The following is a 57671-nucleotide window of genomic DNA, read 5'->3' on the forward strand; positions in this document are numbered from 1 at the left end:
TACGCGGTGCCAGTATTCTTGACTTCTGGCCCCCACTACACTCCGGTCGAAGTGCAATTTCGAACCATCGCCATGGACTATTGGGCAAGCCTTGAACACCAACTACGCTATAAATCAGACTTACCGGATAACCGACTAGCTGAGCACTCGCAGACCCTTCTTGACTGTGCCAGGTCTCTACAAAACATTGAAGTGCAAATGCAGTCAATCCACAGGGATATATCAGGCTCCCCACAAGAGCAGGAGAGCGATGATGAGCGTTTAGAGAATCATAGATCGTCAAGAGAGCAACAACCTATACAGGCCAGTCATCCACTACACTAAAGGCAAAACTCAATCACTCGTAGGCGTACCAAACCCATGACAGCTTGTTGCGGTACGCCTAAGAGTCAACTAAAAGTCGAAATTATCAGGATCTGCACCAACGCGTTGTCCTGTATCCATAGCGGATATTGTCATCATTTGTTCTTCAGTGAGTTCAAAATCACATACATCAAGATTTTGTACAATCCTGTCTTGGTGTATTGACTTAGGGATTACGATGACTCCTCGCTGTAACTGCCAGCGTATAACTACCTGGGCAGGAGACTTTCCATATTTATTTCCAATTGCAGTCAACTCGGCATTACTCAATAGGTGAGTTCCACTACCCCCCAAAGGACTCCAAACCTCAACGTCAGTCCGTAATTCGCCTTGGCAATAATCAATCAAAGCCTGGTTAACAAAGATAGGCGAAGATTCGATCTGGTTCACTGCCGGCTTTAAGGATGATAGAGCATGGAGCTCGTCTAAATGGTGCTGTTCAAAGTTGCATACGCCTATAGCTCTCACTCGCCTATCCTGATAGAGTTCTTCCATATCTTCCCAGGCTTTTTGCCAGCCCTCTGTCGGCCAGTGAATCAAGTATAAATCGATGTAATCAGTATTAAGTCGGTCCAAACTCTCCTCAAACGCCTGCCTAGTGCGCCCGGAACGTATATCTTCGTTCCATAACTTTGTTGTAACAAAAACATCGCGTCTAGGTATCCCTGATTGTGCAATCCCTTTTCCTACAGAACTTTCGTTTCCATATACTTTTGCAGTATCGATGTGCCGGTATCCTGCTTGCAAAGCCCACCGAACGGCATTCACCGTCTCATCCCCCTCTTGAGTCTGGAATACTCCTAAACCTAATTGTGGGATAGAAATTCCATTATTCAACTTAATCATTGGCTGTTGATAGCTGTCGACCATGACTGCATCTCCTTACTGTTATAGCTCACCTTTGATGTAGATGACCTATTGATCTATGGTATGCCCTCTTTGTAGAGTCTGCTACGCTAGGCCGATGTTCGGCTGGAGCGGATTTTCAGACATTATTCAGACAATGCAGCTAGTCTAGATAGTATCGGTGCGTAGTTTTCACTTACGCTCGCCAGTAAGAGGAGGAGCTTATGACATTTAATCGCCAGCCCCACAATAATGGCTACCCACAGCAGTCATATAATACTAATGAACCCTTCCAACAACCGTACGTGGTTAATAATGACGGTACAGCCGCTATTCCCACTCAGACAACTTATGCATATGAGCATGCTGAGCGTGTCTCAATGACTCGGGCCTACGGAGAAATGGCTCTTGGACTGATCGTCACTGCTCTGGTAGCGTACGTAACATTCACTTCGGGCTTACTCGAGCGATTCGTCCTGGCTACTGGAAGTATTGGTTGGATTGGATTGTGCGTCGCCCAAGTTGTTTTTGCTTTAGCCTTGTCTACCAGGGTGATGAAGATGAAGACTTCTACAGGCCGCTTTATGTTTTACGCATATGCGGCACTTATGGGTTTTACCCTCAGTTCACTGTTTGCTAGTTATTCCATATCAGTCTTACTAGTGGCCCTATTAACTTGTGCCGGTTTCTTCTTTACTTTAACTATGCTTGGCCTAACAACAAAGAAAAATCTGCTCGGTTGGGGATCTATTTTCTTTGCAGCTTTGCTTGCTTTAGTCATCGTCCAAGTCGTTTTGTTGTTCGTGGCTCCGTCTAATACCACTATGAAGGTAATTGCAGCATTAGGTATTGCACTTTTCGCTGGATTGACCATGTATGACGCTCAGCAGACCAGGGCCTTGTTTGCCAATTACCAGAGCCAAGGTACAGAAGTCATAGAGCGCATTTCGATTCTGTGTGCTTTGAACCTTTATCTTGATTTTGTAAACATGTTCTTGTACATCGTTCAATTGTTCGGTTCGCGTGATTAATTCATCACTATCACATTAAGTTCGCCCTCCTAGCAAATGTAACTGCTGGGAGGGCGAACCTGTATAAGTTTGTTAATGCGACTTATCCAGAAGCTTGGAAATACTGACTCCTGCTCCCATAACCAGCAAGCCTAGGCATACCCCGACAGCGGTCACAAGTGCAGCTCTACCCGCCGGCAGAACAATCGCAAAAAAGTGTGCCACAAACGGTATATACGCTCCAACGACACCGGCTACAGCAAATATGAGAACAAGTACTCCCCTCCATGACTTGAGAGGTCTAGCCACTCGTGCCAGCACAAGAATCCCCATAGCAAAGAGGATAATGGCACATGCTGTGCGAAGTTGTGACAACTGGACAGGATTACTAACATTCCACTCCATTAGGGCTGGTATCGACCATGCAGCACATAGAACAACAAAGGCTGTAGCAATACCACCCGGTAGAGCAAAATCAACCACTCGCTTAAGGAATCCTGGCTTATACCGTCGCGTATTAGGAGCAAGAGCCAAGAAGAAGGCCGGAGTACCAATCGTAAGAGCACCGATATAAGTGATGTGCCTGGGTAGGTAGGGGAAGGGTATACCGGTGAGCACAACTCCTATTGAAATCAATGCTGAGTATACAGTTTTCACCAAGAAAAGACCTGCTACTCGTTCCATATTGGCCATCACTTGGCGACCGCGAGCAACTACATCGGGCAAATGTGAGAACTTAGAATCAACCAAAACAACCTGGGCAACGGCTTTAGTTGCTGGCGCTGCATTGCCCATAGCAATACCTAGGTCAGCTTCTTTGAGCGCCAAGGAATCATTGACCCCATCACCTGTCATAGCAACGGTATGCCCTTGTACATGAAGAGCTTGAACAATCGCTTTCTTTTGATCAGGTAGAACTCTTCCTAGTACATCCACGTCTTCCAAAACGTGAGCGAGTTCCTTAACATCTTTTGGTAACGTTCGGGCATCCATGGCCTTGGGTTGTTCACCTCCGGTGAGATGAACCTTTGTAGCTATGGCAGCCACGGTAACTGGATTATCTCCTGAGATGATACGACACCGCACCCCCTGGTCTCTAAACCAGGCAAGGGTTGCTTCAGCATCATCTCGAATATGTTCCGAACAGGTCACCAGTGCAACAGGTTCTAGGTCATCAGGAAGCTGAGCATCTTGGTCAGGTTGTATATCTGTTGGTGAAGCTGCTAGAAGTAAAACCCTATATCCCTTATTTGCGAGTTCTGAAACACTAGCTTTTATCGAGGTAAACTCTCCTCGTTGGGGAGCAAGCAAAACCTCTGGTGCTCCAAAATACCAATTACTACCATCTGTCTGCCTCACTGCACTCCATTTACGGGCCGAAGAAAATGGAATTCGGGCAGATACTACTTCTGCTGCTTGCACTCGAGACAATCCGTTTACAATCGCTTTTCCTGTTTCATTCATATTTTCTTCATGGCTAACATCTACCAATGCCTGTTCCAGTTGTGACTTTCCCTTGGTAGAAAGGTTAACCAGCGAGTCAAAAACAATACCGCCATCGGTTATTGTTCCTGTCTTATCTAAATTCAAAGCGTCTACTCTTGCCAACGTCTCCACTGATTCCAACTGCTGGACGAGAGTGTTCTCTCTGGCAAGCCGAATAGCTGCTAAAGCAAAATTGAGTGATGTCAAGAGCACTAAGCCTTCAGGAATCATACCCACGACGCCAGCAACAGCAGATACAACTGCGAACTTCCAACTTCCAGTTGTTATAGCATTCTGGAGCCCACCGACTGTTCTCAGTTGAGACCAAATCAGTAAAACACATAAAGGCACAACCACAAAGGTCATCACCTTAAGAATCTTATTTATACCATCATTGAGATCAGAGTGAACTTTCTTGTAAGCCTTAGCCTGAGCAGTTAACTGAGCTGCATATGAATCCGGACCGACTGCGGTCACTGTTGCTAAAGCCAATCCAGAAATGGCTGTCGAACCTGAATAAACTGTACCTCCTTGTTCCTTTCGTACAGTTTTCGACTCTCCAGTAAGCATGGACTCGTCGAGTTCCAGGCCCCAATCTTGGATAACTTCTGCGTCTGCCGGTACTTGATCACCAGAACGGATCCACAGCAGGTCTCCAAGAACGATCCCATCATGTGGAACTTTCACATCATGCCCATCGCGATGCACGTACGAGTCTGAAGCCACCAAGATTGAGAGCTTATCTAAGGTCTTCTTGGCCTTGAGTTCAGTAGCTACTCCAATTCCAGTATTGATTATGATAATAATGCCGAAGACAGCATCTTTCCACTGACCAGTTACGAGCACCACCAACATTGCTACGAAAATAATGGCATTGAAGAGTGTACAAACATTCGACCGAATAATCTGGCCTAAACTGCGAGAAGACTGGTCATGAGTGACATTACCAAGTCCTGCAGCAACTTGTTCCTTGACCTGCGCTGAAGTCAGGCCAGTTAGTTTTATATCTGGAAAGACAGTTTCCTGCGTCACTTGCCCACTCATAACTTCTCCTCTATTTGATCTGGAGGCTCATGTTGCGTCATATCATCTTCCAAGTTCACCAACATCCTACGAGGATGCTCACGATCGTCAACAATGGTTTGTATGGCCTTCCCTAGCGGTTGAGAGTGTGAGGACTGTTCATCTAGGTACAACTGGGCCGCATACAGTGTCGAATCTTGAAGACGGTAACCTTCTCCCAATAAGACTACCGGTATACCAGCTCGTCGAGCTGACCTCAAACTCTTTGACCAGTCAGCTTCCCCCATATGTTCCACAAGTATGAGCGATACTTTTCGCCCTACAGCATCCGCAACAGCCTGTTCTTGACCAAAAGCATCCTCAGCATCGGCATAGTAAGCAGTAAATCCATTATGTTCTAAAAGGTCAAACATGCGTGTATTAGTATCTTGGATACCATCACGGTCATGCTTGTTTGCAGCTGCTACGATGGCAACTTTGATATTGGTGCGATCAGTTCCGTCATGCTCAGCAGTTATTCCCGACTTCCAGCTGTCACCCACTGCATGACCTCTAGGCGCGCATCCTTGCAAAGCTGCTAACAAAGACAACGTGCATAACAATGCAGCAAGGCCACGAGAAAAGTTCCAACTTCGTATACAGACATGCCAATGAGTCATGCCTGTATTGTAACCATCAAATATTTCGATCAGGAACTACTTGCTGAAGACAGCCAGGGTCTCCACATGATGAGTCATGGGATAAATATCGTACGATTTGATATGTGTCAGACGATAGCCCGCCTCAACCAGCGTAGCTGTATCTCTTGCAAGACTTGCAGGATTGCAAGACACATATACAATTAAAGGCACCCCAGAGTTTGCAATTTGCCGGCAAACAGCAGCCTTGGCACCAGAGCGAGGTGGATCTAAAACAACTGCGTCTGGTTTAGCGTGTTTGTGCGTCAAGCCATCAGCAATTGTCTTGCTTACGTCTCCGCACAGGGCTGTAACTTGTGAATCCACCCCAGCACATTTAGCATTGTGCCTAGCTTGCGCTACTGCTATCCGCGAACCTTCAATACTTAAGAGACACGCATCAGCAGCGAGTTCAGTCAAAGGAAGAGTGAAGAGTCCTGCCCCTGAGTACAAGTCCCAGATGACTGGCGATTGGACCGTATTTAAACCTGTTTGCACAGCATCCATTACCTCTGCTGCTAAAAGCTGAGGAGCTGACCTATGAATCTGCCAAAAGCCGGCAGCATCAACCTCATAGACAAAATTGTGTCCATCGAGGCGGATGTTCTCTGTGAGTTTACGCCTGCCAGCTTTGACCTTGTTACCAATAAGGAGGGCAAAATTATCCCCCCGCTCTTCATCCTCGTGTTGTGGCACAGCTATACGGATAGGGCTTCCGGGCTCAAATCCACCCTTCCACACTCCCAGCTTCCCAGCTATGTCATTGAGCGATCGTGTAGCCAAAGGCATGGCAGAAAGAGGGATGCGCTCGTGTGACTCACGGCGGCGCATTGAAGGTAGCCCTTGTTCATTGGCAATCAAATCGATGCGGGTCCGCCAGTTAAGTCCACCAAGCTCGTCATCCCCATCGGGACGCTGCACAGAAACACGTGCTTGTACATGCCCTATTCGGCTCATCTGTTCCTCGACAGTGGCTTGTTTCCACTTCAACTGACCAGGCAAGCTCACATGTACTAAATCAGCCCCTCCCAGGCCTCCACCCCAAGCCAACGGTCCAGCTAAAGGCCAGGCAGGTTCCACTCGGTCTGCACTGGCTTCAAGTACCTTGGTCACTTCGCCTGTTAAAAATCGACGCTTACTCCGAATGGGCATGTCAACTTTTGCCTCAACAAGCTCTCCAGGAAGGGCGAAACGCAGGAATATAACCTGTCCATCAATGTGCCCTACGCACCGACCTTGATCGGCATAGCGCTCTACTCGGACAGTAACTTGCATGACAGTTTATCTCCTCATCATATGTTTAACAGCATTATGTACTCAGCTAATCTTCCTAGAGCGTCCAACTGCTACTGTTGCTCTGTGGACTCACCTGGATGATAGTGATCATGGTAAGGCTGAATAATAAAGAGCCAAGAAAACCAAATCACCATTGCAAATAAGGGCAGTCCCATTACTAGGCGTGTAGTCCCCAACCATGTCAGTCTATGAGACACATACAGTGGTAGTTGGACTCCAAGGCGGAGTACAAACATCACCAACCACAGCAGCGTCACTCTCCAGTATGCCTTATAGAGCTTTTCATCTTGACGCCACTGCTGAATCCAGACTCTACAATCTTTCAAAACTGGCTGGCGGATGTACTCAATGATAAAACCTATGCTAGGCAGCTTACACAGTAAGCTGCCACCAAGCCCTACAATCCAAACAACATTCGCTATAAAACCAGGGACATAGTAGTTACGCGCATCTTTACTCAACCAAGCCCAGATAAGGCAAATAGCAACAGACACCATACCTGTCAGTGCACCTAGCCAAGATTGCCTCTGACATAAACGAATCAGTAACTGAACAATCGCAAGAATTCCAGCTATCAGTATTGTCAATTGTAATTGACGGGTGCAGGCGAAGACCAGCAAAAACACAAAACCAGGCAAGACAGACTCAGCTATCCCTCGGGCACCGCCAACAGCTTCGTAGACATTGAAGTCGTCTGATCCAATTGCCGATAAACCTGTTTTTAGCTGTCCTGCCACGTTCTTTATCGCACCTCAGAAAACATAGGCCCTCGAGAGAGCGTTGTTTTCACTTCAGTTTGTTGATCGCTATCAAATGGCCCCTTTGGTTCGTCTGGAATGGTAGATTGCTCATTCTCAGAAGCAGCTTGAGCAGCACGTTCAGCAGGAGTAACAGGTGTATGCATGGGTATCAAATCGCGTGGGGCAAGTGGCTCCTCTCCTCGATCGACAACAATATCTGAGAAATATTCGTCAAGCACAGTTTTTTCTTCGCCTTGATTGGCCGCAGGACCAGAGAAAATGCCGCGTAGCATCCACCTCGGTCCGTCAATACCCACAATTCGAGTCTTAAGAACCTTATCTTTTACTGAAACAGGCAATGTTAATTCTGCGCCAAAAACACCCTCTTTTTCGGTGGCCTGAGCATTAGCCTCTTTCAAATCCTGGCGAATCATGTCCCACAGCCCCATAGTTTTAGGTGCTGCAAATGCTTCGACTTCTAAGCTGGAATCCCCATAAGTAATAGTGGCCCCAAGTATTTCATCACTATCTTTGTTAACTTTTATACGGAGTTCAATACCCTGTTTGAAAGGCAAATACAGTGCGCCAATATCTAAATAGTCATCATAATCGACAACATTCTCATCATGTACATCCCAGGGACCCTTGGAAAAACCGCGCTCTAGTTCACCTTCTTGTGAGTCATCGTTTTTGTCATCGTCTATCTGATCCCGCTTCCCCTCTGCTGCTCCATCTACACTCTTGCGTTTGTTACCGAATCCAAATAATCCCATTATTCCCTCAATTCTGAACTGGCACTACCTTACTAGCCTAACAAAAGACGAGGCCGGCCTACAAAAGACCGACCTCACCATGTACATACACTGTTAGTCTATGCCTAAGCTCAACTTGCCACCTGGAATTGCTTCCAACAAATCACGAGTGTACTGCTGTTGCGGGTGGTCAAACACCTGATCAGTTGTAGCATGTTCCACCAGCTTTCCGTGCTGCATAACGACGACTTCATCAGCAATCTGGCGAACTACAGCAAGATCGTGTGTGATGAATAGATAACTCAGCCCTTGCTCCGCCTGAAGGTCATTTAACAGCTGTAAGACCTGATCCTGAACCAGCACATCAAGAGCGGAAACAGCCTCATCACAGATGATGACATCAGGATTTAGCGCCATTGCCCTTGCAATGGCAATGCGCTGGCGCTGTCCACCTGATAACTCATTCGGGTAACGGCCCATGACTGACGATGGCATTTCGACCATCTCCAGCAACTCCTTGACCCTTGCCCGTCGAGTGTTTTTGTTGCCTATTCCGTGTATGCGAAGTGGCTCCTCGATAGACCGGTAAATGGAATACATAGGGTCCAAAGAGCCATATGGATTTTGGAAGACAGGCTGAACATGGCGGCGGAAATCTAACATCTCTCGCGAGCTGAAACCTGCGGTGTCCTTGCCTTCATAGATTACCTTGCCAGAGCTTGGTTTCAATAAGTGCAGCACCATGTTAGCTACAGTAGACTTGCCAGAACCTGACTCACCCACGATAGCTAGAGTGGTACCACGCTTAATGGAGAAGGATACATCATCTACAGCTTTGAACATTTCCTTCTTACGTGGAAGTTTGAATTCACGAGTCAGGTGCTCCACTGAGATAATGTGCTCACTTTTCTCGAGGACCTGCTCACCCTTAACCTGATGCTCCATGTATTTTTCAGCATCATGTCCATGAGCTTTGGCAGAAATAATACGCTGTGAAGCCAAGGAAGGAGCTGCGTTCACAAGGCGCTTTGTATATGGATGCTGGGGGTGCTGTAACACTTCCAAGCTTGGTCCTGACTCAACCACTTGCCCCTTGTACATCACGACAATATGCTGAGCCCTTTCTGCGGCTAGGCCTAAATCGTGAGTAATAAAGAGCACAGCTGTACCCAAGGAATCTGTCAGACCTTGTAAGTGATCGAGGATCTTCTTCTGAACGGTTACATCCAGAGCAGAAGTTGGCTCGTCAGCAATGAGCAAATCTGGTCGTGATGCTAGGCCGATCGCAATAAGAGCGCGCTGACGCATACCACCAGAAAATTCATGAGGATACTGCCTGGCTCTTGTCGCTGCGTCCGGCAAACCTGCCTCCGCCAACAAACCAGCAATACGGTCGTTCATATCGGAGCCCTTGACATATTGTTTCGCAATGGCCCAAGCTTCATCATCGCTAACGCCTGCACGAATAAGCCCCTTAGCCACGCCCCATCGTGTCTCCGAACCCGGCTCCCACTCCTTGTGGAACGATTCCATTGCCTTAGCAGGATCTGCCTTACCAGCTTTGACTACTGCTTCTCGTGCAGCATCCAACAGGCCGGGTAAATCCGTCGAAGCAATGAACAACTCATCATCTTGACTTTTGAGCGTTACATCCTCTGAGGATGCAAGCATTTTAGCCAGCTGAGATCGCTTTTCACGACTAACATCCATGTGGTTGGCAACAAGTGCTTCTTTTACTTGAGTACCGATGCGCCAGACCGGGTTGAGGTTGCTCATAGGATCTTGTGGTACAAGACCAATCTGTTGCCCTCGAATCTGTTCGTATTCTTTGCTATTCAGTCCAGCTAGTTCTTTGCCGTGTAATTTGATTGAGCCACCGACGACCTTGCCAGTTCCAGGTAGCAAGCCCAAAACAGACATGGCTGAAGTGGACTTACCTGAACCTGACTCGCCAACGATAGCCACCCACTGACCTGGATACACGTTAAACGATGCATCTCTTACAGCATGGACATCACGACCGTCAGCCCTGAAATCCACTTTGAGATCTTTCACCTCTAGCAGTGGACCATTAGCAATCTGTTTTTCAGCCAACTGAGCCTGCAAAGACTCGACTTGTGTTTGTTCGCTCATACTGTTCTCCCCACTCACGCCGTACGGGTCTTCGGGTCTAAGGCATCCTTGACTGCATCACCTAACATGATAAATGCAAGGACAGTAATCGCTAAGGCTGCTGATGGATAGAAGAGCACCGAAGGATTCGTTCTGAGCAAGTTCTGAGCCGTTGAGATATCTCCACCCCACGAAACTACCGATGTAGGCAGACCAATACCCAAGAATGACAAAGTTGCTTCAGAAACAATGTAGGATCCTAAGGACATTGTTGCCATAACGATGACTGGTGCTAATGAATTTGGCACGATGTGTCTAAAAAGATTCCTGATTGGACTTGATCCTAAAGCTGTTGAAGCTGTATTGAATTCTAAGTTCTTAGCTTCCATCACCGCACTTCGAGTGATACGAGCCATACTCACCCATCCGAAGAGGGTCAGTGTAAAGACAATCTTCCAGATCGACGTTGAAGTACGGAACATCTGCAAAAGAACGATAGCTCCGAGTAGCATTGGAATAGCAAAGAAAATATCAGTTACACGACTCAGGATAGCGTCAAGCCATCCTCCGAAGAAACCTGCTATAGCACCAATAAAACCGCCTAACAGAGTAACCATAATCGTCGTAGCAATACCAATAGAAACTGATGTACGAGCACCATACACTACGCGGGAATATACATCACATCCTTGCAAGTCAAAACCGAATGGATGACTTGCATTACCGCTTTCAAGAGAATTCTCGAGGTTGCAAACCACAGGATCTTGCTTGGTAAAAAGACTGGGGAAAAGCGCAACCAAGAGTATGAAGATCACCAAGATAGCCGAAATGATAAAAATCGGATTCTTACGTAGAGTTTTCCATGCATCAGACCACATACTGGTAGCTGGTGCTTCCTCATCAATAGAGTCAACATCTCTCAGTGGCGTTTCTTCCAATGGAGCCACAAATCTCTCCTGTCCCGGTAGGGACCCAGAGAATATGGACTTTGCCTGAGTTTTAGTATTCTCGCTGTTCGCTGTCATGTCTGTCATCTGACTTTCACCCCTCATGCGTACCGGATACGCGGATCGAGAACCGCATATAGTAAGTCGACTACGAGGCTGCACACTACGAAGATCATTACCATAATGGTCACGATAGAAACCACTAACGTTCCTTCGCCGCGCAAAATCGCTTGATACAAGGTATTACCTACACCTTGAATATTGAAGATTCGTTCGGTAATCATAGCCCCACCCATGAGTGCGCCGATGTCTGCACCAAGGTAAGTGACCACTGGAATCAGCGAGTTTCGCAGAATATGTCGCACCGTAACTTGGAAATTACTCATACCCTTTGCACGAGCGGTTCGCACATAATCTTCTGAAATGTTCGTAGAAATTTCTGTTCGGGTAAGTCGAATAATTGATGCCATCGACACTGATCCAAGCACAATCGCTGGCATAAGTAAATCGATAAAGCCTGGATCAACACCAGCGGTAGCAGGAAGTATGTGCCACTTAACTCCAAAGAAAAACTGCATAACAAAACCGGTAACAAAAGTAGGTATAGAGATCAGCAAGAGTGACAAAATCAAAATAATTTGGTCACTCCACTTACCCTTATTTAGACCGGATATAATGCCAAAGAGAACACCGAATATTGCCTCAAATACAAAAGCCATGAGTGCTAGTCGGATTGTTACTGGGAAAGCCCTTCCGATGACACTGATAACTGGCTGTCCAGCAAATGTATTGCCAAAGTTTAAGGTCAGTGCGTTCTTCAAGAAGAGGAAGTACTGAACAATAAATGGCTTGTCTAAGTTGTATTCCGATCGTATCTGAGCGGCTACGGCCTGGTTGACTGGCTTATCTCCAAACATTGCGGCAACTGGATCACCAGGCAATGCAAATACAAGCGCGTAAATCAACAGAGTCGTACCGAGAACAACAGGAATCATCTGCAGAATTCGACGCAGAAGATATTTGCCCATCGGCTTTTTCTCCTTTGCAATTCGCGAGGCAGGATACGCGTGTCTCTTCCGCCCGCATAGAACATACTGTTAGCACTTTACCAGCAGTACCCAACCAAATTATCACAAATCAAGCACAAGATGTTGATTGGGTCCATCTTTAGTGTACTTAACGAATGATGTAGAGAGTTCTTGCTAACTCAGAACCAACTACACATAGCTACTTACTCAAATTCCAATATTCCGGTGTTCCCTTCCATGTAAATTCAAAGCCATGCAGCTGCTTAGAAGCTGCACCCTTTGAATTATCACAGTATATAGGAATAGCAGGTAAATCTTTCAAAAGCACCTCTTGCATCTCTTGGAACTTCTTGTTAGATGCATCAATACTCTTTGCACTGCTCGCTTCTTGTAGAAGCTCGTCAGCCTGGGAATTCTTGTAATCTCCATAGTTTGCACCATGACCATCAGCTGCTGAAGAAATGAACTTCGGTTTCAAATACGCTTCTGGCGAAGGATAATCAGGCTGCCATCCTCCACGGAAAGCCATCCCCTTCTGAGTAAATGTTCGATGAGCTAAATTCGCATTGAACTCACTAAAGGTGGGAATCGGAGAAGCTTCCGTTTTGATGTCTAGAGTGTTCTTAATCGAATTGGTTATGGCATCATAGATATCCTTGTAACCACCATCCACATTGTAAGCAACAGTGAAGGATGCATTAGGATCCCACGGGCTAATAGTATTAGCCTTTTCCCACAGTTCTTTAGCCTTGGCTGAGTCATACTTTAATACATCAGAGCCCTTAAGATTTTTAGAATACCCTGGAATAGTAGGTGAAATAAAATCGGTCGCGGGAGTCGCAGTACCACCGATTACCTTGTCAATCAACTGCTGACGGTTGATGGACAAAGAGATAGCCTGTCGGCGCAGTCTACCCTCCTCATCTTCCTTAAAATGAGGCATGGCACTTGGTATGACCATGTATTGAACAATAGGACCAGCTTGTGACTTCGCTTGTATGCTTGAATCAGTAAGGAAGGTCTTGAGTGCTGATGTCGGGATAAAGTCCATCACATCCAAATTGCCAGACTGGATATCTGCATATGCAGCAGTTGTGTCGCTGTAACTGCGGAATTCTAGACCACCGTTCTTTACGGTAAGCCCACCCTTATAATTAGGATCTTTAGCAAGTTTAACAAACTTATTGTGCTCCCATGACACGAACTTGTAGGGACCTGCAGTTACCGGTTTCTCTCCGAAAGCTTTAGTGTCTTTATAAAAAACCTCTGGCAGCGGAGAATACGGAGTGTACCCTAAAACAGTTGGGAAGGTCGAAGAAGGAGCTACAAGATCAACCGTAAAGGTTCTATCATCTACTACTTTGAGCCCCTCTAACTGTGCATTATTGTCAATTCCAGGATTTTGCAGTGCATCATAACCCTTGATGATGTTATACGAGGATGACCCTAATTGAGCATTCGCAGCATTAGCCCCCCATGACCATGCTTTAGTGAAGGATTGTGAAGTCACCGGAGAACCATCAGTGAACTTCCATCCAGGTTTTATAGTGATTGCATACTGAGTCATATCAGCATTCGGTTTAATATCCTGAGCGATTTCATTGACAGCTTTTCCTTTGCTGTCGAAGCGAACCAGCCTTGAAAACATCATTTCGATGGGATTACCCCCACCAATTTCATTCGTATCGCTTGGAATGAGAGGTTTAGCTGGTTCAGGTCCGTAAATGCTGATAACAGCATCTGAGGATGCTGCTGAAGAATGCGAACTGTCATTCTCGGCAGAACCGCATCCACTCAGAACAAGCAGCGCTGAGCACGCACTTGCCACAAGGACGCACAATGACGAGTTCCTTCTCATGTTCGTACTTTCTATTGGGGTGAAGACGGCTTGCCCACTATTGGTCGGTAGATAGGCCATTGCAGGCCGCCTCAATTGAAAAATAATAGGTATCTGTTGGTTGGCTCTCCCTTATACTGAGAGAGCCAACCAACAGGGAGTATGCTATTACCGTCGCAGATTATTTCGAAAGTGAAGCATAGTCTGGAACGTTCTTCCAGTTAAAGGCCAATCCTTTGATCTTCTTGTTTGCTGCACCTTTTGCACTAGAATAGTACAGAGGAATAGCAGGCAAATCTTCAAGAAGAATTTCCTCAGACTGTTGGAAGAGCTTGTTGCTCTCCTCTACACTCTTAGCTGCTCCAGCCTTCTTAAGAAGCGCATCAAACTTTGGATTCTTGTAGTCACCGTCGTTACTACCATTACCATCAGCTGCGCCTGATGAGTAGATTGGCTGAAGGTAGTTTTCAGGTGATGGATAATCAGGCTGCCATCCTGTTCGGAAGGCAGAATCGACTAGACTTCTGGAAACCACGCTGTTGCGGAACTCTTTAAAGGTTGGCATGGGCGCTCCCATGGCCTTAATATTAAGCGTGTTTTTTATGGAGTTGGCCAAGGCATCATATACATCCTTACCACCACCATCTGCGTTGTATGCAAGCTTGAAGACATCATCAGCACCCCATGGAGAAATTTTATTCGCTTCCTCCCAGAGTTCCTTAGCCTTGGGTGCATTGTACTTGAGGACGTCAGAGCCTTTGAGATTCTTTGAATAACCCGGGATAGTTGGAGCTGTGAAGTCCGTTGCAGGTGTATTTAGACCACCGGTTACCTTATCCGAAATCTGCTTACGGTCAATAGACATCGAAATAGCCTGCCGACGTAAGGTACCTTCCTTACCTGGGCCGAAATGCTTCATTGCCGTAGGAATGGTAAAACTCTGGAATACAGACCCATCCTGTTTAATAGGTTGAACCATCGGATCAGTCTGGAATGTCTTCTGTGCCGAAGTAGGAATAGTGTCTATAACATCGAGGTTTCCTGCTTGCACGTCAGCATAGGCAGCCTCAATGTCGGTGTAGATACGGAACTCTAAACCTCCATTTTTGACCTTAACGCCACCCTTGTAATCAGGGTTCTTCACCAACTTTATGAACTTGTTGTGCTCCCAGGAATCAAACTTGTATGGACCATTTGAGATGGGTTTCTCTCCAAAAGCCTTAGGATCCTTAAAGAATGCCTCAGGCATTGGAGCAAAGGCATAAATGCCTATTTGAATTGGAAAAGTAGATGATGGAGAGTCAAGGTCAACTGTAAAGGTTTTGTCATCCACGACTTTTAGGCCAGATAATTCTGCATCTGGGGCAACACCCTTTTTCTGCAACTCATCAAACCCCTTGATACCGCTGAAGAAGCTGGAGCTCATCTGAGCATTATTGACGTTTGCACCATACGACCACGCTTTAGTGAAAGACTTAGCCGTAACTGGAGTACCGTCGGTAAACTTCCAACCATCTTTCAAGGTGATGGTGTACTGGGTCATATCAGCATTTGCCTTGACTTCTTTGGCAACCTCGTTGACTGGCTTACCTTTATTGTCAAACCTCACCAGCATCGAGAACATCATGTCAATCGGGCCGCCGCCGCCAGTTTCTGATGTATTCGTCGGGACCAAAGGCTTGGCAGGCTCTGAGCCATGAACCGAAATTATAGCTGTACTGGCTGCTTCATTGGGAGCATCTGCCTCTTTCTTGCCGTTGTCTCCGGAGCCGCCACAGCCGCTGAGCACTAAAGCCAGCGAGCATGCAGAAGCAGCTACGAGAGAAAACATTGAAGACTTCCTCATCTTATTCTTCTTCCTCTTATATATATTTCATGTTCTTGCTGCTGGCGAAAGCGGAGGTTACCACTTTCAATTACGGACGTTGGAGGTCTGCACTGATGCGGACCTCCAACGTCCGCACCTAAACTACTTCAGAATCATTTTGTTAATTCTTCGTAGACAGGTAAGTTCTTCCAATTCATAGTGAATCCGTCAACATTCTTTGCAGCTGCACCTTTAGCATTCGCATAGAACAGAGGTACTGCCGGTAGGTCGACGAGCAGAATTTCTTCTGCACTCTGGTACACCTTGTTGGCTTCGTCTACGCTTTTAGCTTGTGAAGCCTGCAGGAGCATGCTGTCGAATTCTGGATTCTTGTAGTCACCATCATTAGAACCATTGCCATCTGCTGCCGAAGAGGCGTATAGGGGCTTAAGGTAATTTTCAGGTGAAGGATAATCAGGCTGCCAAGACGAGCGGATAGCTGAATCTCGGTACTTGCGCTGGGACGCGTTGTTACGGAACTCAGAGAAAGTTGGTACTGGCGTACCCTCTGCCTTAATGCCTAGCGTGTTCTTAATAGAGTTAGCAATAGCATCGTAGGTATCCTTAGCGCCACCATCTGAGTTGTAAGCGAGTTTAAATGTCTGGTCTGCTGGCCACTGAGAAATTGCATCTGCCTGTGCCCAGAGTTCCTTGGCCTTCTTGGGGTTGTACTTAAGAGTATCACCACCCTTGAGGTTTTTGGAATATCCAGGAATGGTGGGAGAAGTAAAATCAGTTGGCTGCATGGCGAGACCGCCCAAAACCTTATCAATAACCTGCTTACGGTCAATCGACATCGAAATAGCCTGCCTGCGGAGTCTGCCTTCTTCATCCATCTTGAAATGATCCATGAAGGTAGGAATAGTAAAGCTCTGTGCTACCGAACCAGGCTCGTTGTATGCCTTAATGTTGGAGTCAGATTGGAAAGTCTTTTGGGCTGAAGTTGGAATGGAATCAATAACATCCAAATTGCCAGCTTGAACATCAGCATAACCGGCTTCTGTATCTGAATAAATCCTGAACTCAAGTCCACCATTCTTAACAACAGCACTACCCTTGTAGTCCTTGTTCTTTACCAGTTTGATACCCTTGTTGTGCTCCCAAGACTTGAAGTTGTAAGGTCCAACTGTTACAGGCTTTTCTCCATAGGCTTTAGTGTCTTTATAGAAGACCTCAGGAAGAGGAGCAAACGCAGTGTAACCAATGAGGATTGGGAACGTAGATGAAGCTGATTTTAAATCAACAGTGAAGGTGTGGTCATCTATTACTTTGAGACCTGCCAGCTGAGCATCGCTTGGAGTGCCAGCCTTTTGTACATCATCATAGCCTTGAATATTATCAAAGAATGAAGCATCCAATTGAGCATTGCTTGCATTAGCTCCCCACGACCAAGCTTTGGTAAACGACTGCGCAGTCACAGGAGTACCATCTGAGAACTTCCATCCGTTCTTGATGGTGATCTTGTACTGAGTCATATCCTCGTTAGGCTGGATTGTTTTTGCAATCTCATTATGAGCTTTACCAGACTTATCAAAACGTACCAGCTTGGAGAACATCATATCTAGTGGGTTACCACCGCAGGACTCCCCTGTACTGCTAGGGATCAAGGGTTTGGCAGGTTCACATCCGTAGACAGAAATAATACTGTCAGCGCCTGATGCTTGTGGGGCATTACTCTGGCTCGATGAACCACCGCAACCTGCTAACGCTAAAGTAAGCGCGCATGTTGTTGCTGCAATGGCAGTGAGCTTAGGGCTCTTCTTCATATCTGTGTTTCTCTCCTTCGGTATACCGCTCAAGCTTTGTGTGCCTCAGCGGAAACTCCGATCAACTACAAAGGGAAAATTGTAATTTCGCCTGTGTAATTAATTCTTCTATTCTCTTACGCAAATGTTTCGTGTGCAAACCAACTATGCACAACTGCAATGCGATAGAGCAGTAGAAAATAATACTAGCTGTAAGCTTCGCCAAGTCGTAACCTACAAGCAACAAATTGTTGGAATATCAGTCTTTATACGATTCGCTCACGGTTTAATGAGGGTCGGTACAGCGAGCAAACCTCGGGAGTCTAATCAGGAGACAATTTTCACCAATATGTTACATGTACGTTACTGAATACTGTGATGGGGTCCAGACACTACTACCGAAAGTGGGGTTGTCTCCCAAACAAAGACAACCCCACCTGTTACCAGGCCGATTACCGAGCACTCAGATCATTTACCTGCTGGTAAGGCCTTGTTACATCTACTTCTTAGTTGAAGAAGCCATCCAATACACAGGATAATTCTGCCAACTCATTGTGAAATCCTTAGTCTGCTGAGACGCAACGCCAGTTCTATTGAGATAGTAGAGCGGAATTCCTGGCAGATCTCTCAACAGGATACCTTGCGCTTTGGCGTACAATTTATTAGCTTCTGAATCAGTCGATGCTCGAGCAGATTGCTTAATGACTTCATCGAATTCTGGGTTCTTATAGTCCGTGTCATTTGCTCCCTTGCCGTCAGCAGCGTCCGAGGCATAGATAGGCTTAAGATAATTTTCAACAGAGGGATAATCAGGAGTCCATCCGGCATGGAAGGCACCTGTCATCTTACGAGCAGTGATGTTTTCACGGTATTCCTGGAAGGTTGGAACAGGCACGTCTTCAGCCTTGAGTCCAAGGTTAGTTTGAACCATATTGGCAATAGCTTTGTAGACTGACTTAAAACTACTCTCATCGGCATTGTAAGAAAAGGTCAGCTTGGCATCCGCAGGCATAGGTGCAATTTTATTGGCTTCTTCCCAAAGTTCCTTTGCTTTCTTCGGATTGTATTTGATATTATCAGCGTTCTCCAAATCTGTAGTGTACCCAGGAATAGTCGGTGCTGAATAAGCAGCAGCAGGAGAAGCGGTTCCATTGAGCACTTTCTTGCAGATAGCTTCACGGTCAATAGACATAGAAATGGCTTGACGGCGGAGAATACCTTCCTTATCTTCTTTAAAATGATCGAGTTGTGAGGGGATTGAAACAGCAGCAATACTTGAACCAGGTTTGTTGAACGCCTGAACATTTGAGTCACTGGTAAATGTTTTGCTTGCTGACGCTGGAACATTTTCCATCACGTCCAAATTACCTGCCTGAATATCCGCATATGCAGCGTCAGAAGAGGTATACATCCGGAAGGTTATTCCGCCATTTCTGGGCTTAAATTGACCCTTGTAGTCTGGGTTTTTGACTAACTGGATTGACTTATTGTGCTCCCAAGACTTGAACTTATATGGGCCATTGCCAATAGGGTGCTCACCAAACGCCTTGGGGTCCTTATAGAAGACCTCTGGAAGTGGAGAAAAGGCATCGTATCCAACCTTAACAGGGAATACTGAATCCGCTTGCGACAAATCAACAATGAACGTATGGTCATCAACCACCTTGAGCCCCTCTAATTGAGCATCAGGTGCAACATGAGGATCTTGCAGTGCGTCGTACCCTTTAATCATTGAAAAGAAACTTGCGTTCTTCTGCGCATTTGCTAGATTGGCAGTGTAGCTCCAGGCTTTTGTAAAAGTTGATGCTGTTACCTCAGTACCATCGGTAAACTTCCACCCACTTTTGATTTTAATAGTGTACTGGGTTCGGTCAGCATTTGATGTGATAGAGTCAGCTACCTCATTAACAGACTTACCATCTGGTGTAACACCTACTAACTTAGAAAACATCATAGAACCGGGTCTACCGCCGCCTCGTTCAATCGTGTCACCTGGAATCAAAGAATTTTGCGGCTCTGTATTAAAAGCTGTAATAATCGCATCAGAGTCTGTCTGGGCGGATGATTGTTGACCACTTGAAGAACTTCCACAAGCACCCAGAGACAGGACGACACCTAAAATAACCGCTGCTGACATTACCTTTTGCTTTGTATTCTTCAAAACGAAACTCCTCGTGTCCTCTATGCTCTTCATAACTACTTAACATCGACGCAAATCTGCCAATAAGTGAGATTCACAACCTCCTTGATAGATCCATGAATGTAAGAGTACATACTATGCACATAGCAGTGCGAAAAGAAGGAAAGTGTCCACTAAGTGGACGGTATAATGAAATAACTCATCTCATCGATTTACCTGCTACAGCTTAGGCTCTTGGAAATGATAAATCATAACGCTCTCTGAGTTGGTCAATGGACACATGAGTGTATCTCTGAGTGGTTCTCAGCGAAGAATGTCCAAGCATCTCTTGGACCTCTCGTAAGTCTGCTCCCCCATCGAGTAGATGAGTTGCCGCAGAATGGCGCAGCGCATGTGGAGAGATAGAAGGCAAATTGGCCTCTTGAGCTAATTGATGAACTACTTGTCTTACCTGTCGTTGTCCAATTCTGCGACCATGTGCTCCCAAGAAGAGTGCTCGTTCGACCTGAACACCACCTGTAGTTTGTTTCTCATGGACCAATACTGGTCGCCCTTCACTCACCCAAGCTTCCACAGCCTTCAACGCCGGCACACCAAAAGGCACCACTCGTTCTTTGGATCCCTTGCCCATAACTCTGACTGTACGGTTGTCACTATCCCAACTATCTAGATCTAAAGCAGTAAGTTCAGCCACACGTATGCCAGTTGCATACAAAAGCTCAACCATAGCTCGATTACGCAAGGCTAGGGCAGTTTTTTGAACGCAAGAATGTTTCTTTTCCACTGTACTAAGGTTTTTGTGATCTGTATCTTGTTTTTGCCGATACTCACTACTGGCAGTATCCATCAGCTGGACAGCCTGGTCTTCGCTCAAAACTTGAGGTAGGTACTCGGGAATATGTGGGGTCGCTAAGGTAGCTGCGGGATCGTGATCGATAAGGCCTCGATCATAGAGAAAGGCAAAGAACCTTCTTATAGACACACTTTTGCGCGCTAGTGTGGACCTTGAATGACTCTTACTTTCATGCGCCATCCACGAGCGCAAATCTTCGATGCGGACATGAGTCAAACTATCTACGCCACGCAGGTCCATCAGGTGAAGAAACTCATCTACATCAGCACGGTAGGCTCGTACAGTGTTGTCGCTCAAACCCATTACTCGATTCAAGTACTGGCAGAATGCCAACAACTCACTCTCAAATCTCACTTTGGTAACCTTTCCTTCGCCACCGTAAATCCTGCACCCTTGAATCGTAATTCCTCTGATGACCGTAGACCGTACCATACTAGTTAGCAGTAAAGGAGCACTATGCAATTACCTCTACATATTCCGGTTGGCGCTAGGATTGTGGTTCGAACTTTGGCAGGCGTAGACGAGACTGACCACCGTATGAAATATAACGACTATATCGGTCATGTTCACAGCTGGAACAGACATGTCCTGGTTTTAAACCGAGACCCGGCAGCAAATGGAAGCCGTCCCGCTGAAACTGTTACCATCGATGCCAAGAACATAGTGAAACTGAAACCTGTCCCAGAGCGCACGTTCCCCAAAAGTTACCAGCCTGATACTTCTAAGAATTGAGCCTGATGAGTCGTCAGAAAACGAACTATTTGCTGTCCCTTACCAGCAGATTCTAACAGCTCAGCTTGCCAGTTACCGTCACTGACATCAAGCAATCCCAATGATGCATTGTCAGCCGGCAGTTCTAGGTGTGCCTGAGCTGCTCTATAGTTCCTGTAGGGCTGGGCTGACGCGAAAAAGGCTGTTAATCTCTGACAGGCTTCATGTACATGTACTTCCGATTGATCAGCTGCCAATAACAGTTGTGCCTGTTGGCTTAGAACCAAGGATATATCATTGAGCAATTGACTAACATGTTGGGCATTTTCCTCGACCATAGCTTGAGTGCGTGCAGGATCTGTAAGGGACACACGCGTCATGTCCCTCCACGAACCGGCCGCTAATGCACCGGCAATCTGCCTATCGGATGAAGCAGACAGTAGAGCCGCAAGGGCTGTTGCCACAACATGTGGTACATGTGAAATCAGTGCTACGCTACGGTCATGTGTTTCATCATCAATACAGATGAAACGGTTTCCTAACCCTTGAGTGACTACGTCCGCCACAGTCAAAAACCTGCTCAAGTCTGTGTGGTCATCAACACAGAGGGCCCAGAGCGCATCTCGAAACAAAGATGCATCCGAACATTCAAATCCGGACAGTTCATTGCCAGTCATTGGATGGCCTCCAATATACTGACGTGCAAGACCCGCATCGACCACCGACTTGCGCAGTGGTTCTTTTACACTGCCCACATCTATCAGCGTTGTCGTTTCAGGTAACACTGCTCCTAAACGAGAAAGTACATGAGACATAGCCTTAAGAGGAGTCGCCAAGACCAATACATCCGGCTTACCTAGGGCTAGATTCTCGATAGTATCAACGGTGTGTATGCCAACTGAATGCGCAGCTTCATAAAGACTCTCGTCAATATCCCAGGCAACAACATAACGGCCGCGTTCAACCAATCGTCTCGCTAGAGAACCGCCAATTAGTCCCAATCCTGCGACGGCAATTTTGTGGGCGGAAGTAAGTATTGGTGTTGCTGGCCTAGCTGATAGAGATTGTGTATTATCTACCACAAAAGTTCCTTCCTTGCCCGCCCCGAAAAATTATCATCGGTGCCATGTCCTGTATCTGTCATTCCGCCCACTGGTAGCATCCACTGATCAACAGGTGGGTTAGCACGTGGTGTTCGTGGAAACACGGCTAACGTCTTAACCCATACACCCCGATCGATGACGTCTACGATAAGCCGTTTAAGTTCCGCCTCCCAAGGAGCAGCATCTACAGTCATAATAAAGCTGTATGTTCCGTCATGCCCTTTGATTGGTCGAGACATAAAAGAGGTCATATTGAGTCCAGCATCCCTAACTCGGTCAAGAAGGTTTGCTAACACACCCGCCCCTGTTTGAAGTGGTATGAACGCGATGACCGATTCAAAAGCTGGCAACCTGTTTTCACTCCGAATCCGGCTCGCACATTTTTGGACGAGCTCTTTTACCTGATCGCGTTGGGCTAGTAGTAAAAAGTCTGTATGTGCTGCCTGAAAGTCTTGCACCGCCTCTTGCAAAGTATCTAAACCATAGAGCGGGCCACAGATGGAGGGCCCCAACCCCACCTGATTGATCGCGAGATCCCTACAAGCTGCTGCATTAGAAGAGGCAGCTACTGGTCGTAACTGATGCTTGTGAATAAAGCCGCTACACTGAGCCAAACCGTGAGCGTGGGCACGAATTTCAGTCAACTCTGCGTGGTCAGGACGGACAAAAGCATCAAAAACAATATCAAGGCTCAGCTTGCAGAAGCCAGCAACTTTCCTTGCGTCTACAAGTGCATCCATATTCGGCACGACAGTGCCTTCAACATTATTCTCCCAAGCTAGCACGCCCCAGCCGTGACCCTGCTCGACGCAGTCGACGATAGTTTTCGCACGTTCTACAGCCTTTAACTCGCACTCGATACCTATAGCCTCGCTGATAATTGTTTGCCCTTGTACGGCAGCTTCCTGAGTAAAGGTGCCTTGAGGACCTAGGTAGTATAAGGTTGCCTGCTGAACCTCACTTGTATTTGTACTTCGATTCATCACAGCTCCTGCATACCGCGATTGATCTGATGCTCGCTTGCCGTATCGAATGAATGCTTAATCATTTACTTATCCAGACCTAGCCAGCGGCTTGGTAGGATTAACAAACAAACTTGCACAAGGAGTGAACCACAGAGCCAGATAATGCCAGCATGTTGATCAACAAATGTAGTAAACGCCGGACTCCACACAGGTATCAACACGTCTCCCCCAGGACCTTTACCCATCAGTAGCCAAAGTGCACTCGAAGATCCAATAATGTGTAACCCTATACCGATAGCTCCAACTACTGAGCGAGCCCAATATGCGCTTGAGGTCAGCAACAGAAAGGCGATGATAATCCCGTATGGAAACACTTGTGTTGCACCAAGACGGTGTACGAGCGTACCAGCGATACCACTGAGACCTCCCAAAAGTAGTACCCCTATATAAGCGGCATAATGACTAGTCTTGGGCTTCCTTGTTTCACTCATAGGCCTAGCATATCGCCATCCGCCAACCATAAGATCTTGGTAATTCCAGTCAGTAGTTGTTGATACGAGAACGCAAAAAACTGCCTATTTTCTCTTAGGCTGGAAAGCCATAAGGAAAACAGGCAGCTCTTGTCTATGAACTCTGACCGCTGGAATCTTACATTTACTGATTCTTTTTATTCGCTCGGCGCTGACGAGCCTTCCACTTGTACCAAGAATCACGGTCGAGAATAATCTTACGTATTCTGATTGATTCCGGAGTCACTTCCACACATTCATCTTCATTAGCAAAGTCAAGGGACTCTTCCAAGCTCATTTGAATAGGTGGGGTCAGTGTTTCCAAAACATCAGCGGTGGCAGACCGCATATTGGTCATATGCTTCTCTAGCGTGACATTGATGTCTAAATCACCAGGCTTATTGGCCACACCTACAACCTGTCCCTCGTATACCGGCGATTGAGGTCCTACGAAGAAATTGCCGCGAGCCTGCAATTTTTGCATAGCATAGGGGCTTGCTTTACCAGATCGATCAGAGACCATGGAACCATTTTGACGGGTAGAAATCTCGCCAGCCCAAGGAGCATAACCAGCAGAAATAGAAGAGGAAATACCGGTGCCCCGAGTTGCAGAAAGCAAAGCGGTACGGAAACCAATCAAACCACGAGAAGGTACCGTAAATTGCATTCTCACCCAGCCTGAACCATGATTACTCATGGAGTCCATGCGACCTTTTCGCTCAGCCATGAGCTGTGTGACTGCGCCCATATACTCTTCAGGTACATCGATGGTATCGCTCTCCATCGGCTCATTCAATTTGCCATCTATCATCTGCGTAACAACCTGCGGGCGTCCGACAGTGAGTTCGTATCCCTCACGACGCATCTGCTCGGCTAAAATAGCCAAAGCTAATTCACCACGTCCCTGAACTTCCCATGCATCGGGACGTTCTGTAGGGATAACCTTAATGGACACATTACCAATAAGCTCTCGGTCCAACCGGTCTTTGAGCATGCGTGCCGTAAGCTTGTGGTCCTTACCTTCAGTACCAACCAAAGGAGAATCATTAGTACCGAATGTCATTGAAATAGCAGGTGCATCAACGTGAATGAGAGGCAAAGGCTGTGGGTTACTAGGATCAACGATTGTTTCACCAATCATAATGTCGTCCACACCAGCGACTGCAACGATGTCTCCAGGGCCCGCTTCTTCAGCCGGTACTCGGTCCAATCCTTGTGTACGCAAAATCTCTGTCAGTTTGAAATGCTCAACCGAACCATCTACGCGAGAAAGACCATACTGGACACCCTTTTTTAGGGTTCCATTATAAATACGCACCAGACCCAGACGACCCAAATAATCAGAGGCATCAATATTTGTTACATGTGCCTGCAATGGTGCACCCTCATCGTATTGTGGAGCAGGAATGTTCTTTAAAATTGCATCGAAAAGTGGCTCTAAATTGTCATTGTCTGGCACATCACCATCAGCTGGCTGATGAACAGAAGCCTTTCCTGCCTTAGCTGCGCAGTATATAACTGGTAAATCAAGTAGGGAGTCGAGGTCCAGATCGACACCTTCCTCACTGACATCTTGAGCTAAACCGAGTAGCAAGTCAGTTGATTCAGAAACTACTTCCGAAATTCGTGCATCAGGCCTGTCTGTCTTATTAATAACTAAAATAACCGGCAGCTTTGCTTCCAAAGCTTTACGCAAGACAAAACGAGTTTGAGGCAAGGGGCCTTCTGATGCATCAACGAGCAAGACAACACCATCCACCATGGAGATACCGCGCTCAACTTCACCACCGAAATCAGCGTGCCCCGGAGTATCAACAACATTTATAGTGATACCATCAGGCTCATCCAACTCTTCTGCAACAGGACCTGTATACTTGACAGCAGTATTCTTAGCGAGAATAGTGATGCCCTTTTCGCGTTCCAAGTCGTTTGAATCCATCACCCGATCTGGCACTTCTTCACGCTCAGAGAAGACATGCGACTGCTGCAGCATGGCATTTACCAGGGTTGTTTTACCGTGATCCACATGAGCCACGATTGCTACATTACGAATATCTCCACGTACCGCCATCAAAACCTCATTCTCATAAACTGCTCAATAAGTTAGCAGATAAACCTTCATCATAATACTTGTATAAGCTGACAGTTCAGTTCCCACTACTGTCTATGGGTGTCATCGTTCCAGATGCTATCTCTCTACCCAGCGCATCTATCTCAGTATATCTTCTTGCAGGTGCTGGCTTATTTCGGTAACAGCCATATCCTCTTCCGGCAGGAAGGGAGCCAATGAAGGAAGCTGATCGACTGAATCGATACCCATTTTCTCTAAAAACAATGGGGTCGTCGTTAGCAAAGACGCCCGCGTTTCATGATCTAGGCCATCCTCCCGAATCAGCCCACGCACAAGCAGCGTGCGAATAACACCATCTGAGTTAACTCCTCGTATACCAGCCACTTGTGCGCGTGTGACTGGCTGCCGATACGCCACAATAGCCAAAGACTCAAGGGCCGCCTGACTCAGACGGCTACTTTGGGGATCAGTAATAAAACTGGCAACGATGTCCTGGTAGGCAGCATCACTGGCAAAGAGCCATCCACGAGCAGTATGCTGCAAGCAAAAGCCATGCCCTTCATTGGCGAAGTGTGTAGCTAGTTCAGATAAGCACTCCTCCACGTCCTTCGTGTCAACACGTAAAATGCGAGAAAGGTCGGCTGCCTCTTGAGGCTGATCAGCTGCCATGAGTATTGCTTCCAGACACGCACTCAATCCCCCCGGATAATCACTGACTGAAGGTAAAGACTCTTGTGGAACCTCTACCCCAGTAGAACATTGATCTTGCTCCTGAGCACTCACTCAACATCTCCTTGGCTTACCAGCAGTTCTTCCTCATCCGGTCCAGCTGACGCCCAGCGCACATACAAGGGAGCGAAAGGACCTTCTTGTTTATACTGCAAATTTCCCTGGCGGAAAAGAATCAAAACCGTAAGAAAGCGAGCTACAACTTCCAATGTTGATGACGCATCGCTGATAATCGACGTAAAGGATATGCTTTGTCCGTCTGCTCGAATTAACCGCTGTCGAACTAATTCAACTTGCTGCCGTATATCTACTAGTGGCACATGTAACTGTGCTACAGCAACCTTACTAGCTGGTGCATTGGATATAACTTGAGCAGCCATTCGTGCAAGATCTTCAGCACTCAGTGTCCACTCTAGCTGCGGTAATAAAACCTGTGCATAAGCGTCTACAGACCCCTTATGAGGGTGAGCAGCCGAGTTTGTCTCTATCTGAGCACCAAAGCGACTTCCTGCTTCTTTGAAGGCTTTGTACTGCAAGAGACGAGCGAACAGTAGGTCACGCTCGCGCAGTGCTTCCAGGGTCTGGTCATCAGCAGACGAATGTGAGTAATCTGGCAGCAAAGCAGCACTCTTGGCTTCCACCAAAACCGCAGCGACATCTAAAAAGGAACTCGCTTGATCCATATTTTGTGCAAGGTCCAGCCCTCGTACATATTCTAAAAATTCATCAGTTATTGACCCTAGAGAAATCTCAGTCAATTCCAAACGCTGATTAGCCAACATGTTCAGAAGAACGTCGAAGGGCCCCTGATAAGCGTCTATATCTACGTAGAAAGCGTTTGTAGCATTCACAGCTAAGCTACTATACCACGCGAAATCAGCTCACGAGCCACTTCACGATATTCCTTTGCTGTCTTGTGCTGAGGAGCATAAATGGTAATGGGGGCACCAGATACCGTGGCATCAGGAAGCTTTATTGAACGAGTAATGACTGAGTGGAAGACCTTATTCTGGAAGGCCTCATAAATGCGTTGTAAAACTTCATCTGAATGTAACGTACGAGTATACATGGTCACTAGCACGCCATACACCTGCAAATCTGGATTAATGCGCGTGCGAACTTTCTCAATAGATTGCATAAGCAAGGCAACACCACGAAGGGCGAAGAACTCTGCGGCAACAGGAATAATAACACCGTCTGCTGCAGCTAATGCATTGACAGTCAGCAGACCGAGTGATGGTTGACAGTCGACGATAATGAGATCGTATTCGTTAATCAGGGGTTTGAGGGTGGAAGCTAATATTTGCTCACGCCCAACTTCAGTAACTAACTGCACTTCCGCAGCCGATAAGTCAATGTTCGCAGGGATAATGTCTAAATTGTCGAAGCGGGTGTGCATTACCACTTCATGGACGTCCATTGAAGGATTGAATAGGGCCGTATAAATCGTCGATTCGACACTATTGGCGTTAATACCAAGTCCGACAGTAGCGGCACCTTGAGGGTCAAAATCAACAATCAGTACACGCCTGCCGTAGGTGCTGAGTGCACCTCCGATATTGATGGAACTTGTTGTTTTACCAACGCCACCCTTTTGATTACACATAGCTATAACTCGAGCAGGGCCGTGCTGCGTCAGTGGTTGCGGGGCAGCGAATGTCTCATATTCGCGACCTAATAAATCCGTAGGCATACACTCACTCTACCAACATCTATCTATCAGTGTTGCGCGCACTGCCGGAAACCAACATATTGCTGAACCGATAGCTACGTCACAACCTCTCGTCTCTAATATTTCCCCTACTAGTATATTTTACTGTACGCCTTACCGTGCCCGAGGATGTGCAGTTTGATACATTTCGATGAGTTTTTCAGGGCTAACATGGGTATATACCTGAGTTGTCGTGACAGATGCATGCCCTAGAAGTTCTTGCACAGTGCGCACATCTGCCCCTCCTTGTATGAGATGTGTAGCAAAGGAGTGGCGTAAGGTATGAGGATGAATTTGCCTGTTGATACCAGCGTTTTGAGCAGCAGTTTGGACGATCTGCCATATCGACTGCCGAGAGAGCCGTTTCCCCCTCATATTAAGAAAGAGAGCGCTCATCTCCGGTGCCTTCTTAGCTCGCTTTTGCAATCTCGGTCTACCCATGTTCAAGTAGGCCTCCATAGCACGACAAGCATAAGATCCAACAGGAACCAGCCTCTGCTTCGACCCCTTGCCCATAAGCCGCGAAAGGCCATTTTCTAGGTCGACATCTTCCACATTGCTACCTGAAGCTTCGGATACACGGCAGCCAGTAGCATACATAAATTCCAAAAGAGCTTTATCTCTCAAAGCTACGGGATCGTCGCTGCTCATAGGAGACACAGCAGACAACAGCTGAGAAACCTCATCGATGCTGAGCACATCGGGCAGCCGAGAAACACCTTTGGGGGGCTTCACCGCTTGGGAGACATCTTCTGTAAGGAGATTCTGTTGCACGGCGAAACGATGCAGTTCGTGAACAGCTGCCAGCCGCCGCGCCTTACTAGAAGAGGTCTCAGTAGACAGACTGGCAACGAAACCCTCAACATCTTGTTTTGACACATCTTCAAGGCATTGACGACCCTGGTGTTGGAGCCAGTTAATATACAGGGTTAAGTCAGATTGATAGGCTGCCACTGTGGCGTGAGCCAAACCACGCTCCACCCCTGTATGCACCAAGAATTGTTCGACCAATACAGTGAATTCAGTAGGCTTATCGCTCATAAACTCATTCTATAAGTATGTACAATACAAAATACTGGGAAAGATGCCACAGAGGCTACGTCATCACACTACCTGTATACACATAGGCCCCGCTTGCTGCGGGGCCTATGTGTATACCTGTCACCTATGCAGACAAAAACTACCTGCTTATTTTCAGGCAGCTACTGGTGCATTCACATCAGCAGGCAGAGCCTTCTTGGCTTCTTCGACGATTGAATTGAACGTATCGATATCATGTACAGCAAGTTCTGCCAGAGCTCTACGATCCAACTCAATACCTGCTAAGCGCAGTCCCTGGATGAAGCGGTTGTATGTAATACCCTGAGCGCGGCAAGCGGCATTAATACGCTGGATCCACAGCTTTCTGAAATCGCCCTTACGAGCCTTGCGATCACGGTAGTTGTAATTAAAGGAGTGGAAGAGCTGTTCCTTGGCCTTACGGTAAAGACGCGAACGCTGACCACGGTAGCCAGAAGCCCTCTCCAGTACGACCCTGCGCTTTTTGTGGGCGTTCACTGCCCTCTTAACTCGTGCCATTTGAATACCTCAGCTTTCTAAATTCTTGAGACTAACCAGTAGATGATGCGATAGAAGCCTTGAGCTTACTTGTTGAGCATCTTCTTTATATTCTTGGCCTGGCTCGGAGCGAGTACGGCATCACGCGAGAGTGCGCGACGCTTGCGAGCAGACTTGTGCTCAAGATTGTGGCGCATGCTGGTTCCAGCCTGCATGAGCTTACCCGTGCCAGTGACACGAACTCGCTTAGAAGCGGCTGAATTACTTTTCATCTTCGGCATTGCTGCCCTCCTTGGATGTGATCTTCTTCATGGAAGTTTTTGCTGTTTGCTTGGACTGAACCTTAGCACCCTGTTCGTCCTTCTTAGCTGCCAAGCGAGCGGCCTGACGCGCCTGACGCTCTGCTCGGGCCTGATCGCCCCTACGCCGCTGTTCAGACTGAGTATGCACCTTCTTACCCTTGGGAGCGAGTGTCATAATGATATTGCGCCCCTCCTGTTTAGGAGCGAACTCAACACTGCCTAGCTCAGTAACTTCATCTGCTAGTCGTCTGAGGAGCTCAACACCACCGACTGGACGGTACTGCTCTCGACCACGCAACATAATAGTGACTTTTACTTTGTCGCCAGCAGACAGGAAGCGCTCAACATGGCCCTTCTTAACCTCAAAGTCATGCTCGTCAATCTTTAAGCGGAAACGAATTTCCTTGATTTCAGCTGTCGTTTGATTGCGACGAGCCTGACGGGCCTTAACTTTTTCAGTGTACTTGTACTTACCATAGTCAATGAGCTTTGCCACTGGAGGCTTTGCTTGGGGAGCTACCTCAACTAAATCGAGGTTAGCTTCTTTAGCTAAGTTGAGAGCAACAGATGTCGCAATGATGCCCACCTGCTCACCTTTTGGACCGATTAGACGTACCTGGGCGGTGCGTATCTCGTCGTTAATCCGTGGTTCTTCGCTAATGATGACTCCTTCTAGTACTCCGTGTCTTAGCGAAGCTTCCGAAGGCAGACTACCATATATGAACATGGCAGAGACATAGCAGGATAAACTGCTAATGCCTGTAGGCTCCCATTCGAGTTCCTACTCTCATCAACCCGAAACCATAAGAGGCTTCCAGGTGGGAAGTTCCGCTTTCTTGATTGCTCAAGCAAGTGATACTGTACCACAAGATCTTAGACAAACACAGTTCTCACCATAAGTTGCCCCTTGTGTACATCGTTCGCGATCATTTAGTGTTCGCCTTGAGCACTCTGCTCCACCAGCTTTATGTAATCTCCATACCCTTGTTCTTCCATTGCTTCCAAAGGAATAAATGTGAGCGAAGCTGAATTGATGCAGTAGCGTAAGCCACCAGTATCAGCAGGCCCATCAGCAAACACATGGCCTAAATGCGAATCACTCAATGCTGAGCGCACTTCTGTACGAGGATGACCAAACAATTTAAAATCCTGGTGCTCGCTGAGAACAGTAGCATCTATGGGCTGCGAGAATGAAGGCCAACCACAGCCTGCATCGAATTTGTCAGCAGAGGAGAAGAGTGGCTGACCGCTGATCCGGTCTACATAGATACCAGGGCGGAAATTCGTATCATAGGCGTTCTCGAATGGTCGTTCAGTTGCTGCACGCTGAGTAACTTGAAAAGCCAAGGGATCCAAATCCCAAATTTGTTCTATAAAATGCTGACGCTTGGACACACCGGCAATCTTTTCCATCGGAATATGGCAGTACCCACCTGGATGCTTCAGAAGGTAATCTTGGTGGTCATCTTCTGCTGCATAAAAGTTACGCAACTCCTCTACTTCCACAACTGGGTTTGTACCTTCTCGGTCCGCAAGCTCGCTCAATGCCTTAGTAAATTCTGTCTCCTGCGCCCGGTTACCTGGTTGCCAATATAGACCAGAGCGATATTGACGTCCTTTATCGTTGCCCTGCTGGTCCACGGAAAAAGGATCAATAACATCTAAGAACAGTAGGACCAGTGTACGCAAGGAAACCATCTGCGGGTCATAAACCACCTCGACGCATTCCACTGCATCAGTACTACCAGAACACACCTGCTCATATGTAGGTCGTTCTACAGTTGACTGAGCATAGCCTACCTGAGTAGAACGAACACCAGAAATTGCTTGAATGTACCGTTCGATACCCCAGAAACAACCACCTGCCATATAGACTGATTCCAACTGAGTGTTTGCTTGTTCAAGCATTTCGTTCTCCTATGCAGATACCGTCTGTTATTCAGCTATCTATCTTCGTATATACACAACCTCTGCAAACTCTCACCTATTCCTCTTTCAACCCAAGAATTCTGGTGCCTGTGCTTATTGACAACTACCCTATGAGGTATGAAGATGAAGAAAGCCAAACAAGAGAAGGATAGATCATGACCGAGGCGTCGATACCAGGCGGCACTTGCCTAGTCTTTGCAGCAGGTGACTACTACCCAGAACCCACTGCACTGCCCTCCTACGATTGTTTGCTAGCCGCAGATGGAGGTGCTGATCATGCCCAACAAGCTGGTCTGGATCCAAACTTTACCGTTGGGGACTTTGATTCTATAAGCCGTAAGCCAACTAGTGATAGTACACATATCGTACTACCAGCAGAAAAGGATGACACTGATATGGTAGCCTGCCTCAAGCTGGCATGGGGTAAGGGATATCACCAATTCCATATCTATGGAGGCTTAGGGGGTCGGATAGACCACTCAATTGCCAATGTGACCACCTTATGCATGCTTGCTCAGGCAGGAGGCATTGGGTTTTTGCATGGGCAGGGAACCATGGTTACAGCCGTCAGTAATGGCTCATTGTCTTTTCCGTCTTGGAAGCCGAAAGGAAATCGTATGATTTCGGTTTTTTCAGCTACAGACACCTCTGAAGGAGTGAACGTGCTGGGACTCAAATATGAACTTAAGCATGCTCAGATGGATATGACCATGAGCCGGGGGTCTGGAATTAGCAACGAATTCCTCGATGGCCAACCTTCAGTAATCTCAGTGGACGCAGGAACCCTGTTACTGACCTACCCTATTGAAACCCCACAACCAAGATGGGAAAGCCGCCTGCCTGCTCAAAGGAGTTTGGGAGATGTTACCACTGAAACATCTTGCCACTTGAAGGTACATACATCTAAACCTTAGAATTTGAAAATGCAGAGACATTATTACGGTTTCGCTTCCCTTATAAACTAGAACAACTGCCCCTTCCTGAGAAAGTACCATGATGAACTCGGACTATACTCAACTGCCATTGTTTATGTGTTACTCCCGTTGTTCCACCTGCGCCAAGGCTCGTAAGTGGTTAGAAAATCACGACGTGCAATATACAGAACGGGATATCAAAGAAAATCGTCCAACCTATTCAGAACTCAAGGACTGGTTCGAACGTAGTGGACTACCCATCAAACGGTTTTTCAATACATCAGGGCAGTCATATAGGAAACTTGATACAGATCATCGACCTGAATCCCTAACTGTTGATGAATCACTCCATCTTTTAGCCACAGATGGAATGCTGGTGAAACGACCTATCCTTGTGGACCAAGACCAAGTGCTCGTCGGATTCCGGTTGGAGGATTGGGAACGGTACTACCACACCTATAGGCATACATCATAAACAAAGAAACACATATCCGACAGACAAATGGAAACTTTTTGTTGATCGTTTTTCTTCACGCTCACAGCCACAATGTATGTGCTGTAAGTACAGGCAGAGCACTAGAATAAGAGTTGTTATCAATACAGGGTATCGGAAATCGTGTGACAGTTACACGATGAGCGGCCCGCCTATGAGGGAGTATAAATGACAGTAAAGATTGGTATCAACGGCTTCGGTCGCATCGGTCGTCTGGCCTTCCGTCGCATCTTCGAGCTCCAGCAGCGCGGCGGCGACGCTTCAAACATCGAAGTTGCAGCTATCAACGATCTGACGACGCCGTCGATGCTGGCTTACCTTCTCAAGTACGACAGCACCCAAGGTCCTTTCCGCCACGACGACGGAACCCCAGTTGAGGTTTCCTCAACAGACACAGCCATCGTAGTTGACGGTAAAGAATACACCGTCTATGCAGAAAAGGATGCCAACAACATCCCTTGGGTAAAGAATGACGGAGTCGACTACGTGCTCGAGTGCACCGGCTTCTACACTTCTGCTGAAAAGTCTCAGGCACATTTGAACGCTGGAGCTAAGAAAGTACTAATTTCAGCCCCTGCAAAGGATGATGCCACTCCTACGGTCGTTTACGGCGTCAACCATGAGGTTCTGAAACCTTCAGATAAAATCATTTCAGCTGGATCATGCACTACTGGTTCCCTAGCTGCTATGGTTAAGTTGCTGGATGACAAGTTCGGCATTCGAATTGGCTTCATGACCACCATTCACGCCTACACTGGTACTCAGATGCTTCTTGATGGTCCTCGCGGTAAGAGTGGTCGTTCCAACCGCGCTGCTGCTATCAACACTATTGAGCATTCCACTGGTGCAGCAAAAGCAATCGGTAAGGTCGTTCCATCCGTAGATGGCAAGCTGCAAGGTCACGCGCAGCGTGTAGCTGTCCCTGACGGATCTGTAACAGAGCTGACGAGCGTCCTCAACAAGAAGGTTACCGTTGAAGAAATCAATGCAACCTTCAAGGAAGCATTCTCTGATACGGACTTCTTCGGATACAACGAAGACGGTATTGTGTCCTCCGACATTATCGGTGACACCCACGGCGGCGTCTTTGATGCCACTCAGACAGATGTCAACAATGCCGGTGACGACCAGCTGGTCCGCACTGTGTCCTTCTACGATAATGAGTATGGTTTCACTTCAAACATGATCCGTACCCTACTCTACTTCGCTGAGATTGGCGAGTAAGTAAACACCTTTTCGGTCACGATAAGGTAAGGGCTCAATGCATTAGTCATCCTAATGCATTGAGCCCTTTTCTATGCGCACTGTCGTCGAATATGATTACCTACATCTGTCTACTGGTTGATACATATCGGCTCCTCACCAGGAAGTGTTGAGTCAATACTGCTCTGAGCGATTCCCACCAGTGACCTCACCGCTTTGAAACAGCAACGAGCAATATACTTTTATATCCTAGCCACAGTTCAGTTTCCTTTCAACAACTGATTCTTTCTCCACCACGCCATACATCCATATAAGCTACTGTCCTAAGACAAACTTCTCGTTATAAATGAACGGTTTTCCAATGCTGTTAAGAGGGCTTGTGCCGTATCTAAACTCGTAATAAGTGGAATATTGTGATTGATTGCCGCCTGGCGGATAATAAAACCGTCAGAGTTCTTAGCAATATCATGTCCCATAGTGTTAATTACTACATCGATGTTGCCATTCTTGAACTCATTCAGGATATTGTTATCATCTGGTGCATGTATTTTGCTTACGGCTGTGACATTCAAACTATGTTGTTGCAAAAAATCCGCTGTGCCACTGGTTGCGAGAAGACGATATCCAATTTGTGAGAACCGCTTCGCTATCGGCAGTATTCTCTCCTTGTCCAGATCTTCTATGGTGAGCAGAACATTACCACTATCAGAAATTTGCATGTTGGCACCCAAAAATGCTTTATAGAGAGCCTTGGGGAAACTTTCATCACTTCCCATGACTTCTCCTGTAGATTTCATTTCTGGACCTAAATAACTGTCAACGTCCGATAATTTACTGAAGGAAAAGACCGGTGCTTTAACGCTGATTATTTGAGGTTCAGGAGCAAGACCATCTTCGAATCCCTGGTCACTCAAGCTCTCTCCCATGATGACTCGCGTAGCAACTTGAGCCATTTCAATTCCAGTAACTTTACTGAGAAACGGAACAGTCCTACTTGCCCGCGGGTTCACTTCAATGATGTAAATTTCACCCTTACGTTCAATCAACTGCAAATTCATAATACCTCGACACCGAAGGTGCAAAGCTAACTGTTTCGTCACTTCCGCAATGGTGCGTTTAACCTCTGGGGTGAACGTCTGCGCAGGATATACTGCCATTGAATCACCTGAATGTACTCCAGCGCGTTCGATATGTTCCATAATGCCAGGAATAAGTACCTGTTCACCATCACAAATGGCATCAACATCACACTCGCGACCATCTAGGTAGTCATCAACCAGAACTGGGTGACTACCTGCAATATTGGCATGATTGTGCACATAATCAGCTAACTCTTCTGAATTATGTACGATCTCCATCGCTTTGCCACCCAAAACGTAACTTGGTCGAACTAGAACGGGATAACCAAGCTGCTCCGCTGCTTCAACCACACCCTCTCGGGAAGTGGCGGTGATTCCTCGTGGCTGCTTGAGACCCAACTCTTTAACTACCTGGTCAAACAGTTCACGGTCTTCAGCTCGGTTCAGATCTGCAACACTGGTTCCTAGAACAGGAATCCCCTGCGCTTCCAACTGTGCAGCTAAGTTGATTGCAGTCTGTCCACCAAACTGGATAATGACACCAATTGGATGCTCTATATCGCATACATTCAGCACATCTTCCAAGGTTAAGGGTTCAAAATAGAGTTTGTCTGAAATAGAGAAATCAGTCGACACTGTTTCAGGATTGGAGTTTATAACGACGGCTTCATAACCCATTTTTTGCAGAGCTTTTACACAGTGTACTGTCGCGTAGTCAAATTCAACCCCCTGACCGATGCGAATCGGACCAGACCCTACTACTAACACTGATGGTGTATCTGACTTTTCGCTTTCGTTGACAGAATCATAGGTCGAATAAAAGTAAGGCGTTTGTGAGGCAAACTCCGCTGCACATGTGTCAACCATTTTATAAACTGGAAGAATGCCATGCGCTTTTCGCAATTGCCGGATACTAGCCTCCTCTTGCCTCCAAAGGTGAGCGATAGTTTGATCACTAAAACCGTAAGTTTTGGCTACTTTGAGTGTTGCTATATCGTCTGGATGATCAGCAAGAGTTTGTTCTAGTTCGATAATGTGTTTAACGATATCTAAGAAATAAGAATTGATCTTCGTAAGATTGTGAATATCAGACAGTGTGTAACCACGCCGAAAAGCTTCTGCAAGATAAAAGAGTCTGTCATCCTGCGCTTTGACTAATTTCTGTTCCAGATCCTCGTCGCTAGCTTGATGAGCTTCCTTTGAATAGAAGTCTTTCTGGTCGATTTCAAGGGACCGTACAGCCTTATGCAAGGCTTCCTCAGCTGTGCGACCAATGGCCATCACCTCACCAGTTGCCTTCATTTGCGTGCCAAGCGTGCGATCAGCCTTCGTGAACTTATCGAACGGCCAGCGAGGAACCTTACACACTACATAATCAAGGGCCGGTTCAAACTCAGCAAAAGTAGTACCTGTAACAGGATTTGTAATCTCATCAAGCGTCATACCAACCGCTATTTTGGCGGCCATTTTGGCAATAGGATAACCTGTAGCCTTCGAAGCTAAGGCTGAAGAGCGCGAAACTCTTGGATTAACTTCAATGACATCGTATTCGAAACTATGAGGATTCAGTGCGAGCTGCACATTGCATCCTCCCTCAATCTTGAGAGCCCTAATCAACCGTAGAGAACAATCTCGTAGCTGCTGGTATTCCTTGTCGGAAATAGTCTGCGAAGGAGAAAAGACAATTGAATCACCGGTATGGATGCCAACAGGATCGAAATTTTCCATGCAGCAAACGATCATAGCGTTGTCGTCATGGTCACGCATGACTTCGAATTCGATTTCCTTGTAACCAGCTATCGACCGTTCAATTAAGCATTCACCAACCGGCGATAACTCAAGTCCATTTTTAGCAATCTGAGCTAGCTCTTCCGGATTGTTACAGATACCGCCACCTGTGCCCCCCATGGTGAAGGCCGGTCGCACAATTATTGGATAACCACATTCTTGCCCAAACGTCAAGGCTTCAGCTACACTAGTCACGCTCTGTGATGCTGGTACAGGTTCACCTAGATCTTGGCAAAGTTCTTTGAATTTTTCACGGTCTTCGGCCTGTTCGATTGACTCTAGTGTGGTGCCCAGTAATTCAATACCAAGTTCCTGTAGGATACCAGTTTGAGCCAGTGACAAGGCCATATTTAATCCTACTTGCCCACCAAGTGTCGGCAAGAGTGCATCAGGATATTCTTGCCTCATTATTCGAGAAATAGCATCAACTGTCAATGGCTCAAGATAGACCTTATCGGCCACAGTCGTATCTGTCATAATGGTAGCGGGATTGGAGTTGACCAATACAACTTCATATCCTTCTTCACGCAAAGCCAGACATGCCTGAGTTCCTGAATAATCAAATTCAGCTGCCTGCCCAATAATGATCGGCCCGGAACCTATAACCATGATCTTATGAATATCTGACCTTTTAGGCATGATGTTCATCTTCCTTTCTCTGGTCGATCATCTGCATGAAATAATCAAAAAGACCTTCCTCGTCATGAGGACCGGGCGTTGCATCTGGATGGAACTGAACCGAAAAGGCAGGATATCGCCTATGTTGCAAACCTTCGACTGTCCCATCATTCACTTCTACGTGGGTTACTAAGAGGTTTTGAGGATCGATGGAATCCGCTTGTACAGCATAACCGTGGTTTTGTGATGAAAACCCGATATTGCCAGTTGCAATCTCCCTTACAGGGTGGTTAAATCCTCGATGTCCGAACTTCATTTTGTAGGTTGTTGCCCCGTTAGCCAGAGCAAATATTTGATGCCCCAAGCAAATTCCCATGAGGGGAACTTCCCTTTGAATATCTCGTACCATCTGCACGGCCTGCTTCATTTCTAATGGATCACCGGGACCATTTGACAGCAGCACACCATCTGGATGTAGTGACAGAATCTTGTCGGCTGGAGTGGTATAAGGAACAACCACACAATTACAACCGCGTTTGCTAAGTTCTCGTAAAATACTATTTTTAAGCCCAAAATCGACGACTACGATATTACGCTGTGATCCAGGAACTGGATATGGCTTAACTGTTGACACCCGGCTCACAACACCTTCGGTCACATTTACCGACCGCAATGTTTGAGCGATATGCATAACAGCTTCTTTTGAAGAACAAATCCTTCCACGCATAGTCCCATGTTGACGTAATTGCTGTACCAAAGCACGTGTATCAATCCCTTGTATTCCAGGAATATTATATGCTTGCAAAAAATCAGGAAGTGTTGTCTGCATCCGCCAATTATCTGGAAAACGGGCCAATTGATGGCAAACTACACCTTTTATTTTGGGATCAAGCGACTCATAGTCCGCTAATGTAATACCGTAGTTACCAATAAGGGGGTTGGTAAAAACCAAGATTTGATCTGCATACGATTGATCAGTGATAGCTTCCTGATAGCCTGTCATACCAGTGGTAAAAACCACCTCTCCTGTGGTCTCACAGTCACTACCAAATCCTGAACCTTCATACACGCTACCATCTTCTAGGATTAAATATCTTTTCATTACTGCCCCTTATTCTGGTATATGATCTCACCATCGACGAGCGTTAATTCAGTTTTTCCATAAACTGTCTCGCCGGTAAATGGAGTATTTGAGCCTAGTGATAGGTAATCTTCTGCACGCAAGGTAAAGGCTTGTGCCAAATCAAAGATTGCTAAATCAGCTGGTTGGTTAACCGCAATACGACCTGCTGCTTCTATACCAAAAGCATGGGCTGGCTTCACAGTCATCCATGAAAGCAGTTGCTCAAGCGATACAAGACCCTTGGTAACTAAATGGGTATAAAGCTCGCAGAACGCTGTTTCACTGCCTGTAATTCCAAAAGCAGCTTTTGCAAAACCACACTGTTTTTCAGAAACGGTATGAGGTGCATGATCAGTGGCAATCATATCAATGGTGCCATCCAGCAATCCTTCAATCAACGCCTCTCGATCTTCTTGAGTTCTTAAAGGGGGATTCATCTTAAACAAACCCGAATCAGAACGAATGTCGCTATCTGCCAGCAACAAATGATGAGGTGTGACTTCGCAGGTAACAGTAACTCCATGGCTTTTTGCTAGTCTGACCAGTTCTACACTGCTCCGCGTTGAAACATGACAAATATGGTAGTGGACCCCGGTTTGCTGTGCTAACACTAAATCGCGGGCAATCTGAGTAGTTTCCGCTAGCTCAGTAATGGGCAGCAAACCGTATTCTTGTGCTTTTACGCCATCATTAATTACGCCATATTGAAATAAATCATCATCTTGTGCGTGTTGCGCAATAATTAAATCGTTGTCCTTGGCCCTTCTCATCGCTTCGTACATGACCTGTGCATTTTGGACGCCATGCCCATCGTTGCTCAGGGCAAAGCAACCTGCTGCTTGTAAAGCCGCATAATCGAGTATCTCTGAACTGTTTTGATCAGCTGTAATTGGTGCGTATTGCAAAATATGAACCACACCATTCTTCTGATTATTGGCGATCATTCGTTTGAGCTGCTCTGGTGTATTAGGAACCGGAGTCACATTTGGCATAGCAGCTACGGTTGTGAACCCTCCATGGGCAGCAGCTAACGATCCAGTATGAACATTTTCTTTTGCGGTCTGCCCAGGGTCGCGATAATGAACATGTACGTCAACCAAGCCTGGACTGACTAGCTTACCGGCAGCATTGATGCTATGTTCTGCTGTTAAATCCGTACCTATAGCTGCGATTATGCCATTTCGAATGAGTACATCACATCGTTGAATACGACCGTCAACAAAAACATTACCGGATTTGATTACTGTTTCCATTACGAGAGGCCCCCTAGCGCTCTACCTCGCATTACTGCTTCAATTATCGCCATTCTCATGAATACCCCATTATGCATTTGCTGCACAAAAGTGCTCTTAGGCGCCTCTACGAGCTCATCAGCAAGCTCCACTCCCCGATTTATCGGCCCTGGATGCATAATAATTGCTTGATCCGATAATGCATCATACCTGCGCTGGTTAATGCCGTAACGTGCATGGTAGGCAACAGGATCAAAAGCAGTCTCGTTAGGGTCGCTACCATGTCGTTCGTGCTGAACACGTAAGAGCATTATCACGTCCACCTGATCAAGTAACTGGTCAAGCTCCTGATACTGTCCATAGGTGTCAAATTCTTTGTCATACCAATAGCTTGGACCAGAAAAATACACTTTCGAACCTAGCCGATTGAGCAGTTCCATATCACTCTTAGCGACCCGTGAATGGGCAATATCACCAACAATAGCTACCCGTAGGCCGTCGAAGTGCCCAAATTGTTCGTGTATTGTCATCATGTCAAGCATGCTCTGGGACGGATGCTGTCCACTTCCATCACCTCCATTAACCACCCCTATGTCTAAGTGCTGATGGGCTTTAGGATGGATTAACTCTTGGTAGTATTCGTTTTCAGGATGGCGGACAACCTCCAGATCTATACCTAAGGCAGCCATGGTCAGCGAAGTATCATATAAGGTTTCACCCTTTTTAGCTGAGCTATGTTCAGAATCAAAAGGAATCACACTCAAACCGAGCTTTCGTTCTGCTACTTCAAAGCTGGTTCGCGTTCTGCTTGAGTTTTCCAGAAAAATATTAGTGACAAGTACAGGTTGAGTCAGAGGCAAACAAGTTCCACCTGCTTTAAAATATTCTGCACGATCAATCAACGCCAGTACTTCTTCTACACTTAACTGTTCTGTAGTGACGAAGTGAGGTAAAGCAACATATTTAATCTGCTCCATTAATGGCACTCTTTCCTCTGTGTACCTAACCAGTAGCTATCGTTCTTGGAGACCTTTTGATGGACGCTTCAGCCGCGCTGAGGCTGTGTGCATCCGGTACAACGCACAGCCCACTACCTGTTAGCGAAGTCTTGCAACTGGCTGAACGGTATTGCATTCACTATGGTTCCTGCTGTAACTCTACGCTATCTTTATGGTCTATTTCTTCCACGTGTACAGCGACCTGTTCATTGGATGCTGTCGGAATGTTTTTACCAACAAAATCTGCTCGAATAGGCAATTCACGATGACCCCGATCTATTAAAACCGCTAAAGCTATCGAGCTTGGCCTACCTATATCCATGACAGCATCCATCGCTGAACGGATCGTACGCCCAGTAAACAGAACGTCGTCAACTAAAACAACATTCTTGTTAGTGACGTCGACACCTGGATCAAGGTTATGAGCTGAAGGTTCCTGATCGAATGAAGCACTATGCCGGTCATCTCGATAAAGAGTAACATCCAGCTGCCCAAGGGGCAGATCTACCCCTTCTAACTTGTGAATTCGATCATGAATTCGTTGCGCTAAATATACACCGCGCGTTTTAATACCGACTAAGACCAGCTGTTCAGTCCCCTTGTTCCGCTCGATGATTTCATACGCGATACGGGTTAAGGCACGCTTCATGGCGAGCGCATCCCAAATTTCTTTTGCCAACGCTACTCCTGTTCTTATATCGCCTACAAAAAAGCACCTAGTCCGCCTGAGACTAGGTGCTTACTTACCATTTGTACGCAATTAAGCTTGCCTTGTTAGCCTCACGGGACTAATTTGAAGGACATCATGTACCCCTGAATATACGTGTTAGGGCAGGGTATGTCAAGCCAAACTGTTTGACGACACTGCTTCATTGAGCTCTACTTGGCCGACCACATCGTTGATGTCATCTATTCCTAGCTCGTCAAGCAAACCGGGCAACTCCTCTGCAATCTGAATGCAGATGAGAGGGTTATGGAAATGAGCACTACCCACTTCGACCGCATGAGCGCCAGCCAACATGAATTCAACAACATCTTGTGCGCTTTCGATTCCACCCATACCTATAATCGGCAATTGTGTCACTTGGTGAACTTGGTGGATCATATAAAGTGCAATCGGCTTCACACTCGTACCTGAATACCCTCCGATATTGTTCCCCAATAGTGGTTTCCGGGTTCGAATATCGATACGCATACCCATCACTGTGTTAATGAGTGCCAGTCCGTTTGCTCCGCCGTTCTCTGCCGCCACAGCTATATCTTGAATATTAGTAACATTAGGCGTTAATTTTACATATATTGGTATATCTACAACACTGGCAATAGACGACGTAATTTCCTCAACAACGTCAGGGTGTACACCAAAGTTCATCCCCCCTTGTGCAACATTTGGACAGGACAGATTGATTTCTAGGGCATCAACCATGTGGGAAGCACACAACTGTTGCGCCACTGCAAGTGAATCTTTTTTGCTTTCACCACCCACACTAGCCATGATCGGCAAATCTGGATACTCTGTTTTTAATCGAGGCAGCTTATCGCTAATCACCCGCTCCACACCTGGGTTAGTTAGTCCTACTGAGTTTAATACTCCGTTATCTAAAACCGCAATCTGTGGCTGAGGATTACCCACTCGTTCGTGAGGAGTAGTTGTCTTGAGTACCAACCCTCCCAGCTTGTTCAAATCAAACTGTTGAGCCGCTGGGACATCACCAAATCCGAAAGTTCCACTAGCTGGCATTACGGGATGTTTCAGTTTGAGGCCAGGTAGGTTAACGCTAATATTACTCATACTCTTCCTCCGAAATGAATGCTCTCAGTCATTCAATTATTTGGGCTGTGACCGCACGTGCTCCGCGTTTTAACACATAGCGATATGCTTTATCCACTTCCATCTTACATGCAAGCAGAAGCCCAGAGCTCAACAAAACCCTGTATCAGAAATCTGCAAGCAAGATCTACCATAAAAACTGACCGTTACGTAGTATATTGCCCGTCAACCAGCAGTAAAGTCATAAACAACGTTCAGAAATACACTATCATTAAAAATACGGGTACTTCCTATAGCATCCGATCAACTTCTATGGAATGCCTTCCTCCTGAGACTCGAGTTCATCTACATGAAGATTGCATTGGCACCATTAAAGAAGTTTGCTAGACAGGAATGCAGTCTTTCTTCGATTTGTCGCAGTTTTAGTAACCGTACTTCATCTTTCTGACGCAGCCCTGCTCATTAATGACCGCGAGAGAACACTTTCATAGCCAGGTCACACAAAAATCCAACCAGTGCACCAACTACGAAACCAAGACCCATAACCCCCAGTGGATTATTGACAATCCAAGCAGCTGCCACATATCCTAAGGTCCACATGTAAACTGACCAGAGGAAACCTGCTAAGGCAGACAACGGCAGATACTTGCTGAGCGGATAATGATCTGCACCTGCGGTCACGTTCAATACAGTACGACCTGCTGGAACAAAACGAGAGGCCACCGTATATAGACCGCCTTGACGTTCAAAAGCCCTGTGAGCCCATGAGATAACAGCTTTACCCGCAGCATTACGAAAAAAGATAATGCTTCTGAGTTGTACTGCTCCACCAAGTTCGTAGGTCGCCAAATCCCCCAACATGAATGACAGTGCACAGACAAGAAACACAGCTGCTGGCACAGGACTACCTGTGGACCGATACGCCGAAGCTACTGCTAAAACAATAAGTTCAGTAGGAATAGGAATAACAAGCGCATCGAGAAAAGCTGCGAAGGCCAGAATCCACAAACCGAATCCTGATGAAACCTCCGCTAACAACCAAGCATTACATGCCTCCACACATCTCCTCCTTCAACTGTCTTCATACATGGAAGTGTACTATAACAAGCTGTTCGTAGTAGAAAGGCTTTTCCTTTTGTTCGATAGCATTTGTGCTTCAAACAGTATGCTCACATGCAATAAAGAAGTTTCCATACGGAATGCACAAACGGTAACAACAATTACAACCGAGGTAGATAACTGGTTAATCGCACTTCCTCGACACTAACCAGTAGAATGTCTGAAAGGTAACTTATTCACCCAATATGGGAGCGTGACAATGAGCAATGCAGCTACAACAAGAGTACCACGTACAGGTCAACAATATTCCATCCATTCCGGCGACTACCAGGCTGTTATTACCGAACTGGGTGCAGGACTTCGGTCATTACAGTTTCAAGGTACAGATATTCTAGCCTCATATGACCCAGATGAACCGGTACCTTGCTCAAATGGTTCCGTTCTCGTACCCTTCCCCAATCGCATTGAAGATGCAGAGTACCGTTTCGACGGACAAACTTACAGAATGCCCATCGATGAACACGAACGCAATACTGCTATACACGGCTTCGGCTACCGCTATTACTGGCAGTTGGTGAGCCTGACAGAATCGAGTGTCACCCTCTCATGGCGAGTACCCGCTCTCGCAGCTTACCCCTTCGATGTTAGCGTTAGCGTCACCTATAGTCTTAGCCAGGAAGGCTTGAGGATGAAAGTCCAAGCCCAGAACCACGACACGAAGAAAGCGCCTTGGGCTTTCGGCATCCACCCTTGGCTAGCAAACGGCTTTAACCACCGTGGTGACGAGATCCAGGAAGATAACGGACAATGCACCCTCCAAATTCCTTGCAAGACTCATGTGCGCGTCAATGAACGGCTTCTACCTGTAGGAGAAGAGCCCGCAGCACACCAGTATGATCTACGCACAGGAATAAGCCTCAAGGGGCAATCGTTCGACGACGCATGGTGCGACCCAGAGCGCGATGAACGTGGTTATTCTACTGCCATCTTCTCACGCCCGGATGGTATTCGTATCAGCCTGTGGGCAGATGACACTATCAATGCTTGGCAGGTGTGCACCGGAACAGGATTCGATGCTTCATTCCGCCCAGCCGGTGTAGCAGTGGAACCAATGACTGCTTACGCAAATGCTTTCAGAAGCGGTAAAAACTTAGTTGCCCTGGAACCAGGACAATCATATAGCAGTGTGGTTGGATACCACGTTGAAGACATCTCTACCATTGGTCATTAGTTACTCATCGAGCTTTCAGAAATCTGGTAGTGGTCTGGTGGATGTGAGAGAATATCTCGAGGCTTATTCGTAAACCAGCAAAGGAGTCCATCATGGGCATGCGCGGACGTAAGCGTAGAGATCGCCGCAAGAAGGCCGCCAACCACGGCAAAAGGCCAAATACCTGATTCAACCTGCTTGTAGCAGCAAACGCAGAGTATTTCTTGTGCCCGCCTTCTGAGTTACCGACTCAGGCAAGGCGGGCATTTGCGTAATTGAAGCACGACGGTATAGCACCCACCAGATCAGAAGAAGGTTTTAAGAAAATACGTATTTACGACGCTATTGTCTGCAGCAGAAGGAATTTATGCTATAACTCCATCAGTAATTTCTTGCGAAGCTTCCGCTCCTTCTAAACTTTCGATATTGTCGAACATGTTGCGTAGACGTTCGATAAGGCAAGCAGGAGCACACTGAGGACGCAAGTAGGAACGCAATTTTTCAATGAGGAGTTGCTCATGCTGGTCGCAAGCAGTCTGTGGGTCGAAACAGTCTCCTTCCTGAACAGTCTCCTCTTCGCTTCTACTGATATGAAGGCTGGCGTGAGTGACGCTTACCTGGCCATCACTACTGCTATAAGAACTCAATTGTATATGAGCATCCATTGCCAACCCCTTCTATTGATTACTTCCCTAGTAATTTTATGATAAACCCTAAAAGGTTCCTACAGTTATTTTTGCTCCTGGCGAGCTGAATCACCTATATCTCAGGACTTGCTGCTAGCTGTCGACTCAACAGTTGAACCACCTTCGACCTGTGGTACGGCAGCACCTTCTGTCAAACCATAACCCCGCTCCCCTGCATATTTCTTAAGCTCTTCCTTCAGTTGAGAACGGGCCCGATTGAGTCGGCTCATAACTGTACCAATCTTAATACCCTGCTCGTCCGCTACCTGCTGGTATGACTTACCATCGATAGCAGCATCTATGAAAACGCGCCTTCGGTCAGGACTCAGCTTGTTGAGAGCTGTCATGATTTCTTCCGGCGCAAAAGTCTCCAGATATTCTTGTTCAGCAGATTTGAGACCCTCAGAGGTATGTTCTGAAGCAGAATAGATATCCCAATCATTGTATTCGCCAGTTGAATCATTGGCACGTTGGGGGCGGCGCTTAGCTTTGTGGTATTGATTAAAGAAAGCATTACGCTCAATAGTCGTCATCCACGCTTCAAAATTACTACCAGGCTCAAAACGGTCGAAAGCTTTAAAACCCCGCTCAAAGGTGTCCTGGACCAAATCTTGAGCATCCTCAGGATTATTAGTCAGTTTCATCGCCTGCCGGTATAAAACATCAACAGCAGGCATAGCGAGTTGTTCAAAGCGCTTTTTCCGCTCTTCCAACTCAGATTTGTTCGCCACAGTTCTATTGTGCCATTACAGTGGACAGGATGGAAACTGGCGGGTTTTGCAAGTTACAACGAGGAGAATAGAAATATGACAATTACTTATGACTTCTTCCAAGCAGCTTTAGAAAGCCTCAAGCCCCAAGATTCTTCTAGTCTTTTGTCCCATTCACGATTGCTAGGATTCGATACAGAAACTACCGGCGTCAAGCCTGGTAAGGATGCCATTGTCTCTGCCTGCCTAGTCTTGCGCGATCCACAAAGGGGCTCCGAAGGCGACATGCAGGCTCAATGGATTATTAATCCTCACCGAAAAATCAGCCCTGGAGCCAGCCGGGTAAACGGCTTTACCAACGAATACTTAGAGGAACACGGAGCAGAACCTATTGAAGCCATCAAACAAATTGCATATATTATTGCCCTTGCACAGTCCAAGCACATCCCTCTACTAGCCTACAATGCACCATTTGATATAGCCATGCTCAACGGAGACCTTGAGCGTTGGTGCTCACCGATGATTCCCGCTTTCAATCCCTCACAAATGTTAGTAGTCGACCCACTCGTTATGGATCGCGCTGTTTCCAAACGTTCCGGTCGACGTTCATTAGAGTACACAACTGAGTACTATGGAGTCGTGCCAGAGGGTAATTTTCATGATGCAGCCGCAGACACCATTGCTGCTATAGATCTGATCAAACCGATGACAACCCTATATCCACAACTAGCACATCTCACCATTGACAACCTTATGGATTGGCAACGGCAAGCACACCAACAATGGTCTGATTCATACCGCCAATGGGCAAAAGATCATAACAAACAGTACATCGCAATCAACACTCATTGGCTGTAGGCTGTCGGCTATGGACCTAGCAAGTCGCACACATCATCTGAGTTAAGGTTACATAAGACCCTAACGTAGAGAATAGTGGGAGCCAGCTCCCCAGTACACTAGTAATTGGGAACACACAAGGAAGGCACACACACGGCATGACACTCAGTCTTGTTTCAGCGCTCGATACCCTGCGTACGCACAATCTCCTGCGAGAAGTAATCACTCCCGACCAATGGTCTGTGCTGCCTGAGAATCTACCTACAGCTACCCGGGAGTTAGTTTTCAGCGAAATTACCTACGATAGCCGATCCGTTACTCCTACAAGTTTGCTTTTTTGCAAGGGACATTTCCTTCCCTCCTATATCCAACATGCTGACCAAGTAGGTTTGAGCGCTTACATCAGTGAACACGATTTCAGCCAGTACACCAACGCTACAGGTATTATCGTCAACGACGTACGAAAGGCCATGAGCCTTTTAGCAGCACAGTTCTATAACTACCCTCAACAAGAGCTTAAGATTGCCGGTATCACTGGCACTAAGGGGAAAACTACCACAGCATACTACGTACAGGCCTTACTCAATGCGGCCAGCAATGGGCGAGCTGCCTTACTCTCTTCGGTTGATAACTGCTTGGATGGCAAACACTACGTCGAGTCAGAACTGACGACCCCAGAGTCGCTTGACCTCTTTCGCATGATGAGACAAGCTGTTGACCATGGAATGACTTATCTTGTGATGGAAGTTTCATCACAAGCATATAAGATGGATCGTGTTTTTAATCTCACCTTCGATGTTGGTGTTTTCCTCAACATCTCTCCTGACCACATCAGTCCCGTAGAACATCCGAGTTTCGAAGATTACCTGTATTGCAAGAGACAAATAACATATAACAGTCGTCATGTGATTGTAGGTGCAGACCACTCGTATGCAAACATAGTGTTGGAAGATGCCAAAGCTGCCGGAATCGAAACCACAACCTTTGCAGTAGGCCAAGAATCACCATCACTGAGTACCTACAACGCGTCGGTAGACTGGCTAGCTCAGCCGGAACAAACCGAAGAAAGCACAAACAAGTACAGTCTTTACCACCACAACAAACCAATTGCTCAATTCCAGCTTGCCATGGACGGCACATTCAACGGAGCTAACGCAGCAGCAGCTTTTGCTGTTGTTTCCCAACTCACAGGCGGTCTTGAACCTCCAACTTTCCAAGCAATCAGTGAAGTGCGAATTGCTGGCCGCATGGAAAGATTCCAAGCTCCAGGCATGGTCGCATACGTCGACTATGCCCATAACTACGCTTCCACAGCAGCACTGTTAGATTTCTTGCAGGACAAGTACGGGCACCAACACCCCTACATCACCGTCATAACCGGTTCAGCAGGGGGAAAGGCCATTGACCGAAGGCAAGCAATTGTACAGGCCACTCAAACGAGGGCGAATCGGTTAATCCTAACGGAAGAAGATACAGAGTCTGAACAGGAACAGACAGCAGATATCTGCAAAGAAATGCTTGGATATGTCAGCAATCCAGAACTTGATGCGTCTATCATTATAGACAGGCCACTTGCGATTTCCCAGGCAGTCAAAACAGCATATGAGCATCCCGATCGTTTAGATGTCATTGCTGTTATCGGTAAGGGCGAAGAGCGCTGGATCAAACGCAATGGAAAACACGTGCCATATGAAGGCGACGACCAGATTATTACACGTCTGTTTCAGGAAGTACAGCAATAGGTAAACCATGAAGAATTTTCAACCAGTTATCCTTGGCAGCGATATCAATGCATACGGTATGGCCCGAGCCTTCCATGAAGCTTATGGGATAGTATCAACTGCGTTCGCTCACTTCCAGTTGAGCCCCACCAAGTACAGTCGTATCATCGATATGCACTTGGTAGAAGGTTTTAATCAGTCCGACGTCTTCGTTGAGAGTTTGGTAAGGTATGCCCAGCAGATGGCCGCTTCTCAGCCTGGAACTACTCTTGTACTCATCCCGTGTGGAGACAGCTATGCTAACTTGCTCTCGCGCCATCAAGATGAACTGAAACCCTACTATGCTTGCAACATTATTAGCCCCAAACTCAATCGCCAGCTCAGTTTGAAGTCATCCTTCTATGAATTATGTGAACAGTACAACCTGCCACATCCCCAAACGGTCAGCTTGAGTCCATCAGATGTAGCCAGTGGGATGTATCGCAAGCTGCCCTTTGATTTCCCCGTAGCCATGAAACCAGCTGACAGCGATGCTTGGCTCTCGATAGACTTCCCGGGCAGGAAAAAGGCCTTTATTATTCAATCAGCGCAAGAGCTCGAAACCCTCATCCTTCGTTCCTACCAAGCAGGTTATCAGGGCGACATGATCATTCAAGACTTTATCCCTGGTGACGACTCACGGATGAGAGTACTGAACGCCTACGTCGATCAGCATCATAGGGTGCGTATGATGTTTCTCGGGCATCCCCTACTAGAGGATCCAACACCTGAAGCTGTAGGCAACTATGCAGCCATTTTACCTGATTACCAAGAAGAAATTTTCGGCCCTATTAAGGATTTTCTTGAGAATATCAACTATTGTGGAGTAGCCAATTTCGACATGAAGTTCGACGAACGCGATGGCCAGTATAAACTCTTCGAAATTAACTTGCGCCAGGGTCGTTCTTCATACTTTCTGACACTGAACGATTGCAATCTAGCATCTTACTTCGTGGATGACCTCGTCGAAGACACTTCCTTTGACGGACAACCTTTCTTGGCACGGGGCTCGCGCTTGTGGATGGAAATACCCCGGTCCATTTTTGTTGATTACGTTGAACCTGGCGCTGACAAGGAGCGGGGTTTAGAACTCTTGAACAATGGGAACTGGGGTACTACATTAGAGTACAAAAAAGATATGTCAGTCTTGCGCTGGCTCATGATTCGGCATATGTTCCATATTTATAAGAAACGATACAAACAGTACTTCCAAGGGAAAGTGAAGTAACTATGCTCAACTTTTTCGCCATCATCGGAGGCATGGGCACACTGGCAACTCAGAGCTTTGTTTGTACCCTCAATAAGGCCACTGCTGCCAGTAAGGATCAAGACTTCCTGAACTACTTGGTGTTCAACGATGCTTCAATACCCGATCGGACTGCCTATATTACAGACAATAGCCAAGACAACCCCCTCCCCGTCTTGGCACAAGATGTGCAACAAGCCACAGACATGGGGGCCTCTTTTATAGTCATGGCATGCAATACCGCCCATTATTTTTACCCCCAGTTGCAAGAACTAACCACAGTTCCTATCCTTCATATGCCTGAGTTAGCTATTGATTGGACGAAAGAGCATTACGATCCAAGCACTTACCCCCGCATAGGTTTTATGGGCACTGAAGGCACCAAGAAGGCTGGAATATACCGTAACTTAGCCAACAAGGCCGGCTATCAATTAGTCGAACCAGAGCAACTCGTACAAGATCGAATTAACACTTTGATTTATGAGGAAGTCAAATCCGGAAAACCGAGCAGGTTACACTATGAAGATGTTATCCAAGAGCTTCTGACAGATTATAACTGCGATACGGTACTCCTCGGCTGCACTGAGTTATCAGTACTCAACGAAACATTCCCCTTGCCACAATTACCAATTATTGACGCTCAAGCGATTACCATCGCACAGACCGTTCAATTAGCAAAAGCTCAGCAAGGTAAATAAGAATTGTTACATTATGAGTTCGTTAAGTTAACTCAACGCTCATCCTACTAATAAGCTTTCCTCGTGCCCTTGCGATAGTTTTTGCGATATCACGGCAGTAACTCCATCTGAGCGCATGGTAACACCATATAAAGCGTCCGCTATCGACATGGTCCTCTGCTGGTGAGTGATGATAATAAGCTGAGCGCGTTTCCTGAGCTGATTAAAAGCAGCAAGCAAACGAGATAAATTACTATCATCGAGAGCTGCTTCCACCTCGTCCATCACATAGAACGGACTGGGGCGGGCAGTAAAAATAGCAAAGAGTAAAGCTAAAGCTGTCAATGAACGTTCTCCGCCAGAAAGCAACGACAGCTGTTTGACTTTTTTCCCTGCCGGACTTGCTTCAACTAGTACACCAGTCGTCAGCAAATCATGAGGATCTTCGAGTCGTAATCTCCCTTTGCCTCCGGGGAACAGCGTGGAGAACATCTGCTCAAAAGCAGTCGCAGTGTCGTCAAAAGCAGACTTGAAAACATCCACCATGGTTTGATCGAGCTCCTTGACCAAATCCATAAGATCATCCCTTGACTGAACCACGTCTTTGCGTTGGTCATTCAAATACTGATTGCGCTGTTTGAGAGACTCGTATTCTTCTGCTGCCAAAGGATTCACCTTGCCCAGAGCTGCTAAATCTCGTTTAGCCTGCTGCAAGCGTTTCACTTGTTCCTCACGTACATAAGGAACAGTTTGGTAGCTATCTGGTGAGATTTCATCACTGTCATTGTCACCTGTTGCACCATCTATTGGCAGAGGCGCACCCGTGGCATCTAAAACTGGAACAGGCTTATCTGGGCCATAATCTTTGATAATTTCATCCACACTCATTCCCAAATCGTCACTTATTTGCTGAGTGATCTGCCCACTCTTGGTAGCCCAACGTTCTCTATCAATATCCAACTGATGTTCTAAGTCACGCAGACGCTCGACCTGGGGTTCCAATTCTCCTCTCTGCTTACGTAATTCCTTGAGTTCACTATCGTGACTACTCACTTGAGACTGAAGTCGTGTACGCTCTTGGTTGGTTTGTTCCAGACTATGGGCGATACAAGCTGAAATATCGCGCGCATCCTGGCTAACGGTTTTCAAACTAGCGAGGAGATCCTGTCTCTTCCTGTTAAGTTCAGCTATCCGCTGCCTACGTTCAAAAGCATCTTTGGACTGATCGCGCAACAGCTGAGCTTGTCTCAGTAGGGACTGGTGCTTCTGTTTAGCTTCATTCCATGCTACCTGAGCACCCATCTCCTGAGCTCTGGCCTGGTCTAAGGCCTCTTCCAAGCTGTGTGCACGCTGTGAAAGCTGCTCCACATTGACCTCTTGAAATTCATTCTCCTGCGCTTGCTGCAGTGCTGACAGCACATCAGATAGCTTGGCTTCGTGGGCGTCCACTTCCTCCCGTAGTGTTTCAGCTCGCTGGTGACTTGTTTGCAAGTTGACTTCAAGCTTACCTACTAGCTCGTTCGCAGCTGCAAGGGATTTTCTATCTTGTTCAGCTTTGAGTCTGGACTCGGTTCGTTTTGCTTTAGCTAGCTCCAAAACATGTTCAGCCTCGGCTAGTGCGTTCTTAGCTTGGTCTAGGTTCGCTTGCTGTTGATCTAACGCGGTCCTGTATGCTGCGACCTGAGATAAGGCCTTGTCTCTTCGAGCTACTAAAGCTAGATCACTGGTAGCTGGACCTGATCCGCCAATAGCACCCGAACTGGTAAAAACATCACCTTCACGGGTAAGCACTTGCTCCCACCAACCTTGCTTGCCCGAAGCAGACTCAGCTGCTAACACATCCTGAGCTTCTTGTCGTCCATCTACGGCTGCGGTTCTACTCAGCAAGAGACAAACAGCAGTAAGTACCCCTTGAGCTTGCTCCAGCTGGTCTGCCCCCTGTCTGACCGCCACTAAGGATGCGGCCGAACGAACACCTCCGTGAACACTATGCTCTTCTGCTTCCAGGGTAGCTACTTGGACGTTCTCAGGCTCGAGAGGATATATAAGGGCAGCTTTACCTAATTGATCAGAGTGGGCTATAGCCAGAGCCTGAAGCAAGCTCTGCTGGTCAGAAACTACGAGAGCAGCTGAATAGTCAGCCAAAGCGTGCGCTATTGGCTCTTCCCACCCATCTTCAACCTGAATAAAATCTGCCAACCTACCAAGAATACGAATGCTGCTGTCCTGATCGAGCTGTTCTACAGCTGACCGTGATTGCAAGGTATCAGACAAGGCATCTGCCTTGGCCTGAAGGGCAATGACTTCAGAGTTAAGCTTACGCCGCTCGTTCTCTAGAACATTGAACCGTTCCCGGGCTTGAGATCTTGTGGTCTCAGCCTCTTCCTGTGCCTTAAGTGAATCTTCATCCGTGCCAGACTGTACCAGCATATTCAAGGTTTGGCTCTGGCTACGAGCCTGCAGTAGTTGAGATTCGATGGACTGTCCTTGCTCTTGCCCATCTCTCAACCTCTCTTTGGCAAGTTCCAACGCTGATTCTTCCTTGGTCACGAGCGTGCGCAAACTGCTCAGCTGGGCGTCTCTTTGCCGCACTGTCTGTTGTAGCTCAGTTAATGTCTGCCGGGCAGCAGCCAACTGCTTTTCTTGGCTTGCCCTGGCCTCCACACATTGATCTAAGGTTAGTCGTGCAGCATCAAGGGTTTCTTGATGCTGATCAGCCTGTTGGTCAAGCTCTTGAGCTCTCTTCTCGAGAAGCTGAGGATCAGGACCAATACTGGTCTCAGTTATTTGATCACGGATAGAGCGAGAGCGCTCTTCCGCTATCGATATGAGCGACGCGTATCGTTCTTGCATTTGACTGAGACCGTGCCAAACCTGGTCAATGCGACGTATTTGTGGACTTGACTCCTGGCTTAACGCTTCGACTTGCTCAATGCGCAGTTTTACTTCAGCCAGCGAGCGTTGCCTTTGGACTAATTCATTACGAACATGACCAAGCTGCTCACGGGCTTGCAAGAGTGACTGTCGAACATTCACGGCATCTTCAGCATAGATACGAGCTTGTGCATCGCGTAGAGTCACTTCAATACCATCGGCTTTACGTGAAACTCGTGCCTGCCTGCCTAACGGTCCCATCTGCCGGTGAATCTCTGCCAGCAAGTCATCCAACCGAGATAGGTTGGTTTCAGTATTTGACAGCTTACGAAGCGCTCTTTCTTTGCGCTTACGGTGTTTCAATATGCCGGCTGCTTCTTCAATAAAAGCCCTATGTCCACTAGGATCAGCATGCAGGATAGCATCTAAACGACCCTGTCCCACAATAACGTGCATCTGTTGACCTAAACCGGTATCCGACAAAAGCTCCTGAATATCTAACAGACGGCATGCTGAGCCATTGATAGCATATTCCGATCCACCGTTACGAAAGATAGTTCTGGAAATCGTTACCTCAGTATAGTCAATATCGAGAACTCCATCGGAATTGTCAATGGTTAAACTTACCTGCGCTCTACCCAGTGGGGGCCGAGAAGAAGTTCCCGCAAAAATCACATCTTCCATGGAGCTTCCACGTAAAGCTTTAGCTCCCTGTTCCCCCATAACCCAAGCGAGCGCATCCACAATATTAGACTTGCCAGAACCATTGGGACCTACAACAGCTGTGACACCGGGCTCGAAACGTAAACTGGTAGCAGAGGCAAAAGATTTGAACCCTCGAATGGTGAGTTCTTTTAAATACATCAGACCCTCTCAGCCTTGGGTTTCTCTAGGTCTGGATTGTGATGCTCCTTGAGCAGGGAGCGGGCGTCACCTGCAGTCACAAAGGAACCGCAGACCACAATTCCATGCCCATAGCCGACCCCTAAATCATCTTCCTCATCAACCAAATTAACAGCCTTCTGTATGGCATCAGGCAAAGTATTCTCACGGATTACACGGTCAGATCCAAAGACTTTTTTTGCCACAATCTCCAGCTCATCTGCCGACATGACACGTTCTGCCCATGAGTTTTCTGTGACGACAATCTGGGTCAATAAAGGCTCGAGAGTACCCAAATACTCCTCAATTTGCTTGTCGCGCATCATAGCGACAACACCTACCACTTGTTGGAAATCGTAATTCTCTTCGATAGTCTCTCGTAAGGCTTGGGCTGCATTTACATTGTGACCACCATCGATAATGATTGTCGGAGAAGAACGCACTTGCTCTAAGCGTCCTGGAATCTTCACCTGACTAAGAGCCTCAGCAACGATACCCCCATCCAAGGCACCATTGACAGGAATAACAACTTCTGCCGCTGCCAAAGCCACGAGAGCATTGTGTGCTTGGTGCTCACCAAACTTGTCTATTGGCACATCTTCGTATATTCCACTAGGAGTACGCAAAGTAACTACCTGACCACCAACTGCCGGCTGGCGGCTGATGACCTCAAGCTGCTGACCATCATAGAGCACTTTGGTTGCCTGGCGGTCATGTGCCGCCTGTTCAATAATTGGCATAACATCCTCATGAGGCTGAGCACTGACAATTACTGTTGAATCTGGCTTAATAATTCCAACTTTTTCACCGGCTATCTCTTCTACCGTGTTACCTAGCCACTGCATATGATCCATATCGATCGGACCGATCACTGCCGCGTCTGCCGAAAGCACATTAGTTGCATCCCACATACCTCCCATGCCAACTTCGACGATGGCGACGTCCACAGGAGCATCAGCAAAAGACCAAATTGCCATGGCTGTGAGCACTTCAAAGAAACTCATAGGAGCCTGGCCTTTTTGCACGGCTTTATCATCTACGATAGCGACGAGACCCTTGATTTGTTCATAGATGTCGACAAAGTCATCATCGTCTAATTCACGTCCGTCAATGGCAATGCGCTCATTAATTCGTTCCAAATGAGGAGAAGTATATAAACCCGTGCGCAGTCCGTACGACCTAGCCAGAGCTTCAGTCATGCGTGCGATTGATCCTTTACCGTTCGTTCCGGTTAGGTGGACAACCCGAAAGGATTGCTCTGGATGTCCCATCAAATCAAGAATGGCCTCCATACGATCAATGTTGAGATTCGTCGTATCGTGCTCCGTGGGACGTCCCATAATTTCACGTGCGACCTCTTGGATTGTACGGCCTTGACTGTTGGGATATTCATAAGACATAAAGAACCTGTTGCCTCCACCTTGCGCCTTATATGAGCGTAACTCTCTATACTCTGTACTTTCTCCTATTCTATGCTGTCTTCGGTCTGGCACACAAGCTATCGGCCTCAAGCAAAGATACAACTTCGCACTAGGCCACTAGAATAAGTAGTACATCTATATTTACCAACGAGTTGAGCGGGAGCAAAGCTTATATTCATAGAACCGAGGAGGCACATGATGGCAGGTACTACAACGCCAAATGAGTCGGAGATCGACATCAACGAGCAGGACATGACTGACCGAGTCAATAACCGAACCTTGCGCCCTAACTCACCCGTCTTTCAAGAATTTATGACCCAGGGGTGGGGCCAGCAGGAGGCAACAGCAACACCACTGGAGTCAAGTTCATACGTCCCAGATCGTCTTAAGAAATTAGGAGAACGCTTCCCAGGAGAACGCTTAGTAATTCCGGCAGGGGATTATAAGACGCGCAACAATGACAACGACTATGCTTTTCGGCCTGATTCGGCATTTGCCTACTACACTGGTCTCGGTGAAGATTTAGAACCTGGCGCAATCTTAGTCCTCAACCCTGTTAAGGCTGAATCAGCCGAAGCTAAAGCAGGTATGACTCACCAAGCACAACTGTTTGTGCACCCCCGTGCCGACCAGTCCACACATGATTATTACCGTTCCTCCCAGTATGGTGAATACTGGGTAGGACCCAGGGCAGGTTTGGACGAATTAGCTATAATGACGGGCATACCTACCCGAGATATAGCTGAATTTTCAGATGCTATCACTGAAGACCTGGGCCCTGA

49 protein-coding genes and 1 pseudogene (1 of these 50 running past the window's edge) are annotated in these 57671 nt (G+C 46.9%); 13 read left to right on the forward strand and 37 right to left on the reverse strand.

What is annotated here, in order from left to right; all coding sequences use genetic code 11:
- A pseudogene (locus BOCO_RS06570) lies at nucleotides 1-324 on the forward strand (hypothetical protein); the annotation flags it as partial.
- Nucleotides 325-393: 69 nt separating this feature from the next.
- Here BOCO_RS06570 and BOCO_RS06575 read toward each other — a convergent pair.
- A complete protein-coding gene (locus BOCO_RS06575; protein WP_094723454.1) occupies nucleotides 394-1233 on the reverse strand; it encodes an aldo/keto reductase in 840 nt (279 codons plus the stop codon).
- A 200-nt stretch (nucleotides 1234-1433) separates the two neighbouring features.
- On the opposite strand from BOCO_RS06575, the gene BOCO_RS06580 reads away from it, so the two are divergent.
- Nucleotides 1434-2240 (forward strand): Bax inhibitor-1/YccA family protein, encoded by an 807-nt coding sequence (locus BOCO_RS06580; RefSeq protein ID WP_094723456.1) that lies wholly within the window; start codon nucleotides 1434-1436, stop codon nucleotides 2238-2240.
- 72 nt (nucleotides 2241-2312) lie between these two features.
- Here BOCO_RS06580 and BOCO_RS06585 read toward each other — a convergent pair whose 3' ends face one another.
- The 13 genes from BOCO_RS06585 to BOCO_RS06645 all read right to left on the reverse strand — a co-directional run bounded on the left by BOCO_RS06585 (nucleotide 2313) and on the right by BOCO_RS06645 (nucleotide 21075).
- Nucleotides 2313-4748, reverse strand: coding sequence for an HAD-IC family P-type ATPase (locus BOCO_RS06585; RefSeq protein WP_094723458.1), 2436 nt, complete (start codon nucleotides 4746-4748; stop codon nucleotides 2313-2315).
- On the reverse strand, nucleotides 4745-5269 hold the full coding sequence (locus BOCO_RS06590; RefSeq protein ID WP_094723460.1) for a type 1 periplasmic-binding domain-containing protein: 525 nt from the start codon (nucleotides 5267-5269) through the stop codon (nucleotides 4745-4747). Before BOCO_RS06590 ends, BOCO_RS06585 begins: the two co-directional genes overlap by 4 nt.
- Before the next feature lie 153 nt (nucleotides 5270-5422).
- Nucleotides 5423-6679 (reverse strand): class I SAM-dependent RNA methyltransferase, encoded by a 1257-nt coding sequence (locus BOCO_RS06595; RefSeq protein WP_094723462.1) that lies wholly within the window; start codon nucleotides 6677-6679, stop codon nucleotides 5423-5425.
- Between the two features lie 71 nt (nucleotides 6680-6750).
- Nucleotides 6751-7437 (reverse strand): DUF3159 domain-containing protein, encoded by a 687-nt coding sequence (locus BOCO_RS06600; protein ID WP_094723464.1) that lies wholly within the window; start codon nucleotides 7435-7437, stop codon nucleotides 6751-6753.
- A 5-nt stretch (nucleotides 7438-7442) separates the two neighbouring features.
- Entirely contained in the window at nucleotides 7443-8213 is a 771-nt protein-coding gene (locus BOCO_RS06605; RefSeq protein ID WP_094723466.1) for a DUF3710 domain-containing protein, read from the reverse strand.
- Between the two features lie 93 nt (nucleotides 8214-8306).
- Entirely contained in the window at nucleotides 8307-10325 is a 2019-nt protein-coding gene (locus BOCO_RS06610) for a dipeptide ABC transporter ATP-binding protein (RefSeq protein WP_094723468.1), read from the reverse strand.
- Nucleotides 10326-10339: 14 nt separating this feature from the next.
- Nucleotides 10340-11329, reverse strand: a complete 990-nt coding sequence (locus BOCO_RS06615) for an ABC transporter permease (RefSeq protein WP_094723678.1) — start codon at nucleotides 11327-11329, stop codon at nucleotides 10340-10342.
- 23 nt (nucleotides 11330-11352) lie between these two features.
- Nucleotides 11353-12279 (reverse strand): ABC transporter permease, encoded by a 927-nt coding sequence (locus BOCO_RS06620; protein ID WP_094723470.1) that lies wholly within the window; start codon nucleotides 12277-12279, stop codon nucleotides 11353-11355.
- A gap of 199 nt (nucleotides 12280-12478) precedes the next feature.
- The gene (locus tag BOCO_RS06625) at nucleotides 12479-14137 is read right to left on the reverse strand and encodes a peptide ABC transporter substrate-binding protein (protein WP_094723680.1); all 1659 of its coding nucleotides are present in this window, start codon (nucleotides 14135-14137) and stop codon (nucleotides 12479-12481) included.
- A gap of 160 nt (nucleotides 14138-14297) precedes the next feature.
- Nucleotides 14298-15962, reverse strand: coding sequence for a peptide ABC transporter substrate-binding protein (locus BOCO_RS06630; protein ID WP_094723472.1), 1665 nt, complete (start codon nucleotides 15960-15962; stop codon nucleotides 14298-14300).
- 134 nt (nucleotides 15963-16096) lie between these two features.
- On the reverse strand, nucleotides 16097-17749 hold the full coding sequence (locus BOCO_RS06635) for a peptide ABC transporter substrate-binding protein (protein ID WP_094723474.1): 1653 nt from the start codon (nucleotides 17747-17749) through the stop codon (nucleotides 16097-16099).
- A 478-nt stretch (nucleotides 17750-18227) separates the two neighbouring features.
- Nucleotides 18228-19865, reverse strand: coding sequence for a peptide ABC transporter substrate-binding protein (locus tag BOCO_RS06640; protein ID WP_169711902.1), 1638 nt, complete (start codon nucleotides 19863-19865; stop codon nucleotides 18228-18230).
- A 229-nt stretch (nucleotides 19866-20094) separates the two neighbouring features.
- Nucleotides 20095-21075, reverse strand: a complete 981-nt coding sequence (locus tag BOCO_RS06645; RefSeq protein ID WP_275542072.1) for a tyrosine recombinase XerC — start codon at nucleotides 21073-21075, stop codon at nucleotides 20095-20097.
- Nucleotides 21076-21177: 102 nt separating this feature from the next.
- Between BOCO_RS06645 and BOCO_RS06650 the strand changes: the two genes are divergently transcribed.
- Nucleotides 21178-21453, forward strand: a complete 276-nt coding sequence (locus BOCO_RS06650; protein WP_094723480.1) for a DUF6725 family protein — start codon at nucleotides 21178-21180, stop codon at nucleotides 21451-21453.
- On the opposite strand, the gene BOCO_RS06655 is transcribed toward BOCO_RS06650, so the two are convergent.
- The 12 genes from BOCO_RS06655 to msrB form a co-directional block, all read right to left on the reverse strand.
- Nucleotides 21426-22514: a prephenate dehydrogenase gene (locus BOCO_RS06655; protein ID WP_094723482.1), complete on the reverse strand. Its 1089-nt coding sequence runs from the start codon at nucleotides 22512-22514 to the stop codon at nucleotides 21426-21428. The genes BOCO_RS06650 and BOCO_RS06655 overlap by 28 nt on opposite strands.
- Nucleotides 22508-23518, reverse strand: coding sequence for a prephenate dehydratase (locus tag BOCO_RS06660; RefSeq protein ID WP_094723484.1), 1011 nt, complete (start codon nucleotides 23516-23518; stop codon nucleotides 22508-22510). The genes BOCO_RS06655 and BOCO_RS06660 overlap by 7 nt, the downstream gene beginning before the upstream one ends.
- Nucleotides 23519-23583: 65 nt before the next feature.
- Nucleotides 23584-23991, reverse strand: a complete 408-nt coding sequence (locus tag BOCO_RS06665) for an alcohol dehydrogenase (protein ID WP_148140078.1) — start codon at nucleotides 23989-23991, stop codon at nucleotides 23584-23586.
- Between the two features lie 163 nt (nucleotides 23992-24154).
- The gene (typA, locus tag BOCO_RS06670; RefSeq protein WP_094723488.1) at nucleotides 24155-26080 is read right to left on the reverse strand and encodes a translational GTPase TypA; all 1926 of its coding nucleotides are present in this window, start codon (nucleotides 26078-26080) and stop codon (nucleotides 24155-24157) included.
- Nucleotides 26081-26218: 138 nt separating this feature from the next.
- Nucleotides 26219-26776, reverse strand: coding sequence for an SMC-Scp complex subunit ScpB (gene scpB / locus BOCO_RS06675; RefSeq protein WP_244568791.1), 558 nt, complete (start codon nucleotides 26774-26776; stop codon nucleotides 26219-26221).
- An 83-nt stretch (nucleotides 26777-26859) separates the two neighbouring features.
- On the reverse strand, nucleotides 26860-27660 hold the full coding sequence (locus tag BOCO_RS06680) for a segregation and condensation protein A (RefSeq protein ID WP_244568779.1): 801 nt from the start codon (nucleotides 27658-27660) through the stop codon (nucleotides 26860-26862).
- Between the two features lie 2 nt (nucleotides 27661-27662).
- Entirely contained in the window at nucleotides 27663-28502 is an 840-nt protein-coding gene (locus BOCO_RS06685; protein WP_094723491.1) for a ParA family protein, read from the reverse strand.
- A gap of 132 nt (nucleotides 28503-28634) precedes the next feature.
- Nucleotides 28635-29561: a site-specific tyrosine recombinase XerD gene (xerD, locus tag BOCO_RS06690; RefSeq protein ID WP_094723493.1), complete on the reverse strand. Its 927-nt coding sequence runs from the start codon at nucleotides 29559-29561 to the stop codon at nucleotides 28635-28637.
- A gap of 153 nt (nucleotides 29562-29714) precedes the next feature.
- Complete coding sequence (gene rplT / locus BOCO_RS06695) at nucleotides 29715-30098, reverse strand: 50S ribosomal protein L20 (RefSeq protein ID WP_094723496.1); 384 nt, start codon at nucleotides 30096-30098, stop codon at nucleotides 29715-29717.
- 65 nt (nucleotides 30099-30163) lie between these two features.
- Nucleotides 30164-30358 (reverse strand): 50S ribosomal protein L35, encoded by a 195-nt coding sequence (gene rpmI, locus BOCO_RS06700; RefSeq protein WP_094723498.1) that lies wholly within the window; start codon nucleotides 30356-30358, stop codon nucleotides 30164-30166.
- Entirely contained in the window at nucleotides 30339-31106 is a 768-nt protein-coding gene (infC, locus tag BOCO_RS06705; RefSeq protein ID WP_094723500.1) for a translation initiation factor IF-3, read from the reverse strand. Before infC ends, rpmI begins: the two co-directional genes overlap by 20 nt.
- Before the next feature lie 203 nt (nucleotides 31107-31309).
- Complete coding sequence (gene msrB / locus BOCO_RS06710; RefSeq protein ID WP_094723502.1) at nucleotides 31310-32287, reverse strand: peptide-methionine (R)-S-oxide reductase MsrB; 978 nt, start codon at nucleotides 32285-32287, stop codon at nucleotides 31310-31312.
- A 176-nt stretch (nucleotides 32288-32463) separates the two neighbouring features.
- Between msrB and BOCO_RS06715 the strand changes: the two genes are divergently transcribed.
- The 3 genes from BOCO_RS06715 to gap all read left to right on the forward strand — a co-directional run bounded on the left by BOCO_RS06715 (nucleotide 32464) and on the right by gap (nucleotide 34939).
- Nucleotides 32464-33222, forward strand: coding sequence for a thiamine diphosphokinase (locus tag BOCO_RS06715; RefSeq protein ID WP_094723504.1), 759 nt, complete (start codon nucleotides 32464-32466; stop codon nucleotides 33220-33222).
- 82 nt (nucleotides 33223-33304) lie between these two features.
- Nucleotides 33305-33697, forward strand: coding sequence for an arsenate reductase family protein (locus tag BOCO_RS06720; RefSeq protein ID WP_094723684.1), 393 nt, complete (start codon nucleotides 33305-33307; stop codon nucleotides 33695-33697).
- Between the two features lie 186 nt (nucleotides 33698-33883).
- The gene (gene gap, locus BOCO_RS06725) at nucleotides 33884-34939 is read left to right on the forward strand and encodes a type I glyceraldehyde-3-phosphate dehydrogenase (RefSeq protein ID WP_094723506.1); all 1056 of its coding nucleotides are present in this window, start codon (nucleotides 33884-33886) and stop codon (nucleotides 34937-34939) included.
- 302 nt (nucleotides 34940-35241) lie between these two features.
- Here the strand turns inward: gap and carB are convergent, their stop codons facing one another.
- The 7 genes from carB to BOCO_RS06760 form a co-directional block, all read right to left on the reverse strand.
- Entirely contained in the window at nucleotides 35242-38424 is a 3183-nt protein-coding gene (carB, locus tag BOCO_RS06730; RefSeq protein ID WP_094723508.1) for a carbamoyl-phosphate synthase large subunit, read from the reverse strand.
- Nucleotides 38417-39505, reverse strand: a complete 1089-nt coding sequence (locus tag BOCO_RS06735) for a carbamoyl phosphate synthase small subunit (protein ID WP_094723510.1) — start codon at nucleotides 39503-39505, stop codon at nucleotides 38417-38419. The genes carB and BOCO_RS06735 overlap by 8 nt, the downstream gene beginning before the upstream one ends.
- A complete protein-coding gene (locus BOCO_RS06740) occupies nucleotides 39505-40779 on the reverse strand; it encodes a dihydroorotase (protein ID WP_094723512.1) in 1275 nt (424 codons plus the stop codon). The genes BOCO_RS06735 and BOCO_RS06740 overlap by 1 nt, the downstream gene beginning before the upstream one ends.
- The gene (locus BOCO_RS06745; RefSeq protein ID WP_094723514.1) at nucleotides 40779-41735 is read right to left on the reverse strand and encodes an aspartate carbamoyltransferase catalytic subunit; all 957 of its coding nucleotides are present in this window, start codon (nucleotides 41733-41735) and stop codon (nucleotides 40779-40781) included. The genes BOCO_RS06740 and BOCO_RS06745 overlap by 1 nt, the downstream gene beginning before the upstream one ends.
- A 160-nt stretch (nucleotides 41736-41895) precedes the next feature.
- A complete protein-coding gene (gene pyrR, locus BOCO_RS06750; protein WP_094723516.1) occupies nucleotides 41896-42435 on the reverse strand; it encodes a bifunctional pyr operon transcriptional regulator/uracil phosphoribosyltransferase PyrR in 540 nt (179 codons plus the stop codon).
- A 162-nt stretch (nucleotides 42436-42597) separates the two neighbouring features.
- Nucleotides 42598-43548 (reverse strand): dihydroorotate dehydrogenase, encoded by a 951-nt coding sequence (locus BOCO_RS06755; RefSeq protein ID WP_094723518.1) that lies wholly within the window; start codon nucleotides 43546-43548, stop codon nucleotides 42598-42600.
- A gap of 441 nt (nucleotides 43549-43989) precedes the next feature.
- Nucleotides 43990-44586 carry a DedA family protein gene (locus BOCO_RS06760; protein WP_094723520.1) on the reverse strand — a complete coding sequence of 199 codons (597 nt, stop codon included), beginning with the start codon at nucleotides 44584-44586 and terminating at the stop codon, nucleotides 43990-43992.
- Between the two features lie 259 nt (nucleotides 44587-44845).
- On the opposite strand from BOCO_RS06760, the gene BOCO_RS06765 reads away from it, so the two are divergent.
- Nucleotides 44846-45817: an aldose 1-epimerase family protein gene (locus tag BOCO_RS06765; protein ID WP_094723522.1), complete on the forward strand. Its 972-nt coding sequence runs from the start codon at nucleotides 44846-44848 to the stop codon at nucleotides 45815-45817.
- 92 nt (nucleotides 45818-45909) lie between these two features.
- Nucleotides 45910-45984, forward strand: a complete 75-nt coding sequence (locus BOCO_RS07690) for a 50S ribosomal protein bL37 (protein ID WP_099327425.1) — start codon at nucleotides 45910-45912, stop codon at nucleotides 45982-45984.
- Nucleotides 45985-46161: 177 nt separating this feature from the next.
- Here the strand turns inward: BOCO_RS07690 and BOCO_RS06770 are convergent, their stop codons facing one another.
- A complete protein-coding gene (locus tag BOCO_RS06770) occupies nucleotides 46162-46461 on the reverse strand; it encodes a hypothetical protein (RefSeq protein WP_244568780.1) in 300 nt (99 codons plus the stop codon).
- Between the two features lie 101 nt (nucleotides 46462-46562).
- A complete protein-coding gene (locus BOCO_RS06775) occupies nucleotides 46563-47159 on the reverse strand; it encodes a sigma-70 family RNA polymerase sigma factor (RefSeq protein WP_244568793.1) in 597 nt (198 codons plus the stop codon).
- Between the two features lie 129 nt (nucleotides 47160-47288).
- Between BOCO_RS06775 and BOCO_RS06780 the strand changes: the two genes are divergently transcribed.
- The 4 genes from BOCO_RS06780 (at nucleotide 47289) to BOCO_RS06795 (ending at nucleotide 51733) form a co-directional block, all read left to right on the forward strand.
- Nucleotides 47289-48050: an exonuclease domain-containing protein gene (locus tag BOCO_RS06780; RefSeq protein WP_094723524.1), complete on the forward strand. Its 762-nt coding sequence runs from the start codon at nucleotides 47289-47291 to the stop codon at nucleotides 48048-48050.
- Between the two features lie 137 nt (nucleotides 48051-48187).
- Nucleotides 48188-49771: a UDP-N-acetylmuramyl-tripeptide synthetase gene (gene murE, locus BOCO_RS06785; protein ID WP_094723526.1), complete on the forward strand. Its 1584-nt coding sequence runs from the start codon at nucleotides 48188-48190 to the stop codon at nucleotides 49769-49771.
- Nucleotides 49772-49778: 7 nt separating this feature from the next.
- Nucleotides 49779-51017, forward strand: a complete 1239-nt coding sequence (locus BOCO_RS06790; RefSeq protein WP_094723528.1) for a carboxylate--amine ligase — start codon at nucleotides 49779-49781, stop codon at nucleotides 51015-51017.
- Between the two features lie 2 nt (nucleotides 51018-51019).
- On the forward strand, nucleotides 51020-51733 hold the full coding sequence (locus BOCO_RS06795) for an aspartate/glutamate racemase family protein (protein WP_094723530.1): 714 nt from the start codon (nucleotides 51020-51022) through the stop codon (nucleotides 51731-51733).
- Between the two features lie 39 nt (nucleotides 51734-51772).
- Here the strand turns inward: BOCO_RS06795 and smc are convergent, their stop codons facing one another.
- On the reverse strand, nucleotides 51773-55450 hold the full coding sequence (smc, locus tag BOCO_RS06800) for a chromosome segregation protein SMC (protein WP_094723532.1): 3678 nt from the start codon (nucleotides 55448-55450) through the stop codon (nucleotides 51773-51775).
- Nucleotides 55450-56868: a bifunctional folylpolyglutamate synthase/dihydrofolate synthase gene (locus BOCO_RS06805; protein WP_094723534.1), complete on the reverse strand. Its 1419-nt coding sequence runs from the start codon at nucleotides 56866-56868 to the stop codon at nucleotides 55450-55452. The genes smc and BOCO_RS06805 overlap by 1 nt, the downstream gene beginning before the upstream one ends.
- Nucleotides 56869-57084: 216 nt before the next feature.
- On the opposite strand from BOCO_RS06805, the gene BOCO_RS06810 reads away from it, so the two are divergent.
- Nucleotides 57085-57671: the beginning of an aminopeptidase P family protein gene (locus BOCO_RS06810; protein ID WP_094723536.1), read on the forward strand. It continues 988 nt past the right edge of the window; 587 of the gene's 1575 nt are visible here — the first part of the coding sequence; its start codon is at nucleotides 57085-57087; its stop codon lies off the right edge, out of view.

It is taken from the genome of Bombiscardovia coagulans, assembly GCF_002259585.1.
GTDB lineage: Bacteria > Actinomycetota > Actinomycetes > Actinomycetales > Bifidobacteriaceae > Bombiscardovia > Bombiscardovia coagulans.

What these genes read in the sequence shown, in the direction of transcription:
- BOCO_RS06575 (WP_094723454.1), bottom strand. Translation starts at nt 1,233, where the DNA reads ATGGTCGACAGCTATCAACAGCCAATGATTAAGTTGAATAATGGAATT.
- BOCO_RS06580 (WP_094723456.1), top strand. Translation starts at nt 1,434, where the DNA reads ATGACATTTAATCGCCAGCCCCACAATAATGGCTACCCACAGCAGTCA.
- BOCO_RS06585 (WP_094723458.1), bottom strand. Translation starts at nt 4,748, where the DNA reads ATGAGTGGGCAAGTGACGCAGGAAACTGTCTTTCCAGATATAAAACTA.
- BOCO_RS06595 (WP_094723462.1), bottom strand. Translation starts at nt 6,679, where the DNA reads ATGCAAGTTACTGTCCGAGTAGAGCGCTATGCCGATCAAGGTCGGTGC.
- BOCO_RS06605 (WP_094723466.1), bottom strand. Translation starts at nt 8,213, where the DNA reads ATGGGATTATTTGGATTCGGTAACAAACGCAAGAGTGTAGATGGAGCA.
- BOCO_RS06610 (WP_094723468.1), bottom strand. Translation starts at nt 10,325, where the DNA reads ATGAGCGAACAAACACAAGTCGAGTCTTTGCAGGCTCAGTTGGCTGAA.
- BOCO_RS06615 (WP_094723678.1), bottom strand. Translation starts at nt 11,329, where the DNA reads ATGACAGCGAACAGCGAGAATACTAAAACTCAGGCAAAGTCCATATTC.
- BOCO_RS06620 (WP_094723470.1), bottom strand. Translation starts at nt 12,279, where the DNA reads ATGGGCAAATATCTTCTGCGTCGAATTCTGCAGATGATTCCTGTTGTT.
- BOCO_RS06625 (WP_094723680.1), bottom strand. Translation starts at nt 14,137, where the DNA reads ATGAGAAGGAACTCGTCATTGTGCGTCCTTGTGGCAAGTGCGTGCTCA.
- BOCO_RS06630 (WP_094723472.1), bottom strand. Translation starts at nt 15,962, where the DNA reads ATGAGGAAGTCTTCAATGTTTTCTCTCGTAGCTGCTTCTGCATGCTCG.
- BOCO_RS06635 (WP_094723474.1), bottom strand. Translation starts at nt 17,749, where the DNA reads ATGAAGAAGAGCCCTAAGCTCACTGCCATTGCAGCAACAACATGCGCG.
- BOCO_RS06640 (WP_169711902.1), bottom strand. Translation starts at nt 19,865, where the DNA reads ATGTCAGCAGCGGTTATTTTAGGTGTCGTCCTGTCTCTGGGTGCTTGT.
- BOCO_RS06650 (WP_094723480.1), top strand. Translation starts at nt 21,178, where the DNA reads ATGCAATTACCTCTACATATTCCGGTTGGCGCTAGGATTGTGGTTCGA.
- BOCO_RS06660 (WP_094723484.1), bottom strand. Translation starts at nt 23,518, where the DNA reads ATGAATCGAAGTACAAATACAAGTGAGGTTCAGCAGGCAACCTTATAC.
- BOCO_RS06665 (WP_148140078.1), bottom strand. Translation starts at nt 23,991, where the DNA reads ATGAGTGAAACAAGGAAGCCCAAGACTAGTCATTATGCCGCTTATATA.
- typA (WP_094723488.1), bottom strand. Translation starts at nt 26,080, where the DNA reads ATGGCGGTACGTGGAGATATTCGTAATGTAGCAATCGTGGCTCATGTG.
- BOCO_RS06685 (WP_094723491.1), bottom strand. Translation starts at nt 28,502, where the DNA reads ATGCCTACGGATTTATTAGGTCGCGAATATGAGACATTCGCTGCCCCG.
- xerD (WP_094723493.1), bottom strand. Translation starts at nt 29,561, where the DNA reads ATGAGCGATAAGCCTACTGAATTCACTGTATTGGTCGAACAATTCTTG.
- rplT (WP_094723496.1), bottom strand. Translation starts at nt 30,098, where the DNA reads ATGGCACGAGTTAAGAGGGCAGTGAACGCCCACAAAAAGCGCAGGGTC.
- rpmI (WP_094723498.1), bottom strand. Translation starts at nt 30,358, where the DNA reads ATGCCGAAGATGAAAAGTAATTCAGCCGCTTCTAAGCGAGTTCGTGTC.
- infC (WP_094723500.1), bottom strand. Translation starts at nt 31,106, where the DNA reads ATGTTCATATATGGTAGTCTGCCTTCGGAAGCTTCGCTAAGACACGGA.
- msrB (WP_094723502.1), bottom strand. Translation starts at nt 32,287, where the DNA reads ATGCTTGAACAAGCAAACACTCAGTTGGAATCAGTCTATATGGCAGGT.
- BOCO_RS06715 (WP_094723504.1), top strand. Translation starts at nt 32,464, where the DNA reads ATGACCGAGGCGTCGATACCAGGCGGCACTTGCCTAGTCTTTGCAGCA.
- BOCO_RS06720 (WP_094723684.1), top strand. Translation starts at nt 33,305, where the DNA reads ATGAACTCGGACTATACTCAACTGCCATTGTTTATGTGTTACTCCCGT.
- gap (WP_094723506.1), top strand. Translation starts at nt 33,884, where the DNA reads ATGACAGTAAAGATTGGTATCAACGGCTTCGGTCGCATCGGTCGTCTG.
- carB (WP_094723508.1), bottom strand. Translation starts at nt 38,424, where the DNA reads ATGCCTAAAAGGTCAGATATTCATAAGATCATGGTTATAGGTTCCGGG.
- BOCO_RS06735 (WP_094723510.1), bottom strand. Translation starts at nt 39,505, where the DNA reads ATGAAAAGATATTTAATCCTAGAAGATGGTAGCGTGTATGAAGGTTCA.
- BOCO_RS06740 (WP_094723512.1), bottom strand. Translation starts at nt 40,779, where the DNA reads ATGGAAACAGTAATCAAATCCGGTAATGTTTTTGTTGACGGTCGTATT.
- BOCO_RS06745 (WP_094723514.1), bottom strand. Translation starts at nt 41,735, where the DNA reads ATGGAGCAGATTAAATATGTTGCTTTACCTCACTTCGTCACTACAGAA.
- BOCO_RS06755 (WP_094723518.1), bottom strand. Translation starts at nt 43,548, where the DNA reads ATGAGTAATATTAGCGTTAACCTACCTGGCCTCAAACTGAAACATCCC.
- BOCO_RS06765 (WP_094723522.1), top strand. Translation starts at nt 44,846, where the DNA reads ATGAGCAATGCAGCTACAACAAGAGTACCACGTACAGGTCAACAATAT.
- BOCO_RS06770 (WP_244568780.1), bottom strand. Translation starts at nt 46,461, where the DNA reads ATGGATGCTCATATACAATTGAGTTCTTATAGCAGTAGTGATGGCCAG.
- BOCO_RS06775 (WP_244568793.1), bottom strand. Translation starts at nt 47,159, where the DNA reads ATGCCTGCTGTTGATGTTTTATACCGGCAGGCGATGAAACTGACTAAT.
- BOCO_RS06780 (WP_094723524.1), top strand. Translation starts at nt 47,289, where the DNA reads ATGACAATTACTTATGACTTCTTCCAAGCAGCTTTAGAAAGCCTCAAG.
- murE (WP_094723526.1), top strand. Translation starts at nt 48,188, where the DNA reads ATGACACTCAGTCTTGTTTCAGCGCTCGATACCCTGCGTACGCACAAT.
- BOCO_RS06790 (WP_094723528.1), top strand. Translation starts at nt 49,779, where the DNA reads ATGAAGAATTTTCAACCAGTTATCCTTGGCAGCGATATCAATGCATAC.
- BOCO_RS06795 (WP_094723530.1), top strand. Translation starts at nt 51,020, where the DNA reads ATGCTCAACTTTTTCGCCATCATCGGAGGCATGGGCACACTGGCAACT.
- smc (WP_094723532.1), bottom strand. Translation starts at nt 55,450, where the DNA reads ATGTATTTAAAAGAACTCACCATTCGAGGGTTCAAATCTTTTGCCTCT.
- BOCO_RS06805 (WP_094723534.1), bottom strand. Translation starts at nt 56,868, where the DNA reads ATGTCTTATGAATATCCCAACAGTCAAGGCCGTACAATCCAAGAGGTC.